This window comes from Haloarcula sp. 1CSR25-25, assembly GCF_032027985.1.
GTDB lineage: Archaea > Halobacteriota > Halobacteria > Halobacteriales > Haloarculaceae > Haloarcula.
Window position 1 is genome coordinate 172337 of the sequence record NZ_JAHYBW010000004.1, and the last position, 57671, is coordinate 230007.

General features: G+C 64.5%; 47 protein-coding genes and 2 pseudogenes (2 of these 49 running past the window's edge). 25 read left to right on the forward strand and 24 right to left on the reverse strand.

The features are described 5' to 3' along the window. Positions 1-314, forward strand: the 3' end of a protein-coding gene (locus KZ498_RS13635; RefSeq protein ID WP_312619489.1) for a hypothetical protein. Its footprint begins 889 nt before the window's first position; the window shows 314 of its 1203 coding nt (coding positions 890-1203); its start codon lies beyond the left edge, outside the window; it ends in the stop codon at positions 312-314. Here the strand turns inward: KZ498_RS13635 and KZ498_RS13640 are convergent. From KZ498_RS13640 to KZ498_RS13670, 7 genes are all read right to left on the reverse strand, one after another. Further along, entirely contained in the window at positions 311-1018 is a 708-nt protein-coding gene (locus tag KZ498_RS13640; RefSeq protein ID WP_312619490.1) for an ABC transporter ATP-binding protein, read from the reverse strand. The genes KZ498_RS13635 and KZ498_RS13640 overlap by 4 nt on opposite strands. Before the next feature lies 1 nt (position 1019). Continuing rightward, positions 1020-1988: an ABC transporter ATP-binding protein gene (locus KZ498_RS13645; protein ID WP_312619491.1), complete on the reverse strand. Its 969-nt coding sequence runs from the start codon at positions 1986-1988 to the stop codon at positions 1020-1022. Beyond that, positions 1985-3766: an ABC transporter permease subunit gene (locus KZ498_RS13650; RefSeq protein ID WP_312619492.1), complete on the reverse strand. Its 1782-nt coding sequence runs from the start codon at positions 3764-3766 to the stop codon at positions 1985-1987. The genes KZ498_RS13645 and KZ498_RS13650 overlap by 4 nt, the downstream gene beginning before the upstream one ends. A gap of 3 nt (positions 3767-3769) precedes the next feature. Beyond that, positions 3770-5188 carry an ABC transporter permease subunit gene (locus tag KZ498_RS13655; RefSeq protein ID WP_312619493.1) on the reverse strand — a complete coding sequence of 473 codons (1419 nt, stop codon included), beginning with the start codon at positions 5186-5188 and terminating at the stop codon, positions 3770-3772. Between the two features lie 102 nt (positions 5189-5290). Continuing rightward, positions 5291-6151 (reverse strand): methylenetetrahydrofolate reductase, encoded by an 861-nt coding sequence (locus KZ498_RS13660; RefSeq protein WP_312619495.1) that lies wholly within the window; start codon positions 6149-6151, stop codon positions 5291-5293. A gap of 78 nt (positions 6152-6229) precedes the next feature. After that, complete coding sequence (locus KZ498_RS13665) at positions 6230-7417, reverse strand: hypothetical protein (RefSeq protein ID WP_312619497.1); 1188 nt, start codon at positions 7415-7417, stop codon at positions 6230-6232. A gap of 130 nt (positions 7418-7547) precedes the next feature. Beyond that, positions 7548-8501, reverse strand: a complete 954-nt coding sequence (locus KZ498_RS13670) for a succinylglutamate desuccinylase/aspartoacylase family protein (RefSeq protein ID WP_312619498.1) — start codon at positions 8499-8501, stop codon at positions 7548-7550. Positions 8502-8847: 346 nt separating this feature from the next. On the opposite strand from KZ498_RS13670, the gene KZ498_RS13675 reads away from it, so the two are divergent. From KZ498_RS13675 to KZ498_RS13690, 4 genes are all read left to right on the forward strand, one after another. Then, positions 8848-11421, forward strand: coding sequence for an FAD-dependent oxidoreductase (locus KZ498_RS13675; protein ID WP_312619499.1), 2574 nt, complete (start codon positions 8848-8850; stop codon positions 11419-11421). Between the two features lie 283 nt (positions 11422-11704). Beyond that, the gene (locus KZ498_RS13680) at positions 11705-14257 is read left to right on the forward strand and encodes an FAD-dependent oxidoreductase (RefSeq protein WP_312619501.1); all 2553 of its coding nucleotides are present in this window, start codon (positions 11705-11707) and stop codon (positions 14255-14257) included. 56 nt (positions 14258-14313) lie between these two features. Further along, the gene (gene ilvA, locus KZ498_RS13685; protein WP_312619503.1) at positions 14314-15561 is read left to right on the forward strand and encodes a threonine ammonia-lyase; all 1248 of its coding nucleotides are present in this window, start codon (positions 14314-14316) and stop codon (positions 15559-15561) included. A 106-nt stretch (positions 15562-15667) separates the two neighbouring features. Beyond that, positions 15668-16111, forward strand: a complete 444-nt coding sequence (locus tag KZ498_RS13690; RefSeq protein WP_312619504.1) for a universal stress protein — start codon at positions 15668-15670, stop codon at positions 16109-16111. A gap of 6 nt (positions 16112-16117) precedes the next feature. Here KZ498_RS13690 and KZ498_RS13695 read toward each other — a convergent pair whose 3' ends face one another. Beyond that, on the reverse strand, positions 16118-16279 hold the full coding sequence (locus KZ498_RS13695) for a hypothetical protein (RefSeq protein WP_312619506.1): 162 nt from the start codon (positions 16277-16279) through the stop codon (positions 16118-16120). A gap of 384 nt (positions 16280-16663) precedes the next feature. Here KZ498_RS13695 and KZ498_RS13700 point away from each other — a divergent pair, with 384 nt between their 5' ends. Beyond that, positions 16664-18424 (forward strand): BCCT family transporter, encoded by a 1761-nt coding sequence (locus KZ498_RS13700; protein WP_312619508.1) that lies wholly within the window; start codon positions 16664-16666, stop codon positions 18422-18424. Between the two features lie 68 nt (positions 18425-18492). Here the strand turns inward: KZ498_RS13700 and KZ498_RS13705 are convergent, their stop codons facing one another. Then, complete coding sequence (locus tag KZ498_RS13705) at positions 18493-19101, reverse strand: hypothetical protein (protein ID WP_312619510.1); 609 nt, start codon at positions 19099-19101, stop codon at positions 18493-18495. 106 nt (positions 19102-19207) lie between these two features. Here KZ498_RS13705 and KZ498_RS13710 point away from each other — a divergent pair, with 106 nt between their 5' ends. Then, positions 19208-19639, forward strand: coding sequence for a hypothetical protein (locus tag KZ498_RS13710; protein WP_312619512.1), 432 nt, complete (start codon positions 19208-19210; stop codon positions 19637-19639). Positions 19640-19649: 10 nt separating this feature from the next. Here the strand turns inward: KZ498_RS13710 and KZ498_RS13715 are convergent, their stop codons facing one another. After that, positions 19650-19883 carry a hypothetical protein gene (locus KZ498_RS13715; protein ID WP_312619514.1) on the reverse strand — a complete coding sequence of 78 codons (234 nt, stop codon included), beginning with the start codon at positions 19881-19883 and terminating at the stop codon, positions 19650-19652. 25 nt (positions 19884-19908) lie between these two features. Beyond that, positions 19909-22308, reverse strand: a complete 2400-nt coding sequence (folP, locus tag KZ498_RS13720; RefSeq protein WP_312619515.1) for a dihydropteroate synthase — start codon at positions 22306-22308, stop codon at positions 19909-19911. A 329-nt stretch (positions 22309-22637) separates the two neighbouring features. Here folP and KZ498_RS13725 point away from each other — a divergent pair, with 329 nt between their 5' ends. Beyond that, positions 22638-24383 carry a formate--tetrahydrofolate ligase gene (locus KZ498_RS13725; protein WP_312619516.1) on the forward strand — a complete coding sequence of 582 codons (1746 nt, stop codon included), beginning with the start codon at positions 22638-22640 and terminating at the stop codon, positions 24381-24383. 82 nt (positions 24384-24465) lie between these two features. Here KZ498_RS13725 and KZ498_RS13730 read toward each other — a convergent pair whose 3' ends face one another. Further along, positions 24466-25059 (reverse strand): cyclodeaminase/cyclohydrolase family protein, encoded by a 594-nt coding sequence (locus KZ498_RS13730; protein WP_312619517.1) that lies wholly within the window; start codon positions 25057-25059, stop codon positions 24466-24468. A 149-nt stretch (positions 25060-25208) separates the two neighbouring features. Between KZ498_RS13730 and KZ498_RS13735 the strand changes: the two genes are divergently transcribed. After that, positions 25209-25592, forward strand: coding sequence for a hypothetical protein (locus tag KZ498_RS13735; RefSeq protein ID WP_312619518.1), 384 nt, complete (start codon positions 25209-25211; stop codon positions 25590-25592). 159 nt (positions 25593-25751) lie between these two features. Here the strand turns inward: KZ498_RS13735 and folE are convergent, their stop codons facing one another. The 5 genes from folE to KZ498_RS13760 form a co-directional block, all read right to left on the reverse strand. Further along, on the reverse strand, positions 25752-26381 hold the full coding sequence (gene folE, locus KZ498_RS13740) for a GTP cyclohydrolase I (protein ID WP_312619519.1): 630 nt from the start codon (positions 26379-26381) through the stop codon (positions 25752-25754). A gap of 263 nt (positions 26382-26644) precedes the next feature. Beyond that, positions 26645-27910, reverse strand: a complete 1266-nt coding sequence (locus KZ498_RS13745) for a hypothetical protein (protein WP_312619520.1) — start codon at positions 27908-27910, stop codon at positions 26645-26647. Next, entirely contained in the window at positions 27907-28539 is a 633-nt protein-coding gene (locus KZ498_RS13750) for a hypothetical protein (protein ID WP_312619522.1), read from the reverse strand. Before KZ498_RS13750 ends, KZ498_RS13745 begins: the two co-directional genes overlap by 4 nt. Before the next feature lie 112 nt (positions 28540-28651). Beyond that, a complete protein-coding gene (locus tag KZ498_RS13755; RefSeq protein ID WP_312619523.1) occupies positions 28652-29962 on the reverse strand; it encodes a hypothetical protein in 1311 nt (436 codons plus the stop codon). Further along, on the reverse strand, positions 29959-30651 hold the full coding sequence (locus KZ498_RS13760) for a hypothetical protein (RefSeq protein WP_312619525.1): 693 nt from the start codon (positions 30649-30651) through the stop codon (positions 29959-29961). The genes KZ498_RS13755 and KZ498_RS13760 overlap by 4 nt, the downstream gene beginning before the upstream one ends. Positions 30652-30957: 306 nt before the next feature. Here KZ498_RS13760 and KZ498_RS13765 point away from each other — a divergent pair, with 306 nt between their 5' ends. The 6 genes and pseudogenes from KZ498_RS13765 to KZ498_RS24700 form a co-directional block, all read left to right on the forward strand. Beyond that, positions 30958-31188 (forward strand): hypothetical protein, encoded by a 231-nt coding sequence (locus tag KZ498_RS13765; protein ID WP_312619526.1) that lies wholly within the window; start codon positions 30958-30960, stop codon positions 31186-31188. Further along, positions 31185-31472, forward strand: a complete 288-nt coding sequence (locus KZ498_RS13770; protein ID WP_312619527.1) for an HPr family phosphocarrier protein — start codon at positions 31185-31187, stop codon at positions 31470-31472. Before KZ498_RS13765 ends, KZ498_RS13770 begins: the two co-directional genes overlap by 4 nt. Further along, on the forward strand, positions 31465-33150 hold the full coding sequence (gene ptsP, locus KZ498_RS13775; RefSeq protein ID WP_312619529.1) for a phosphoenolpyruvate--protein phosphotransferase: 1686 nt from the start codon (positions 31465-31467) through the stop codon (positions 33148-33150). Before KZ498_RS13770 ends, ptsP begins: the two co-directional genes overlap by 8 nt. Positions 33151-33799: 649 nt before the next feature. Next, on the forward strand, positions 33800-35134 hold the full coding sequence (locus KZ498_RS13780) for a DUF4147 domain-containing protein (protein WP_312619530.1): 1335 nt from the start codon (positions 33800-33802) through the stop codon (positions 35132-35134). Positions 35135-35266: 132 nt separating this feature from the next. Then, the gene (locus KZ498_RS13785) at positions 35267-36616 is read left to right on the forward strand and encodes a DUF362 domain-containing protein (protein ID WP_312619531.1); all 1350 of its coding nucleotides are present in this window, start codon (positions 35267-35269) and stop codon (positions 36614-36616) included. Between the two features lie 362 nt (positions 36617-36978). Beyond that, positions 36979-37155: pseudogene (locus tag KZ498_RS24700) on the forward strand (amidohydrolase); the annotation flags it as partial. Positions 37156-37168: 13 nt separating this feature from the next. Here the strand turns inward: KZ498_RS24700 and KZ498_RS13790 are convergent. Together KZ498_RS13790 and KZ498_RS13795 are read right to left on the reverse strand one after the other, a co-directional pair. Further along, on the reverse strand, positions 37169-39349 hold the full coding sequence (locus KZ498_RS13790; RefSeq protein WP_312619532.1) for an LUD domain-containing protein: 2181 nt from the start codon (positions 39347-39349) through the stop codon (positions 37169-37171). Positions 39350-39351: 2 nt separating this feature from the next. After that, positions 39352-39873, reverse strand: a complete 522-nt coding sequence (locus tag KZ498_RS13795; protein WP_312619533.1) for an LUD domain-containing protein — start codon at positions 39871-39873, stop codon at positions 39352-39354. Between the two features lie 305 nt (positions 39874-40178). On the opposite strand from KZ498_RS13795, the gene rhcE reads away from it, so the two are divergent. Both rhcE and KZ498_RS13805 read left to right on the forward strand, forming a co-directional pair. Then, positions 40179-41207 carry a 2-keto-3-deoxy-L-rhamnonate dehydrogenase gene (rhcE, locus tag KZ498_RS13800; RefSeq protein WP_312619534.1) on the forward strand — a complete coding sequence of 343 codons (1029 nt, stop codon included), beginning with the start codon at positions 40179-40181 and terminating at the stop codon, positions 41205-41207. Positions 41208-41412: 205 nt separating this feature from the next. Then, positions 41413-41710: pseudogene (locus KZ498_RS13805) on the forward strand (fumarylacetoacetate hydrolase family protein). A gap of 616 nt (positions 41711-42326) precedes the next feature. On the opposite strand, the gene KZ498_RS13810 reads toward KZ498_RS13805, so the two are convergent. Together KZ498_RS13810 and KZ498_RS13815 are read right to left on the reverse strand one after the other, a co-directional pair. Then, complete coding sequence (locus KZ498_RS13810) at positions 42327-43094, reverse strand: IclR family transcriptional regulator (protein ID WP_312619535.1); 768 nt, start codon at positions 43092-43094, stop codon at positions 42327-42329. Positions 43095-43411: 317 nt separating this feature from the next. Beyond that, positions 43412-44446, reverse strand: a complete 1035-nt coding sequence (locus KZ498_RS13815) for a galactitol-1-phosphate 5-dehydrogenase (RefSeq protein ID WP_312619536.1) — start codon at positions 44444-44446, stop codon at positions 43412-43414. Between the two features lie 338 nt (positions 44447-44784). On the opposite strand from KZ498_RS13815, the gene KZ498_RS13820 reads away from it, so the two are divergent. The 6 genes from KZ498_RS13820 (at position 44785) to KZ498_RS13845 (ending at position 51538) form a co-directional block, all read left to right on the forward strand. Beyond that, positions 44785-46218: an extracellular solute-binding protein gene (locus tag KZ498_RS13820; RefSeq protein WP_312619538.1), complete on the forward strand. Its 1434-nt coding sequence runs from the start codon at positions 44785-44787 to the stop codon at positions 46216-46218. 43 nt (positions 46219-46261) lie between these two features. Then, entirely contained in the window at positions 46262-47194 is a 933-nt protein-coding gene (locus tag KZ498_RS13825) for a sugar ABC transporter permease (protein ID WP_312619539.1), read from the forward strand. Beyond that, a complete protein-coding gene (locus KZ498_RS13830; RefSeq protein WP_312616154.1) occupies positions 47194-48078 on the forward strand; it encodes a carbohydrate ABC transporter permease in 885 nt (294 codons plus the stop codon). Before KZ498_RS13825 ends, KZ498_RS13830 begins: the two co-directional genes overlap by 1 nt. An 85-nt stretch (positions 48079-48163) precedes the next feature. Next, a complete protein-coding gene (locus KZ498_RS13835) occupies positions 48164-49324 on the forward strand; it encodes an ABC transporter ATP-binding protein (RefSeq protein WP_312619540.1) in 1161 nt (386 codons plus the stop codon). Between the two features lie 61 nt (positions 49325-49385). Then, positions 49386-50039 carry a class II aldolase/adducin family protein gene (locus tag KZ498_RS13840; protein WP_312619541.1) on the forward strand — a complete coding sequence of 218 codons (654 nt, stop codon included), beginning with the start codon at positions 49386-49388 and terminating at the stop codon, positions 50037-50039. A gap of 26 nt (positions 50040-50065) precedes the next feature. Then, positions 50066-51538 (forward strand): rhamnulokinase family protein, encoded by a 1473-nt coding sequence (locus KZ498_RS13845; RefSeq protein WP_312619542.1) that lies wholly within the window; start codon positions 50066-50068, stop codon positions 51536-51538. Between the two features lie 3 nt (positions 51539-51541). On the opposite strand, the gene KZ498_RS13850 is transcribed toward KZ498_RS13845, so the two are convergent. Next, positions 51542-52315 (reverse strand): glucose 1-dehydrogenase, encoded by a 774-nt coding sequence (locus tag KZ498_RS13850; protein ID WP_312619543.1) that lies wholly within the window; start codon positions 52313-52315, stop codon positions 51542-51544. A gap of 120 nt (positions 52316-52435) precedes the next feature. Between KZ498_RS13850 and dgoD the strand changes: the two genes are divergently transcribed. Beyond that, positions 52436-53587, forward strand: a complete 1152-nt coding sequence (dgoD, locus tag KZ498_RS13855) for a galactonate dehydratase (RefSeq protein WP_312619545.1) — start codon at positions 52436-52438, stop codon at positions 53585-53587. 69 nt (positions 53588-53656) lie between these two features. Beyond that, positions 53657-54688 (forward strand): NAD(P)-dependent alcohol dehydrogenase, encoded by a 1032-nt coding sequence (locus KZ498_RS13860; RefSeq protein WP_312619546.1) that lies wholly within the window; start codon positions 53657-53659, stop codon positions 54686-54688. 329 nt (positions 54689-55017) lie between these two features. Here KZ498_RS13860 and KZ498_RS13865 read toward each other — a convergent pair whose 3' ends face one another. Then, positions 55018-57423: a DUF2309 domain-containing protein gene (locus tag KZ498_RS13865; RefSeq protein WP_312619547.1), complete on the reverse strand. Its 2406-nt coding sequence runs from the start codon at positions 57421-57423 to the stop codon at positions 55018-55020. Next, positions 57413-57671, reverse strand: partial view of a proton-conducting transporter membrane subunit gene (locus KZ498_RS13870; protein WP_312619548.1) — the final stretch only. Its footprint extends 1229 nt past the window's final position; the window shows 259 of its 1488 coding nt (coding positions 1230-1488); its start codon lies off the right edge, out of view; its stop codon occupies positions 57413-57415. Before KZ498_RS13870 ends, KZ498_RS13865 begins: the two co-directional genes overlap by 11 nt.

The following is a 57671-nucleotide window of genomic DNA, read 5'->3' on the forward strand; positions in this document are numbered from 1 at the left end:
TCCGGGCCGCCGGCGCGACGGCGCTCGCCGTCGGGACCGAACCCGCTGGCGCTGGCGCGCATCTGTTCCCGGTGTTCGAGGGCGACCCGGACGAGGGACCGCTCGCTTCGCTCGAACGGATTCCGCTAGACGAGCGGACGCTTTCCGTGGGCCGTGTGTCGCCGGTGACGGTGGCCGCGTATCGGGAGCACAGCGAAACGACGAGACTCCTGTGGGCCAGCGGCGAGGGCCCGCTTGAACAGCGGGCGCTCCCCGACGACCCGGCCGCCCGCCGGGAGCTGATTCCGGACAGGGTGCTCAGAACGAGCACCTAGCCCCCGAGATACAGCTCACCGACCTCCTCGCTGTCGAGCAGGTCCTGTCCGCTTCCCGTGAACTTGTTCTCTCCCATGTCCAGCACGTAGCCTCTGTCCGAGACTGACAGCGCCTGCCGGGCGTTCTGTTCGACCATGAGAATCGCCGTGTCGGTCTCGTCGCGGATCCGGACGAGGCGGTCGAACATGTCGTCGACGAGGTCCGGCGCCAGGCCGGCGGAGGGCTCGTCGACGAGGACCAGCTCCGGGTCGAGCATCAGCGCCGAGGACAGGGCGAGCATCTGCTGTTGCCCGCCGGACATGGTGCCGGCCTTCTGGTTCTGGCGCTCGCCGAGGACCGGGAACCGCTCGAAGGCCTCCTGGAAGTCCGCCTCGCTGACGTCGGCGTCGATGTAGGCCCCCATTTCGAGGTTCTCCCGGACGGTGAGGTTCGGGAAGACGTTCTCCCGCTGGGGGACGTAGCACAGACCCTGTTCGGTCACTTCGTCGGCCCGGAGGTCGGTGATGTCGTCCCCGTCGAACGTGACTCGCCCCGCCCAGCAGTCGATGAGGCCGTAGATAGCCTTCATCAGCGTCGACTTCCCGGCCCCGTTCGGGCCGATGATGGTGACGATCTCCCTCTCGCCGACGTCCAGGTCGACGCCGTGGAGGATCTCGGCGTCACCGTACCCGGAGACGACCCCCCGTGCTTCGAGGAGTGCCATCTCAGTCCACCCCCAGGTACGCGTCGATGACACGCTGGTCGTCCCGAATCGCGGCCGGTTCGCCCTCGACAAGCTTCTTGCCTTCGTTCATGACGATGATTGTGTCACAGAGGTCCATGATGACTTCCATGTCGTGTTCGACGATACAGAAGGTGTAGCCCTCGTCGCGCAGGGCCCTGATCCGGTCGGTCAGCTTCTCGGTCAGCGCCGGATTGACGCCCGCCACCGGTTCGTCGAGGAGGACGAGTTCCGGGTCCAGCATCAGGACCCGGCCCAGTTCCAGCAGTTTCCGCTGGCCGCCCGAGAGGTTCCCGGCCAGTTCCTCGGCGACGTGGTCGATTTCGAGGAGCTCCAGCATCTCCGTCGCCCGCTCGTACAGCGCAGTCTCCTCCTCGGCCACGGCGTCCCGGCGGAACCACGCGTTGGCGAGGTTCTCGCCGGCCTGTTGTTGCGGGGCGAGCATCAGGTTCTCCCGGGCGGTCATGTCGCTCAGTTCCCGCGTTATCTGGAACGTCCGGGCCAGTCCCTCCCGGGCCAGCATGAACGGCCGGCTGAACTTGTGCCCGTCGTACGCGGCCTTGAGCCGCTCCTGTCCGACGTAGACGCCGGCTCCGAGGCCCGCGCCCAGCGCGCCGACGCCCAGACTGGTCGCGGTGCCGAGCCCGGCGGCACCGAAGGCCGCGACGGCACCGATGCTCCCGAAGGTGAGTCCGGACGCGCTCCCCCAGATGAGTCGTTCGTCGCTGCTTGCCGTCATCAGGTCCTGGAGCGGCTGTCCGTCGTAGCGGACGGTCCCGCTGTCGGGCTTGTAGAACCCGCTTATGAGGTTGAACGTCGTGGTCTTGCCGGCGCCGTTGGGCCCGATGAGCCCCGTTATCGACCCCGCCTCGATGTCGAAGGTGGCGCCGTCGACGGCGACGATTCCCCCGAAGGTCTTTCGCAGGTCCTCCACTTCGAGGATTGCGCTCATTCGTCCTCACCCCCGTCGGCGCGGGCGGCCACGCCGCCTTCCCGCTGCGGTTTGCGGGTTTCGTCGGCCCGTCCGGGTGTGCTGTAGTTCGCCTTCCCCAGCAGTCCGTCCGGGAGATAGTACAGGACGACGAGGAACAGAATCCCCATGACGACGAGACGGAACGCTACCACGTTGACACGCAGTGCCGGTGGGAAAAACGACGCGATCTGGGTCGTCGCCTGCTGGAAGGCCCAGAAGACGGCGGCACCGAGGATCGTCCCCTTGTTGTTGCTTGGCCCACCGATGAAGACGATGAGCAGGGCGATGAACGTCACTCGCGGCGCGAACGTGACGAACGTCAGCCCCTGGGTGTACATCGCCCAGAGCGCGCCCGCGAAGCCGGCCAGCGACGAGCCGATGACCATGCTCTGTATCTTGTACACGAAGGGGTCCTTGCCCAGCGAGCGTACCACGTCTTCGTCGTTTCGAACCGCCCGAAGCACCCGACCGAACGGCGACCGGGCGGTCAGTTCCAGCAGGTAGTAGGCCCCGATCATAAACAGGACGAAGCCGGCCAGCAGGAAGCGCTGGTAGTCGACCTGGACGGTCAGATTCCCGACGACGGCCACGACGTAGTCCACGCCGACGTCCCCGCCGAAGGCCAGTATCCACACGAGGTTCTGCACCAGGGCTTTGAGCGCCGCCCCGGGCTGCCCGCTGCCGAGTGGCCCGACCAGCGGAATGAGGAAGTACCAGATGGCGACGAACCACAGCGCCGCCGCACCGACTATCTGTACTTTCGCCGCGGCGAACCAGTCCAGCGACCGAACGGCGCGGTAGAACCCGCCGACGACGACCCCGAGCAGGAGCAGACCGCCGCCGATTTTGACCGAGACGGCGTCGGCGTAGGGAATCGGCAGCAAGGCGACAAGGAAGGCCGTGCCGAGGCCGATACCGCTCACCCACTCACGGCGGGTAAACCGTCCGAACTGTCGGGCCAGGACCGCGACCAGCACGAGCCAGGTGAACGCGGAGACCAGCACGCCGACCAGCAAGATGCGGTCCGCGACGGCCAGCAACACCGCCATGAGCCCGGCGGCGACGACGCCCCCGGCGGCGGCCACCCGGACCCGGTTCGCCAGCGGGCCGTCGGAGCGACCCAGCGTCGAGAGCCCGAACGAGCCCGCGAGATACAGCGTCGACACCGGCAACGGGGAGCCGCGACCCCGCTCCCCGGCGAGCACAGCGAGGGCAACACCCCAGACGACGGCCGTGATGACGCCGAACAGAACCGGTGTGGCCGGGAGCGACACACCGAGGAACGGCACGCCGACCTGCCCCTCCAACAAGAGCGGGAAGCTGCTCTTCAGGGGCGGGCTGTACCCGCGCAGCGCGTCGGGGCCGTTCGCGAACCACGACTCGGCCTGGATGAACCGCTGGAAGATGACCGACACGCCAAGCACCGTGATCGCGAGGTAGTCCTCCCGAAGGCGGATGGTCGGCAGCGCGACCAGCCCACCGATTATCCCCGACAGCACGGTCGCGACTGCGATGCCGACGATCCATGTCCCGACGACGGGGACGTCGCCGAGCCCGACGACGTAGGCCGTGAAGTCGCCGGGGTCGTCCGGCGGGAGGACGAACAGCGCCGACGTGTACGCGCCGACGAGGAAGAACCCCACGTGGCCGAAGTCCAGGAGCCCGGTGTGGCCGTACTTCAGGGTCAGTCCGTACGAGAGGATGCCGTAGATGGCGACCAGCACGACAAACGAGATGACGACGTCGGATACCGCCATCCGTTAGGCCCCCGTTATTCCTTCGGGCTTGATGAGCAAGACGAGCAGTAACACGACGAACGCGACGGGCACCCTGTAGGTCGCGCTCAGCCCCGGGATGGCGAAGATGCCGACTTCCATCGCGAGTCCGACGACGTAACTCCCGAGGATGGCTCCGTACACCGAGATACCGCCGAGGATGACGCCGGCGAACATCGGGAGCAACAGGAAAAAGCCGAGGTTGATGGTGATGTTGCTGAACAGGAAGCCCAGCAACACGCCGGCGACCGCGGCGAACATCCCCGCGATGATCCAGACGACCATCATCACGCGGCGCGTGTTGATACCCCGGATCATCGCCAGGTCCCGGTTGTCGCTGGTCGCTCGCATCGCCTTCCCGAGCGTCGTCGCCTGCAGCAGGTAGTGGAGGAACCCCATGAGACCGAGCGCGATGAGGATGATACCGAGCCTGAGCGGCGACGTTCGCAGGCGCGTCGCGTACAGCGTCTCCGACGGGACCGTCCCGCCACCGGCGAACAGTGCGCCACCGACCAGCAGGAGGGCTCCGCCGGCGAGGCCAGCAGCCAGGCGTGGGCCGACGACGCCCGCGGTGTCGCGGCGGCGTCGGTAGCCCGCACCCGCAACCAGGGCTGTAACGCCCAGAATGGCGACCACCTCCAGCCAGCCGTAGCCCAGGGTGAACAACTGGAGGTTCTCCGTGCCGCGTGTATCGAGGACGTTGATAACTACCCCGTTGCTCGACACCAGGAAGTCGATCAGCTTCGCGAACGTGAAGTTGACGCTGGACCCGGCCGCCTGAATCGTCGTGTCCACCTCGTAGAACCGGATGTCGCCGCCGAAGACGGTCTGGATACTGAACCGGATGATGAACGCCATCGCGAGGGAGACGATGAGCATCATCGCCAGTTCGACGTCCTTCTCCCGGAACTTGCGGAACACGACCGACTCGGTCAGCGGGACCGCGGCTCCCAGCACGACGACGGCGAACAGGAGTGCGGCGGGATAGGACGGGAGGCCGGCGACGATGAGCGCACCGACGAACACTGCGATTCCGACGTGCGCGGCGGTCCCCACCGTCGGTGACACGTCAACCGCCCACCAGCCCCCGCGTATCGCGTCGACGCCGCCGAGGTGGTACACCGACCCGAGGACCCCAGCGGCCGAGGCGGCAAACAGCAGCCCGGCGCCCGTGGGACCCACCGCACGCTGGCCCGAGGCGAACACGTTAAACAGCGGGACGGACTGTGGCTTGTTCACCAGCAGCGCGGCGTAGGCGCCCAGTGTCAACAGGTCGCCGTGGGCGAAGTTCGGGACCTCGGCGATGTCGTAGACCAGCGACAGGCCGATTGCACCCAGTGCGATGATACTACCCGTGACCAACCCAGTCAGAATTGCGTTCAACAGTCCGGCGGACGGGGCCATACGGGTGACGTGTACCTGCCAAATAAATATTGTTTTTCCATCAGGTAATTGTACCGCTGACCTCGACAGGCTCACCGACAGCGGGCGTCGCTGAGGTGCCGGTCAGCTCTCCAGGCGCTTGTGCCGCCACTTCTCCGTGTCGGGCGTCTGATTGAAGGTGTAGATGTGGACGCCGCGGATGTTGTACTCGTCGTCCCCGACGTAGGGGGCGAGGCCGTCGATGAGTTCGTCTGGTTCGTACGTCCCGCGAGAGCCGACCAGTTGCTTGACGAACCCGAGAATGCCTGTCGTCTTCCTGAGGAACTTTATCGAGTCACCGACGCCGACCTTCTGGGAGATCTGCATCAGCCGCTGGTAGTTCATCACGCCCGGGATACCGACCTCCACAGGGAGTTCGACACCGCGTGCGCGGATGTCTTCGACCCACTCCAGCACGGCATCCGGGTCGTAACAGAGCTGGGTGACGATATAGGTCGCATAGGGTGCCTTCTGGTCCATCGACTCCGCCAGCGTCTCGTCGTCGATGAAGTCGTGGCCCTCGGGGTAGCCCGTGATGCCCACTTCCTCGAAGGAGTACTCGGTGTCTGCGAGCACTTCGAGCATGTCGAGCGCCGACTCGAACTCGCCGGCCGGTTCCTCGCGGTCACCGCCCGGGACGAAGATGTCCGTGATGCCTGCCTGTTCCAGTCGCCCGGCTATCGCCTCGAGTTGCTCCCGGTCTTCGACGTAGCGGGCCGCGATGTGTGGGACGACGTCGTACCCCATCGCAGCGGCTTGCTCCGTCTTTTCGACGGTCTTCTCGATGCCGAGCTGTGGCGAGGTCGTTATCGCGATCGTCGCGTTGTCGGGGAGGTGTGTGATCTCCTCGTCGAAGCTCTCGAACGGCATCAGTTCGAACCGGGCGCCTGTAAGCAGTGTCTGGACACCCTGACTATCTGAGACAGTGCGTGTTCCGAGGGCCATGATTTAACAGAAGTTAGGCGTACCAGTACTTTGGTCTGTGGGTGAGGCATCTAACCCCTTTATAAGAAGGTGGTTCTATCACGGAGCGTGGGGCGCACACTGCTGGATTCGACTGGCCACAGTCTCGTAGGCGACGGCGTGGTCTGGTTCGTCCGCGAGCCGGCACAGGACGAGGTCCAACAGATTGAGTTCCTCGAGCAAGTCCCTGGTCTGGCCACGGTCGAGGCTCAGGCATCGCTGGACCTCGTACACAGTGTCCGAATCGGCGACCGCGTCCGCGACATCGCGCAGGTGGACGTCGGCCGGGAGTCCGATCCCGTCAGTGACCAGTTGCTCGTCGGGGAGTTCACTGACCGATTCCTCGTCGGGGCCTGCTGACTCGGTCGAGACCGGTTCGGCCGCGCTGACCTGTTCGCTACCTTCGCTGGCCTCGGACTGGCTCGCTGTGTCGCCCGACCCCTCTGATCCGGCGGCCACTTCGCCGTCGTCACTGGACGTGTTGTACGTGTTCGGGACGTGGATGTCCGCTTCTATCATGTACCTGCGGACCGTCTCGGAGGAGACATCCATCTGTATCCGTTCGGCGATCTCTCTGAAGTTGTCGCACTCGTCGTACAGGGCTTGCAGGTAGTCGGTGTCCTCGTACGGTGGCACGGAGTCGTCGCGGACGGCGGCGAACGCGTCCGATTCCGGGTCCGGCTCGCGGTCAGACTGGGTGTCTTCTGTGCCCGCCTCGTCTGACCGTGAGTGTGCGTGTGACCCCTCGCCTCCAGCAGAGACAGACTCCGAGTCCGGGACCCCTGAGCCGTCGGATGCACTGCAGCCAGTGCCGGCCGAAGCCACGGTGTCGGCTGTAGGTAAGTCGTCGTCGTCTCGCTCCGGACCGCAATCGACGCTGGCCGCCTCGCCCGAACCCCCCGTTGCGTCGATTGTCAGCTCCACTGTCAGCAGCAATCCGTCGTCGGTGACGGTCGCCGAGGCGTCGCCGACTGACAGTGAGACACCGGCAATCGACGGGGGGTCAGTGGCCGACGGCGAGAACGTCACTTCGAGGTCCCCACCGTCGGTTAGCCTCGCCGCCTCCGGCGTGAGGCTCTCCCCGGCGCTGGCGCCGGACTGCAGTGAGACCGGCATCGCCATCGTCACGTCGAGGACCGCTTTCCCGGTGTCGGCCGGCGATGCTTCGACGGTCTGTATGGACCGACCGCGGGATTCGTACACGTCGATGACCTCTGCAAGCGCCGTGAAGGCGGTGTGGAGTCCCATGTTATTGAGTGACTATGACACGTTATGGTGTAGAGATAGGTGTGGAATACCCAACCCATTTATATACCTCCCCTAAACTGCGGTAGTACCGTCACGGTCAGAACTGTCTCCTTTCCCGCACACGTGACATCTATTCCGGTGTCGCGATGCCTGCGAGGCGCTCTCCCTTTACCACGACAGACTCCCTGGCAAGCGAGAATATCACTCCACGTTCTGTCGCTGAAACGACCTGTTGTTGTTCGAACGAGGAGGGTTCGTAGACGGTCCCCAGTCGCTCCCCGGCGTCGACGGTGTCGCCGACGGCGATGTCGGACCGACATTCGAACAGTCCCGACTCCGACGCGGTGACCGCCTCCGCGTCGTTTCGGAGCACCGTCTGCTCGGCCCGGGGCTCTGGGTCAGCCGGGAGGACGGCCTGATCGCGCAGGAGGTTCCGGATGCCGTCGACGCCCGCCGCGACTGCGCTCTGTGCTATCCGGCGACTGTTCGAGAGCTCTGCAGTGATGACCGGAATCCCGGCTCCCGCAGCGGCAGCACGGAACGTCCCCCCGGACCCGTCGTCGCCGTCCCCGTGACCGTCGGTGAGTCTGTAGGAAGTGCCGAACGCCTGGGCCAGGCGCTTGGCGGCCGGGTCGCCCGCCCGGCACCGGACGTGTTCCAGCATGTCTGCCGTGCCGGTGTGGAGGTCCACGGCCGCGTCGGCGTCGGTTACGAGTTCCCACAGGCGAGCCGCGAACTGCTCCTGGAGGCTCCCGGACGCGTCACCCGGCCACACGCGGTTCAGGTTCGGGTTCATCACGTCGTACTCGCCGGGGGTCATGTACGACCGGTGGTCGAACGCGAGCTGGTTCACCACCGGGACGACGATGACTGTCCCGGCAACGGCCGCGTCGGTCAGGTGGTCGTGGAGACGCCGTAACGCGGCCGGACCGTTGAGTTCGATGCCGTGTTGGGCCGCCTGGATGTACACTGTCGGTCCGGGGCCACCGACGTATCGGTGGACAGTCACGGACACGTCCCGCCCCGACGGCAACCGTCCGAGCCGTCGGTCAGTCGTCGTGTGCGTGACGGACGTGTAGTCCATACCTATATCCGGCGGCGCGCAGACAAAAAACACCGGGAGTATGCGGTACACCCTACGGTATCGTGCCCAAACAGAAACGCCGACCCGTGTGGCGGCTGTCGACGGGCCCCGCTATCCTCCGTCAGTCAGAGAACTGACAACATATAACTTGACAAGACAGGTTTCCAGCTGTGAGCAGCTCACACACTCTGAGAGAGAGCAACGACCACCGTACAGGACGCGAATCTGTTAACAATGGTACTCCTGTTATTCTGAAACACTAACTGATACCGTACTGTTACTTTGCAAAGGAGAGCGGCCAGGCGGTAACTATATTGCCACGCCATCGTACGTTTTACCCAGAGTCATGGAGCCTACCGATAGCCTGCCGACCCAGGCCGACACTGTCATCGTCGGTGCTGGAATCGTCGGTTGCAACATCGCCTACCAGCTGACAGCACTCGGCCGCGAGGACGTGGTCGTGGTCGACCAGGGACCGATGCCGACCACGGGCGGGTCCTCGACCCACGCCCCCGGCATCATGTTCCAGACCGCGGAACCGAAGGTCCTCGGCCAGTTTGCGGACTACAGCCGGCGGCTGTACTCGGACCTCGAAGGCGCGGACGGCCACCAGGCGTACAACGAAACCGGCGGCATCGAAGTCGCGCGAAGCGAGGAGCGCATGGACTTCCTCCAGCGCCGCGTCGAGTACGCCAAGGCCTGGGGCATCGAGGACCCGCAGTTGCTCTCGCCCGAAGAGGTCACCGAGCACCTCCCGCTCGTCGACGCCGACCAGATCAAGGGCGGCTACTACTCCCCGACAGACGGGCAGGTCTCGGGCGTCGTCGCCTGCGACGCGCTGGCCCGGGAATCGATGGACCGGGGCGCGAAGTTCGTCCCGCACACCCGCACCGAAGACGTCGAGACCGAGGACGGCTCCGTGCAGGCGGTCGTCACGGAGAACGGCACCATCGAGTGCAACGAGGTCGTCGTCGCGACGAACATCTGGGCCCGGCAACTCGGCGAGAAACTCGGCGTGCACCTGCCGGTGACGCCGGTCGAGCACCAGTACACGATGACCGAGTCGCTGGACGAACTGGCCGACAGCGCGGTCGACATCACCGACCACCCGCTGTTCGAGAACTACGAGAACGTCTCCGGGGAGAAGGCAAAGCGGCTCCTCGTGGGTCCCGACCGGCCGATTCTCCGCGACCAGGACAACGCGATGTACTACCGGAACCACGGGGACTCCTACGGCATCGGCTCGTACAACCACGAGCCCATCGTGCCCGACCCACAGGAACTCGGCGGCAACGACCCCGACGGCGAGCAGGGGTCGGTCCACGAGTTCACCGACTACCACATGGACAACGCGACCCATCCGGACCGGCCGGACAAGGCGCCGCGCCAGGCCAGCGACGAACTGCTCCCGGCGACGGCCGGCAAGGAGCTCGAACACAAGTACAACGGCATGTTCGCGGAGTCGCCCAACGGCCTCCCCGTGATGGGGCCCGTCCAGGAGTACGACGGCCTCTGGACGGCGGCGGCCATCTGGGTCACCCACGCCGGCGGTGCCGGCAAAGCGCTCGCCGAGTGGATGGAACACGGCGTCCCGCGGCTCCCGTCCGGTCCGATCGACCTCGCACATTGTGACGTGAACCGCTTCGACGAACACGAGGGGAGCTGGGACTTCGCCCGGGACATCGGCGGCGAGGAGTACCGCATCGTCTACAACATCATGCACCCCAAGTGGGTCTGGACCGACAAACAGCGGGACATCCGCCGGACCCCGATGTACCACACCCACAAGGAGTACGACGCCGAACTGTGGGCGGAGGCCGGGTGGGAGGCACCACACTGGTTCGACTCCAACGCCGACCTGCTGGCGGAGTACGGCGACCGGATTCCCGACCGCGAGGGCTGGGAGGCGAAGTACTGGTCGCCGATCGAGGGGGCCGAGGCGCTGAACGTCCGCGAGAACGTCGGCCTCCACGACATGACACCCTTCAACAAGATGGAGGTCGTCGGGAGCGACGCCGGCGAGTTCATCCAGTACCTCTGTACGAACGACATGGACATCGACGTGGGCGACGTGAAGTACACGCTGATGTGCAACGAGGGCGGCGGGGTCCGAGCGGATATCACGGTCACGCGGACCGACGAGGACCGCTACCTCCTGCTGACGACGGGCCGGGAAGTCGGCAACAACCACGTCGCGTGGGTGCGTGAACAGTCCCCAGAGGACGTGGTCGTCAACGACGTGACCTCCAACCTGGCGGCGATGGTCTGTACCGGCCCGAACGCCCGGAAGGTCCTCTCGAAGGTCACCGACGTCGACCTCTCGGACGACGCCTTCCCGTTTTTCACGAGCCAGCAGTTCTTCGTGAAGAACATCCCCGTGACGGCGCTTCGGGTCTCCTATGCGGGTGAACTCGGCTGGGAGCTCTACACGCCCTCGGAGTACGGCGAACGCCTCTGGGAGCACATCATGGAGGCCGGCGAGGAGTACGGCATCTGCCCGTACGGCAACGGCGCGCTCGATTCGCTCCGAATCGAGAAAGGGTTCCGGCTCTGGGGGAAGGACCTCCACACGGAGCACAACCCCTACGAGGCCGGCCTGGGCTGGGCCGTCGACCTCGAGACCGACTTCATCGGCAAGGAGGCGGTCGCGGCGGCCGCCGACGGCGACAACATCGACCACAAAGTCGCATGCTTGACGCTGGATGACGAGGACGCCGTCGTGCTCGACAACAAGCCGGTCCTCGACGGCGAGGAAACCATCGGCTATCTCCACAGCGCCGAGTACGGCTACACCGAAGGCGCTTGCGTCGCCTACACGTACCTGCCGCCCGAGTACGCCGAACCCGGCACAAGCGTCGAAATCCTCTACGAGGGCGAGCGCTACGACGCGACCGTCCGGGAGGAGCCGCTGGTCTCCTGAGTTCGGCCTCCGGCCTCCGACCTCCGAACTCAAGAACCGCTGCCCGCTTTTCCAGCCGGTGAAAGCCCGATGGGTCAGGCGACAGAATTCAGTTTTTCCAGATATTGTCAACGGCGCAGTATGCTGAGGTTCGGCTCAATACACGTTCGCCGTGGTCCCGGTCCATATCACAGCATCGTCTCATATCGTAGGTAGAGCGCCTAAAACGCCAGAATGGGACGAACTGCGACGGTTACCACCGGTGTATTTAACATCGTGACAGAAACAGTCCCAAACGAGATACATGAGCACAGAGACTCCCCCGTCTCGGGCGGATACAGTCGTTATCGGTGCCGGGGCCGTCGGGTGTAGCGTCGCGTATCACCTGACCGAACTCGGCGCGGAAGATGTCGCCGTCATCGACCAGGGACCGCTTCCCGTCACTGGCGGCTCGTCGGTGCACGCCCCCGGGATTATGTTCCAGACGTCGCCGTCGAAGATACAGACGAAGACAGCCTACTACACCAGTCGGCTCCTTTCCGATGCCGGCGTCTACGACGAGGTAGGCGGTATCGAGGTCGCCCGGAGCGAGGAGCGGATGGACTTCCTCCGTCGCCGAAAAGAATGGGCGACTTCCTACGGGCTCCCGGAACCACAGCTGCTCTCCCCCGAGGAGGTCACCGAGCACCTCCCGATGGTAGAGGAAGACGAGATTCTGGGCGGCTACTACTCGCCGACCGACGGGCGCGTCGACGGTATCGGCGCACTGCAGTGGTACATGGAGCACTCCTCGGCGTCGTTCTACGGGAACACGGAGGTCACCGACCTGGATGTCTCGGGCGGCGAAATAAACGCAGTCGAGACTGACCAGGGTCGCATCGACTGTGAGCGAGCGGTCATCGCGACGAACAACTGGGGCTACCAGACCGGGCAACTGGCCGGGCTCGACCTCCCGATTGCGCCTGTCGAGCACCAGTACGTCGTCACCGAACCGATGGACGAACTCGCCGACGCTGAGACCTCGGTGGGCGACAACACGACCGGACTGGAGGTCCCCGGGGACCGCTCTATCGCGGAGTACATGAGCGAAGGGCCACACCAGCCCGTCGGCCGCGACCAGGACCACTCGCTTTACTTCCGGACACACGGCGATGCGCTCGGGATGGGGTCGTACAACCACGAGACCCTTTCAGTCGACCCCGAGGCGATGGGGAAGAACTCGGAGGAGCACCAGGCCTCAGTCAGGGGGTTCACGAAGGAGCACTGGGAGACGCCGACCCACCGTGGGCGGGACAAGTCCGCGAAGCAGGCCTTCGACGAACTGCTGCCGGCGACACAGGACGTGGAGTACGAGGCCACCGAGAACGGTATCTTCGTCTTCACGCCCGACGGGATGCCGGCCGTCGGCGAGACGGCGCAGGTCGACGGCCTCTGGACGGGGCTGGCCATCTGGTGGACTCACTCCGGGGGCTACGGCCGCATCCTCGCCGAGTGGATGGAGAACGGCGTCCCGCGGCTGCCGTCCGGCCCGGTCGACACCGGCGGTATCCACGTCCGACGGTTCGAGCCCCACGCCGGCGAGAAAGACTACTTCGTCGACCGCGGGGCCAAACGCTACGAGCAGGTGTACAGCATCGTCGAGCCGCGCTGGCAGCCCGACGACCACCGGCCACTCCGGACCAGTCCGTTCTACCACCAGCAGAAGGAACTCGGCGCGGAGTTCTACCAGAGCGGCGGCTGGGAGACGCCACAGTACTACGAATCCAACGCCGACCTGGTCGAAAAGTACGAGGACCGGATTCCCGACCAGGACGGCTGGCAGGGGGTCAACCGCTCGAAGATAGAGGCCGCCGAACATCTCCACACCCGCGAGAAGGTGTCGATGTTCGACATGACGACGTTCAGTTCGATTATGATCGAGGGGGAGGGGAGCCAGGCGTTCCTCCAGCGGGTCTGTAGCAACGACATGGACATCGATACCGGGCAGGTCCGCTACTCGCTGCTTTTGAACGACGGCGGCGGCATTCTCGCGGACATCACTGTCGTCAAGCTCGACGACGAGGAGTTCATGGTCACCACCGGCGGCGGCAACTCCCCAGGCATCCACGGCGGCCACCTCGAAGACGAAGCCCCCGAGACCGTGTCGGTTCACGTCGAGGAAGGCGCGAAGTCAACGATCGGCCTCTGGGGGCCCAACGCCCGGCTCCTCCTCCAGCGGTGTACCGACGAGGACATCACCAACGAGGGGTTCCCGTACTTCCGAGCCAAGCAGATGTACGTCGGCGACGTGCCGGTCATCGCGCTCCGGGTCTCCTATGTCGGCGAACTCGGCTGGGAGCTGTGGGCCCCGACGGAGTACGGCCAGCGCCTCTGGGAGACGCTGCAGGACGCGGGCGAGGACCTCGGCGTCCGACCGATGGGCGGCGGCGCGCTCGGTTCCATGCGTCTGGAGAAGGGCTACCGCCTCTGGGGGACGGACATCGACACGGACTCGAACCCCTTCGAGGCCGGCCTGCCCTTTGCCGTCGACATGGACACCGAGTTCATCGGCAAGGAGGCACTGGAGACAGCCCGCGAGGAGGGAATCGACAGCAAGATCACGCCGCTCACGCTCGATGATTCGACGGACATCATGCTGAGCGGGCGGCCGGTGCTGAAAGACGGCGAGGCAATCGGCTACGTGCAGGCCGGGAACTACGGCTACAGCATCGAGGAGTCGGTCGCGTACACGTACGTCCCGACGGAGTACGCCGAGGCTGGCACATCGGTCCAGATACAGTGCGAGGGCGAGACCTACGACGCGACGGTGCGTGACGAGCCGCTGTTCGACCCGGCCCGGGAGCGCATCACCAGATGACAGGACAGAGCAATCACCCGACGGCTTCGGGTTAAAGCCCGACACGACACGAACACATGACACAACCCGATTCGGAGACGCTACCGGTCACGTACGCAGATATCGAACGAGCCCGCGAACGCCTGGACGACGACACAGTCGTCAAGAAGACGCCGGTCGAACGGAGCACCTCCCTCGGCGGGTTCGTCGACGCCGAGGTGCACCTGAAGATGGAACACCTCCAGTGGACGGGGTCGTTCAAGACCAGGGGCGCGTACAACAAGATCTCACAGGACGTCGCCGACGGCGTCGAGTCGTTCGTCGCCGCCAGCGCCGGTAACCACGCACAGGGCGTCGCCCTCGCCGCGACGAAGTGCGGGGCGGACTCGACTATCTTCATGCCGGAGAACGCGCCACAGGCCAAGATCGACGCCACCAGAAGCTACGGCGGGAGCGTCGAACTGGTCGGAAACGACTTCCAGGAGACGATGGCACACGCGAAAAGCGTCGTCGAGGAGACCGACGCCGAGTTCGTTCACGCCTACGACGACCTGGACATCATCGCCGGACAGGGGACCCTCGGCACGGAGATGTACCACGACTGTCCGGATGTCGACACGGTCGTCGTCCCCATCGGGGGCGGCGGGCTCATCAGCGGCGTCTCGACGGCGATCAAACACCTCTCGCCCGAGACTCGCGTCGTCGGCGTCCAGGCGACCGGTGCGGAGACTGTCCACGAGAGCCTCGACAAGGGGATTCCGGTCGTGCTCGACGAGGTCGACACTATCGCCGACGGCATCGCCACCGGCGGCATCTCGGAGACGACACTCGACATCATCGAGGCGAACGTCGACGAGGTCGTGACGGTCTCGGACACTGCCATCGCACAGGCGATTCTCCTGTTGATGGAACGGGCCAAACAGGTCGTTGAAGGAGCCGGGGCCGCCTCCGTGGCCGCCGTACTGAGCGACGGTCTGGACGTGTCGGGCGAGACGGTGATGCCGTTGCTCTGTGGCGGCAACCTCGACATGACACAGATGCGTGAGGTTCTCATCCACGCGTTGACCGAACGCCAGCAGCTCCTCCAGCTCCGGGTCCGCATCGACGACCAGCCGGGTGTGATGGAGGAGATCTCGGGCGTCATCGCACGGCAGGGCGCCAACATCCACGACGTCCGCCACGAGCGATCCGTCGACGACCTCGAGATCGGGGAGGCGTACCTCGTGTTCAACGTCGAGACGAGCGGTGCAGAGCACGCACAGACCATCATCACAGCGATCCGTGATGCGGGCTACCCCGTCGACAACGTCGCACGGAAAGCCTGAAGCGATACTCCACCGGCCCCAGTTAGCGTTCAGATCGACGCGCTGACAACCTGAGCGGGGAAACCTATAACAGGATTGTGGTGGTAGTGCAAGTGAGTCAGGTAGCATGTACGACCACATACTCGTCCCATATGACGGCAGCGACGAGGCACGGAGAGGGGCTGAACACGGCATCAAACTCGCCGCTGCGCTGGGTGCGACAGTCCACGCATTGTACGTAATCGACCTGCCGGGAACGCCGCGTGCGCTCGCGCTCAGAGACGACGAGGAGGAGATGCGCGAGGAGTACCGGAGTTACGGGGAGGAGGTGCTTGCGGAACTCGGCAACGTCGCCGAAGACCACGGCATCGACTACGAGACGCATTTCCGGACTGGCGCGCCAAGCGAGGAAATCGTCGACTTTGCCGAGGACAACGGGATGGACGCGATCGTTCTGGGCTCGGCGTTCCGTGGGAAACTCGGAAACCTGCTCGGTGGGACGACTGACAAAGTGGTCCGGACTTCGAGCATTCCGGTCATCAGTCAGCGGATGAGCGTCAACGATATCTGACCGCCGTCACGCGTCTACCAACCGGGTTTCGCGTAGGTAGATTACAAGACTCGCGCTGAGGAAGCTGAACCCTGCGAGCCGGAAATCGCCGACTGTCATCCCTATGAGACCGAGGCCCATGAGCAGTGCCGCCACCGCAGCCGCCCCTGTCGCCAGTAGTCGCGCCATACTGGTCGTAGGTGAGATTCCGAAATAAATGCGCACGTACCACGCCCCAGACCCAGCGAGCAGGGCGGTAAACCTCAACCTATCAGATAAAATAAATTATCCGCGAGTCACAATAGTACACCGCTTCAATCGGGTATCTATGGGGGTCTAAGGTGAAGTTTTATAAGACTTGCATCACTGCATATGTATGAGACTGCATAGCACATAAACCACGTCGATACTGTGGGCCCCCTGCCCACCGACCGAGCACAGCGAGGCAAACAGGATGCAGATGGTGCAGACGCGCTGCGCCGGGACGTCGCTGGCATGACGATGGCACTGCACTACACCAGATCGAGACAATGAGACTAAACAGACCAGTACCACGTTCGATGGGGGTAACGTATGGCAGATAGTGACGACCAAGCCGGCGAAATGTCGGACGGGCTCCAGGTAGAGCTGTTCCACCCGGAGTCCGACCGCGAGCCCGGTGATACGAACATTCAGGCGGCCGGCTTCGACATCCATCCGGTGGTCTTCCCGGTTGCGCTGGTGATTATTGCGCTTTTCATTGCGGTGACGATACTGATGGGTGACACGGCGTCCTCGGCGTACACCTGGCTGTTCAACACTATCGGGGACACCTTCGGCTGGTTCTACCTGCTGGCGGTGAACATATTCATCGTCACATTGCTGTACTTCGCGTTCAGCAGGTACGGGAACATCAAAATCGGCGGCGTCGAGGCCGAGAAGGAGTTCAGTGACTTCTCCTGGATGGCGATGCTGTTCAGCGCCGGCATGGGTATCGGCCTGATGTTCTTCAGCGTCTCGGAGCCGCTGTACTACTTCCAGAACCCCCCGAGCTTCTTCGGGGCCGAGGCCGGAACCGGTGGCGCAGCGGCGGCCGCGATGGCCCAGACCTTCTTCCACTGGGGCTTTCACCCGTGGGCGGTGTACGGACTCGTGGGACTGGGACTCGCCTTCTTCTCGTTCAATAGAGGGCTCCCGCTCACCTTCCGGTCGATATTCTGGCCCCTGCTGGGCGACCGGATCTACGGCTGGCCGGGCCACGTTATCGACCTCGTAACGGTGTTCGCGACGCTGTTCGGGCTGTCGACCTCGCTGGGGCTCGGTGTCGCACAGGTCAACACTGGCCTCTCCTACGTGGGCGGAGACATGCTCGGTGCGGTGAGCATCCCGACAGGAACCTGGCCGCAGGTCGCGCTCATCGCCGGTATCACGCTCATCGCGACCCTCTCGGTCGCGGCGGGCCTCGACGGCGGCGTCAAGCGCCTGAGTACGCTCAACCTCTATCTGATGTTCGCACTGCTCGGGTTCCTCATCATCGTGGGCCCGACGGTGTACATCTTCGGCACCTGGGTGGAGGGGCTCGGGGCGTACTTCGGTAACATCCTCGCGCTCGGGTTCTTCACCGGGACGCTCAACGAAGCGGCAAACGGGACCCCCACTGCCTGGACTGTGTTCTACTGGGGCTGGTGGATCGCGTGGTCGCCGTTCGTCGGGATGTTCATCGCGCGCATTTCGAAGGGACGGTCCGTCCGGGAGTTCGTCCTGGGCGTGCTGTTCCTCCCGTCGCTGTTCTCGACGCTCTGGCTGTCGGTGTTTGGCGGCAGCGCGATGTTCAACTCTCTTGCCGGGAACGGACAGGCACTCGCGACCTACAACGAGGTCGGCCAGACCGTCGCGATGTTCGCGCTGCTGGAGCAGTTCCCGCTGGGCGTCGTGAGCGGTCTGCTCGCGACACTGCTCGTCGTCACGTTCTTCGTCACGTCGTCTGACTCCGGGTCGCTGGTCATCGACCACCTGACTTCCGGCGGAAAACACGATGTTCCGCGAACGCAGCGGATCTTCTGGGCTCTCACCGAGGGGCTCGTCGCGTCCATCCTGCTCATCGGTGGCGGCCTGACGGCGCTCCAGACGGCCGCAATCACCACGGGGCTCCCGTTCGCACTCATCCTGTGCCTGATGTGCTATACGGTGTATCTGGGGCTCGACAACGAGTACCAGATACTGGAGTCCGAGGAGTTCGCAGAGACCATCCAGGACCTCACCGACCGGGAGGACGTGGATGTCGTGACCTCCGGCGACGAGATGGTAACGGACATCTCCGACCGAAGTGACGAGAGTCCGACTGGTACCGACTGAAGCGCTCTCGTTTTGACGTTTTCGACGTGACCAGCAGTGACAGCTCTCAGACAGATACGCAGTTCGCGCTAGCGGGCGTTTACCTCTGTTTTGACCGTCCGCTCTGAGTGTATCCAGACCCGAACAGAGCCGCCGATACCGAACGCGGCGATGGCGAGACTGGACGCGATACTGCCGGCGGGTGAAAACAGGAGCCACGTGACGGCACTGAGAGACGCTCCGATGAGTAGCCCCCGTGACGGGCTTCGGTTGCCGAAGACATCAGTAAAGAGCGTGCCGACGACGAGGAACCCGAAGCTCGTGAGTACCAGGACGAACGCGCTACCGATGAGGACCACGATACGGACCAGTATTCCGCCAGCGACACTGAAACTTGCAAGCGTTGTTGCCCCGTAGAGACCGACGATAGCGATTATCACATACCCGGCGATGCCATAGAGGACGGCAACCGCCGGGCTGTCCGAAATCGCATCGATAGACTCATCAACTGAGCCCCGCCGCAACTGGAGTACCACCGCGCCGGACACGAGCACGAGAACGAACGACACGAGCGCGCGGAACGGCCTGGATAGTTCGGCGGCAACGGCGGGCTCCAGCTGTCCCACGATAGGCGTCCCAGTAGCTGCCGCCAGTCCCGTGACGGTCGGCGCGACACTGACAACTGCGTCACAACTCATACCACACATACCGTGGGTCGCCGTGAAAACCTATCGACCGCCTGGCACCGCGTCAGCGTCGGCGCTGCCCGGAAATTTAAACCGTCAGAATACGTACTATAGCGTAGTGTCTGGATGGCTCGCGGTTCTGTTCTCGAAGCTCGTCTGGGTCGGTGAGCGGGTCGTCGCGCCGCTCCAGCGGAGCGACGGGCCGAACAAGTTCAGGTTATCGAGCGTGGACACGGCGACGACGACGTACGACGGTGACATCGGCTGGGCGAGGCGGCCGCCGGCCACGGTCGAGTGCCCGCGGTGTGGGTCGGAAATCTTCCAGCACAACGCGCGTGACACTATCGACTGCCCCCGGTGTGTCGGCGAGTACAGCCACGACGAGTTCGCCGACCTGACGCTCCTGTATCTCACGTGCCCAGTCTGTCGGAGCCGGATGGAACACGGGCAGCGCCACCCCGAGCGGTTCCACATCCCCGAGTGGGCGACCTGCACGGACTGTCGGTACCACTGGGAGTTCGAGCACTCCTACGACCGCAGTACCGACTGACACGTCGCCCTCAGTAGTACTTCCAGTCGTCCTCGCGGCTTCCCTGGACGACGCCGTCCTCGTTCTCACTGTCCGTCTCTTCTCTCTCGTCGGGCCAGCGGACGCCCTCGCCGACGACGCTCTTGTACGCGAAGGCACCCAGACCGACGAGTATCAGCAGGAGGACGACGGTTCCAGCGACTGCCGCCAGCTGCCCGACGGATTCGAGGAGGCCCGAGCCGAGCTGAATCGGAAACTGCACCATACACACCTTACGGGCTGGACAGGTTTCACTGTTGTCGAAGCCGGGACGTCCGCCCTGCCGTCGCCGATACCGTCTTGAGGACGGCGCTGTTCTCGGAGACGTCGTGGACTCTGACGGCGTCAGCCCCGCGTTCGGCGGCCAGCGCTGTCGTGGCCAGAGTCGGCGGCAGCCTGTCGGCACCCGCATCGCTCAGGTCTGCGAACATCGACTTCCGGGAGTGCCCGACCAGCACCGGACAGCCGAGCGCGTGGAACTCGTGGAGGCGGTCGACGAGCTCGAACGACTCGGCGGCGTTCTTCCCGAACCCACAGCCGGGGTCGACGATCACCTGTTCGCGGTCGATGCCGGCCTGCTCGGCGAGCAGTATCTGCTCTCCGAGGTCCCGAAGCACGTCGGCGACGACGTCGTCGTAGGTCACAGTTCGACCCGGGTCCACCGGGGCGGACAGGCTGTGCATCAGGATGACGGACGCGTCGTGGTCGGCGACCACGAACCGCATCTCGGGGTCTTCCAGCCCCGAGACGTCGTTGACGATGTCGGCGCCGGCGTCAAGCGCCGCGTCGGCGACGGCGGCTTTCCGGGTATCTACGGAGACGGTCGCGTCGAGCGACGAGACGGCCTCGATGACGGGCACCACACGGTCGATCTCCGTTTCGACGGCCACAGGCTCCGCTCCGGGGCGAGTGCTCTCGCCGCCGATGTCGACGATATCCGCCCCGGCCTGGACCATCCGCTCCGCGTGTTTGACTGCGAGGTCACGACGGTCGTACTCGCCGCCGTCGTAGAAACTGTCGGGCGTGACGTTGAGAATCCCCATCACGGCGGCCTCCTCGCCGTCAAAGGGCGGCGGGAACGCTCTGTCAGCCAGCGTGCCTTCGAGTTGTGTGGCGAGGCGACCGAGCCCCAGCCCCGCCGAAGCCAGCCGACTGCTGAGCTGTCGAAACTGTCGCAGCGTTCCCGACAGCGTCGTTTCGACGAGCTTCTCGGGCGTCCCGACAGCCGAACGGGTGCAGGTGCCGCCGCAGTCCTCGAAAGCCTGTTTTACGACTCCCGCCTGGTCGCGCCGCAACGTGACCGAAAGCACGTGTCGGCGGATGTCGGGCTCACTTCCGGCTTCACTGGTCTCTCCCGCTGACGCCTGCTGGAGGTTCTCCCTGGGAACGACCAGTCGGCTCCAGCGGTCCCGGGCCTCGGCGACGGCGTAGAGCGACCCGGTCACGAGGACGAAGTCGTCCGCGTCGGCTGCGGCGACCGCTCGTTCAGTGGCCTCGGGAACGGACTCCACCTCCCGTATCTGGGCCGCCTGTCCCTCGAAGGCGGCAGCGAGCGACGCGGTGCTCGCGGCCCGGTCGACTTCCGGTCGCGCGACGAACGCCGTCTCGACGTCGGGCAGTGTTTCGATCATCTGCTCGTACTCCTTGCCGTCCATCGCGGCGAAGACCACGTGGAGGTCGTCGTACTCGTAGCGCTCGACGAGCGTGGTCAGCGTCTCCATCGCACCGGGATTGTGGGAACCGTCGAGGACCACCATCGGGTCCGTCGACCGGATTTCGAACCGGCCCGGCAGCGACGCGGCCCGCAGCCCCGCCGAGATGGTGTCGGTGTCCAGGTCGGTGAGCTGTCGGGCCAGCGTCGCCGCGACGCCGGCGTTCTCCGCCTGGTGCTGGCCGAGCAGTTTGAGGTTTGACTCGAGGGCCCAGTCCGGCCCCGTGAGTGAGATACGGTTCTCGACGGCCGAACGCATGCCGTTCTCGACGGCGGTGACGGCAGCCGTCTCGCCGCCGACGGTGACGGTGTCGGTAATCTCCTGTATCGCCTCGAGGGCAGCGCCGGTCGTTCCGGTCACGAGCGGGGCGTCCCGCGGCGCGACCTGGGCTTTGTCGCGGGCGATTTCCTCGACAGTATCGCCGAGCAGGTCGGTGTGTTCTAAACTGATGCTGGTGACGGCGCTGGCGACGGGGTCGACCGCGCTCGTGGCGTCGTACCGGCCGCCGATACCGACTTCCAGCACCGCCACGTCGACGTCTTCGACATCGAAGTGATAGAGCGCCAAGGCGGTGAGTACCTCGAAATGCGTCGGCTTGTCGTCCTCTGTGGCCAGCCGGTCGATACAGGGCTCGATCTGTTCGACGAACTCGGTGACCCGTTCTTTCGGTATCCGGCCGCCGTTGACCGTGACCTGCTCGCGGAAGCCGTTCAACCCCGGCGAGGTGAACAGCCCGACGTCCAGTCCCGCGGCCCTGAGCACGCTTTCGGTCATTCGAGCGGTGCTTCCCTTCCCGTTCGACCCGGCGATCTGAACGCATTCGAACCCGTCGTTCGGGTCCCCGAGATGTGAGAGCATCCGCGCCGTCGTATCGGTCCCCAACTTGGGCCGACGACGCTGTAGCGACCGCAAGTAGTCCGCCGACTCGTGGTACTCCATACCATAACTGGCCGGCGGTGGCCTGATTAATGTATCGCCCCGGGGTCCACACCGATAGCAGAGTCGCGGTGTACTGGGCCGATACAGGGCGATTTTCTGCCGGTTGAGGGAGCGCCGGGGGTTGACCAATTGGGGTCGACTGTCCCCTGTCGGAGCGACGCCGCGCGGCATCTATCATGCTGACCGGCGACGGGATGTGGAACTAATCCCGTAAGCCGAGATACATGATGTGGCCTGCGCGGTGGGAAACGGCACATCGAACACATCCTATCCCGGTAGTGGCAGGTTCGCTAACATTATTACGATGGTGTAGGGAAGGGTTAGTCGAGATGCCTTCACAGGATGAGCAGTCCACGACCGGAGAGACACAGGAGCCGTTTCCCACGGACTACGATATCGCCCAGTCGACCGACATGGAGCCGATATGGGAACTGGTCGAGCCGTGGGGTCTCGGCCTCGACGACCTCCAGTACTTCGGCGAGTACACCGCGAAAGTAAAACAGCACGCAATCGAGCGTCTCCGCGAACAGGCCGAAAACAGGGAACAGAACCTCGTGCTGGTAACCGGCATGACGCCGACGCCGAAAGGCGAGGGCAAGACGGTAACCACCGTCGGACTCGGGCAGACGCTCAACCACGTCGGCGAGGAGGCGATGATCGCGATCCGAGAACCGTCGCTCGGCCCGGTGTTCGGGGTCAAAGGCGGGGCAGCTGGCGGCGGCCGGTCGCAGGTCCTTCCGATGGAGGACATCAACCTCCACTTCACCGGCGACCTCCACGCGCTCACCTCCGCGCACAACCTCATCGCCGCGATGCTCGACGCGAAAATCTCCCAGGGCGACGACCTTGACATCGACATCAACAACGTCGCCTGGCCGCGGGCTATCGACATGAACGACCGCGCGCTCCGGGAGACGGTCGTCGGCCTCGGGGGGGAAACCGGTGGCACGCCGCGGGAGGACAGCTTCATTCTGACGGCCGCCTCCGAACTGATGGCGGTCCTCTGTCTGGCCACTGACCTCGGGGACCTCAAGGAGCGAATCAGTCGCATCATCGTCGCCTACGACGAGGACGGCGACCCGGTGACCGTCGAAGATATCGAAGCGACCGGTCCCGCCACGATGTTGCTCCGTGACGCAATCAAACCGAACGTCGTCCAGACTATCGAGGGGACGCCGGCGCTGGTCCACGGCGGCCCGTTCGCGAACATCGCCCACGGGACGAACTCGCTCGTCGCCGACAAGACCGCCTTCGGCATGGGCGACTACCTCGTCACCGAGGCCGGCTTCGGCTCCGACCTCGGGGCCGAGAAATTCATGGACGTGGTCTGTCGAAAGGGCGACATGACGCCAAACGCCGTCGTCCTCGTGGCGTCGGTCCGCGCGCTCAAGTACCACGGCCTCGACCAGTGGCCGGTCGACTACGACGAAATCGACGAGGCTGGCGTCGAAGCCGTCGAAGCCGGCTTCTCGAATCTGGACAAGCACGCCACGAACCTCCAGAAGTTCGGCGTCCCGGTCGTCGTCTCGGTCAACCGCTTCCCGGACGACACCGACGAGGAGATCCAGGCCGTGCTGGACCACTGCCGCGACGACCTCGGCGTCAGAGCGGCTGAGTCGAACGTCTTCTCCGACGGGAGCGAGGGCGGCGTCGACCTCGCGGAGAACGTCATCGAGGCGACCGAGGAGAGCGACGAGGACGAGTTCCGGATGCTGTACGACGACGAGGACAGCATCAAGGACAAGATCCACACCGTCGCGACCGAGATCTACGGGGCTGACGACGTGAAATACACCGGCAGCGCGCTCGACGACATCGAGCAGATGAACGAACTCGACTTCGGCGACTACCCGGTCGTCATGTCCAAGACGTTCCACTCGCTGAGCGACGACGCGAGCAAGAAAGGCGCGCCGGAGGGCTGGGAACTCGAGATCAGCGAAGTCTACCCGTCCGCGGGGGCGGGCTTCCTCGTCGCGCTCACGGCCGACGCGCTCACGATGCCCGGTCTGCCGGCCCGTCCGGCCGCGGCCGACATGGACATCGACGAGGACGGTAACATCTCCGGCCTGTTCTGACACGGCAGGCCCTGGCCGTCGCCTGTGGCAGTTGCCGCGTGTTTTTCTTTGACTCGGTGCCCGGAACGGAACACGCTGGGACTCAGTGATCTAGGTTCGCCAGTGTCTCTGCCAGCGCCGTCTCACTGGCTGTTTCCGCCGCAGCCGACCGCTCCTCCATCTCTGCGACGAAGGCCTCGTCAGTTATCGTATCGAGGTTCGCTCGGACGGTCGATACGGACGCGCGTACTGCTGCGTGAGCGAGCAACGCCCCGACGGCTGCGTCTGGAACGGCGACCGACGTTCCCTCCGCGGTCACTGTGACGGCGTGTTCGAGGACGTCGAGACACAGTTCGGCTGTCTCCAGCGGGACCTCCGTCGAGCGTTGCAGGGTCGCCTGGATGCGCGCGTCGTCACCTGAATCGAACGCGGCCTGGACCGCGTCGACCGCTATCACGTCCTCATCTGCGAGGGTGAGCAACTGCGCCCGTCGGTCGGCGACGGTATCCCGCACGGCCGCCAATTCCGCCGGCGCGGCTCCGGGCTCGTCGCCGCCGACAGTGTGGATACAGGTCATCTCACACAGGGCGGCCCCCATCGCCCCGCCGACAGCGGCCACTGCACCGCCGCTCGGCGTCACTTGTTGTGCGGCCACGGCGTCGAGGAACTCGCCGATGGGCTGGTCCGCGATTGTCATGGTACTGGCTCAGGGCCGCCGGATGTTCGCGCTCGACTGTTCATACTCCCTGGTCTCGGCGAACGCGCCTAACGGTTTTGCCGGCGACGTCCCGGCTCCATTCGCCACCCCGGACAAAGGCTATTCAGTGGCGTGTGCCAAGCTGACGTATGGAGTCAGCCTACGAGATCGTCCAGCCAGCGACAGTCGCTACTGAACAGTTCAACACCTGTGATACGTCGGTCCGGAAGCTCACGGAACCGCTGGGCTGTGAAGCGGTCCGTGTGAACCAGGTCATCCTCGAACCGGATTCGGTGACGACGCCACACTCTCACGACGGCCAGGAAGAGGTGTTCGTCGCGGTGACCGACGGACAGATAGCGATCGACGGCGACCTCAAGGAGGTCCCCGAAGGCGGAATCGTCCGGGTCCACCCCGACACCGTTCGGAACCTCTGTAACCACACTGACGAGCGACACGTGTGGCTCGCGTTCGGTGCACCACCTGTCGGCACCGTCGACAACTTCGGGGACTACGTGGTCCACGAGGAGTAGGCAACGGCTGACGAGCCGTCTGCAGCACTCAAATTATAAACTCGCCTACACTATGAGTTTCAGACCCCGGCTGCTGTCTGGAGTCGCTCGCGGTGGGCGACATGACTCGGTGGAAGGACTCAATGTGGCACGACACCGTCCCGGAACCGCTCCCAGCAATTAGTTGGTGCCCGTGGTAGCGTGGCGGCGAATAGACTCCCTGAACTGCGTGCGGTCCGCTTCGCTGATGGTTCCGACGTGTTCTCTGGTCGTCGTTTCGGTCTCCGTTTCGATGCCCCGCATGACTTCGCACATGTGCGTTGCGGTCACCTCGACGGCGACCCCGTGCGCGTCGAGTTCCTCGGCCAGCCCGACCGCGATATCCCGCGTGAGCGTCTCCTGTGTCGTCAGCTGGCGCGACTGCCACCGGACGTACCGGATGAGCTTCGACAGCCCGACCATCTCCTCTCCGGGCCTGTAGGCCACGTGGGCAACGCCCTGGAACGGAAGCATATGGTGTTCGCACATGCTGTGCAGCGGAACTCCGGTCTTGACGATGAGGCCGTCGGTCTCCGCATCGAAGGTCCGCATTGTCGGCCCGGCCTCGGACCGAGAGCCCTCGGTCAGCGTCTCGAGCATCTCCGGGACACGCCGACTCCAGGTGTCCGATAGCCCCGCCGAATCCGGATTACGGCCAGCGGCTTCGAGCAGGAGGCGAGCGCCGCGTCGCGCCTTCTCCTCGTCGAAGCCGTCTGTCGGTTGGGTCGCAGTATCGTGCTGGTGTGCAGGCTCCTGTTCCCGTGAATCCATTACATCCACACAGGGGGACTCGAAACTAAAAGCCTCTGTCCCCCACAGCTTCGTTACTGAAATAACAGTGGTAACACTGTGATTTACCACCACAACGTATCACCAACTGAGAACGTAGTGTCCGGCAACGACAGACTACAATCCGAGCGGACACCGCAGACTCTGTCAGGGCCGGTGAAATCCGATGAACGAGACACTGCTTGACAGCCGTGCGGCGCGTTGTCGACCGTCAGAAGCGAGTGGACAGCCGGCGCCAGCAGTCGTCAGTCGTCCCTCTGTGGGACTTGCGCCAGGATATACTCCGTCGCCGCCGGAACACCGCGGGCGTGCATCGCCGCGTGCGTGAACTCCGCGAACGCCGCAGCGCTGTTCCGGTATCCGTCCGCCATCTCCTCGATGACGCCGCGCTGTCGGTACACCGCCAGCCGTATGAGCGCTTCGGCCAGTCCCGCGTCGGGAGTCTGTTCGCGGTCGCTGAGGGCTGTCCGGGCAGCTGTGGCGGCCGCTCGGAGTTCGTCGGCCGAGGGCTCGTCCGGGAACCGACCGTCCCTGATACCGGTGACGACGGCCGACAGGACCTCGGCCGAAACGAGCGCCCGTCCGGTTTGGAGGACGGCTGTCGCGTATCGCCCGTCGTCGCGGGCCGCACGCGAGTCGCGCCGCTGGTACTCCAGGGCGGTGACGCCCTCTCGGAACAGCCGGCGGTCGGTGCCGGTCAGTTCGAAGCCGAAGGCATCCGAGCGCCGGTCGAGGTACGGCTCCAGTCCGTCGGTCGTCGTCCCAATCGAGGAACGGAGTCGGCCGGCACCACGGGCGAGCGTCGCCCAGTTGGCTTCGCCCTCGTCGGGCACCAGTGTCCGCGCGTCCGCGAGCGCTCCGCGGGCACGTTCGATATCCCCGATGATCTCGCCCGCTCGAAACGGTGCCGCGACGGGGTCCTCGGGGAACGCCCGGCGGGGCTGAACGTAGGTGTGGCTCTCGCGAAGTAGCCCCTCGATAGGCGCGTGGCTGAGAGCCGCCGCAATCGGGTCCGGCCCCCGATAGGGCATGTCTCCACTGACGGCGCCGAGCTCCCGGCGGACGGTGCGCCGTCGCTCTGTCACGAGGGTGTTGTCGTCGGTGCCCGTCGCTGCCCGGTAAATTCCCCATACCGTCGCGGTGCGGGACCGGTGGCCCCGCCACTCGTCGAGCCACCGCATCGCGCTCTCGTCAGCCGGCGGCGTCGCCGCCGGTGCTGTCTCGGGCCGCTCGGTGTCGAGTCTCTCGCGGACGGCCTCGTTCGGTATCGACGGGTCCGCTGGCACCTCCGCGAGCAGTTCGGCCGCTCGCTGCTCGTGTGCCCGGACCCGTTCTGTTATCGACTCGGCGGTAAAGGGTGTTGCGGGTGGTGCTACCGGTTCGAACTCCGCCGCTAACGACCGCGTATCCACGTCCGGCGACTCGTCCGAACCGAGGCCCGACAGGCTATTGCAGCCAGCGAGGCCGCCGATTCCGACACTGCAAGCCGCCAGGAAGGCACGGCGGTTCACGAGCCATCACTCCGGTTCCGCGGCACGACCGTCGCCTGGAAGGCCGGCGGTCGGGTGGGGCCGCGACAGCGACTGCTCATGCCCGTCCCGTGGCCGCTTGACGAGGGCACGGTGTAGGGGAGCCGGACGGCGAACCCGACCGTGTCGTCGTCGTCCGTGTCACAGGCTACGTCGGCCGGTCGCAATCCGGTGCAGAAATCGCCGCTCGGGTCGTCGTCGGGGTCTCGGCTCATCGACACGAGGTGGACCTCGTGACACGCGTCTACGACCGTCGACAGCAGGTACACTGACCGCTCCTCGAAGTCAGTCGTCTCGACGAACTCGCGCAACTGCCTGGCTTCCGGCGTCTCTCCCCAGCTGAACTCCTCGAACTCGGCACGGGACGCGATGTAGGCGCTTGCCCGTCGATGCCGACGTGAGGTCTTGTCAGGGGTCGGGAGAGTATCGGCTTCCGTAAACAACACCGCGGCCTCGTCGACCCGGACCTGTCTGACCGCTGTCGGCTCGACTCTGTCAGGCTCCGGTTCATCGGGCGGACCTGCTACATCGTCGTCGCTCTGACAGCCGGCGACCGCTGTCGCAAACCCCGTTGCAAGGGCGGAGAGGGCGCCTCGGCGGGACCAACTCATACGCGATAGCTGCGACTCCTCGGGCAAACGTTTTGTGGAGCATTGCGGATTCCTGCGCGGCGGCGAGGGGGGTTACTGGTCTAACCGCTGGACTGCCGTCCGCGATGCCGTTTCAGTCGGCCCGGAGCGCCTGGACGGTCTGTTGCGCGGCTGGCGCCGCCGAACGGGCGAGTGCCGTCGCCTGCCAGTAGTCCGCAACGCTTCTATCGAGCGTGGAAGCCGCAACTTCCCCGCTGTGGTGTGTTAACCCACGGTCGGCGGCCAGGACCTTGTACCCGGCGTCGACGAGGACTGTCCTGACCAGTCCCGGGCGCGAACTCGATTCGAGGGCCGCGGTGAGCGCATCGTACGCGGTCTGTCTGATGTCCCGAACCGCGGTCCCGTCCGACGGCCGAGCGAGTTCCCCCGCCTCCCGGCGTGTCTGAATCCGGTCGAGTGCTCGGAAGCGGGCGAGTCGGCTGTTCGCAACGACGACGGCACTCGCGGGTCCGGCGGCGTCCGCGACGTGCCTGATACCTGTCTCGGCCTCCCAACGGAGGTCGTCGAAAGCCATCTGCCCCGGAGTGCGGTCTTCAGCGGGTGTTTCCGGCGGCAGGTCCGCCTGCCGGTCTCGGACAGCCGCGAGCAGTGTCTCTGCTGCATCGGTCAGCGTCGGCTCGATCGTCCCAGCGTCGGCTGGCAGTGAGGCAGCGAACTGCGCCCGGATGTGGTGAGCGTCGCTGAGATACGCTTGGGCCGACTCGGCGGTCTCGCCCCATTCGGCGACTGACAGCAACTCTGACTCTTCCCTGGGCATGACATCCGTGTCACTGGCCCGCTCAAGTCCCGTCTCGATGCGGGCGTGAACCAGCGCCGCACGCACCGGGTCCGCCCCGACGTAGTCGTGCTCCTGCCGGGTTTCACGGGCCGCAGACACAGTCCGGCTGTGTTCCGTCTGTAGTCCAGCAGCGGTGAGGCCACGGTCGACGACGCCCCACCCTGCTGCGGCATAGCGGGCGTGTTCCCGGGCCGAACGCAGTGACTGTAACGCCATCAACCCGGTTCGGGCCGTCCGCGCATCGTCGAGGCCGTCCGAGGCGTCGCCGGCGGCGTTCGTCAGGTGCTGGCGGATGTGGCCGTTCGGAATCTCCTCCGGTCCAAACGGCGTCGGAAGCGTTGCCAGAAGCGAGCGAACCCGCTCCCGTGCGGCGTCGAAATGGCTCGTTGCGATGTCGACCGGGACCGACTGGGGAACTGGGGGTTCTCGCTCTTCGTCGCGCCGGATATCGGGCAGGTTGTAGGCATCGATAGTCGTCTCGTCTCCCCTACCCACACTGTCGATACCGCTACAGCCAGCGACGGCGCTGGCCCCAGCCAGGGCGAGTACACCACGCCGTGTCATCCGGACATCCTCTCCGCCCGTCTCGGACGTATCGTCAGTCATGCCTGCTCACCACCGGCCCCGGCGAGGCGGTCACTACTTTGAGCCGACCCACCCCCGCTTTCGCCTTCAGCACCGACTCGCCGGTCGTCACAGCCCCTGCCTCCGATGGAGGAGGAATAACTGGAGATGTCCTCGGCATCGAGTGCGTCGGGAATGCGGATGAACCATACCGCATACACCGTGTTGCCTGCCGTGCAGGCTTCGTCGTAGGGGCGGCTCACCCGGCCGTAGTCGGTCGATATTTTGTCCGTCGTCCAGCTGACCCGACAGAGCGATAGCCGGAAACACTCCTCGATCACCACGCTCTGGAGATAGACAGTCTCCGTTTCGAAATCAGTCTCGTCGAGGAAGGCTTCGATCCGGGACCGGTCCACGTCCTCGGCGACGGCTAGCCGGTCTGCCTTCCCTGCCGTGTCGATAACCTCTGACTCCAATCCACGGGAGTGTGGCCTTTCGGTCGGCCGACTGTCGCCGTCATCGAGCCAGACCGGTTGACGGTCAGTGTTCACACGTGTGACAACTGCGTCCGGGTCGGATTCCGCGCCAGCCCCTGGACTGACCGAGCCATCGTTTCCCGAGACGGTACGTGTCGATTCGTCGCTGCCCGCTAAAATCCCACCACAGCCGGCCAGCAGCGGCGCTAGCCCGCAAGCGCTGTGGAGGAGGGCACGTCGAGTGGAGGGGACCATTGTGCAGTTTTCCGCTTCTATTGTCACGCATAAAGTTTTCGTGGTCGCTGAAAACCGTCCGAAGCGTCCCAGGCCGCCCGCAGAAACTGGCCCAGTACAGTCGTTTTCACCGAACAGAACTACTGTGGCTGTGAATACAGTGATTATAGTTCCATAACTGACCTGTCTGTTCAGTTATGACCTCATTTAGTAGCGGATTGCCCTACGGGCGGGGTAAATATATACACAGCCGGTCTGTCGGATGTGGGTAGAACCGTAGGTGACCGCAACACAACGGCTAAACCGGATCGCAGCGTTCTACTGATAATGGCGTCAGAGCAGCCGAAAGTCACCCAGATATACGAAACGTACAGACTGGCGTCGACAGGCACGGAGCTTGAACACGTGCGGCTCGGAGACAGTCGAGAGCGACAGAGCCCCCGAGGCCTCTCCGGTCGGGTCGACGAGGCCCTGATTCACGGCGACGCTCAGGACCGACTCCACGAGACAGCGGTCGAAGCGACCATTCAGGACGCGCTCCGGGGTGCCGTCGCATGACGCTCGAACGCACCGTGACGATTGTCCCGGAAGCAGGCCTGCACGCCCGGCCTGCGTCAGCGTTCGTCCAGGCCGTCAACGGCCACGAGGCCGAGGTCTCGGCCGGTCGTCCGGACGGGGACCTCGTTCAGGCGGGGAGCATGATCGCCGTCACCAGCCTCGGAATCGGCCAGGGCGAAGAGATCAAACTGGTCGCCGACGGCCCGGACGCGGAGGCCGTGCTCGACGAACTGGAACGGATACTGACGACACCGGAGGGGGAACTCGACACCGACGATGGCTGAACGCACGCTCGGTGGGACCGGCGTGACGCCCCGTTCCGGCGTCGGGTCGGTCGTCTGGTACGGTCGCGACATCTCGCTCCCGGACCCTGAAGAGGCAGACGTCGACCCCGATGTGGAGGTCGAGCGGTTCGCAGACGCCGTCGAAGCCGCCCGCGCCGAACTGGAATCCGAGCGCGAGGCGACCGCTGAACGTATCGGGGAAGACGAGGCCGCGGTGTTCGATGCCCACATCCAGTTCCTCGAAGACCCGACCATCGAGGGGGCCGTGGAGACGATGGTCCGTGACGGACTCCCCGCGCCACATGCCGTCGACGCCGCCTTCGACGAACACATAGAGCAGTTCGAGGGGATGGACGGCCGGATGGCCGAGCGCGCGAACGACCTCCGTGACGTTCGTGACCGAATCCTCCGCCTGCTTACGGACGGCGAGCGGGTCGATCTCGGCAATCTACCCGAGGGGAGTGTCGTCCTCGCCGAGCGGCTGACGCCGAGCGACACGGCGCAACTCGACTCCGAACGCGTCGCCGGGTTCGCCACGGTCACCGGCGGCCGGACCTCCCATGCGGCGATTTTCGCCCGCTCGCTCGGCCTGCCGGCCGTCGTCGGTGTCGGCGACGTTCTCGAAACCGTCGAGAGCGGCGAGGAGATCGTGATCGACGGCGATAGCGGCGGGGTGCTGGTCGGCCCCGACGATGCCGAGAGAGCGGCTGTAGCGGCCGGCTCCGGGGCAGCCATCGTCGACGAATCCGTCGAGACCACCGATGGCCGACACATCGAGGTTGCAGCGAACGTCGGTCGACCGGCGGAACTGGAACCCGCAGCACAGCGGGGGGCCGACGGCGTCGGCCTCTACCGTACCGAGTTCCTCTTTCTCGACCGCGAGACGCCGCCCTCGGAAGACGAACAGTACGAGGCCGTCCGCGAGGCACTCGACACGTTCCCGGACGGGCGCGTGGTCGTCCGGACGCTGGATATCGGTGGCGACAAGCGCATCCCGTACCTCGACCTGCCTGAAGAGGAAAACCCATTTCTCGGGGAGCGCGGGATCCGTCGCTCGCTCGGCCCCGATTCGAACCTGTTCGCTACGCAGCTCCGTGCGCTCCTGCGCGCTGGCGCGGACGGAGCGGGTGACCTCGCCGTCATGTTCCCCTTGGTCGCCACGGTTGAGGAACTCGACGCTGCACTCGACGCGTTGGACGCGGCGGCGGCTGATGTTGAAGACGGCGACGTAGGCGCGCCAGACCCCGAAGTCGGCGTTATGATAGAAACGCCAAGTGCCGTCTTCATGGCCGGTGAACTTGCTGCACGTGTTGATTTCCTCTCCATCGGGACAAACGACCTCACACAGTACGTCATGGCCGCTGACCGCGAGAACGAGCGCGTCGGCGACCTGCACGACCCGACACACCCGGGCGTCCTTCGAGCGATACACCGGACAGTGACGGCGGCCCACGCCGAAGACGCCTGGGTCGGGATGTGCGGTGAGATGGCCGGCGACTCCGAATTGACGGAGTTGCTCGTCGGTCTCGGCCTCGACGAACTCAGCATGAGCGCCGTCACGATTCCGGAGGTCAAGACGGCGGTCGCCGAAACCGAGTACAGTGCCGCAAGCGAGCGCGCAGTCCGCGCCCGACTTGCCGCAACGCGAAGCGAAGTCCACACCACACTGGACTTCTGAGACTCGTCGTGATCACGTCACTCAGACGCCCGTGGTCGGTGTCGGGCCAGTAGTAGCCTATCTCGCTGCCTATCGGCCTGTGAGACTGGACTGGCCGGTCTTTGGGCTCAAATCGACGGCCTCAGCGCACTCTACGCAGTCCACCAGCGCTTACTTCCTGCACTGCTGTCGAAAGATCTCCGTCGATTGTCTACAAAACCGGTTACATTTCCGAGAAATAATCCTGTTTGTACCGATATACGGCAACTATGTGTTTAAACAATCGTTATAATGTTATATCCCCGGATAAATTTCGAAAATATGGATTTATAAGTAAAATATGTAGACATATTCACTCAGAAGAAATTACATAATCTATATTTACATTTATATCCGAACTCCAGCTTCAAATTTTGGTGATTAAACCCTGCTAACATCACTGCACACCCGATCGCATGACTGCGATGCAATCGGTGTGTATATCCTCTCGACTGGCACTATCGACCTACGGTTGGACGTACCCATCAGATGCAGGCAGACAACGTGGCAAAGACAGTAACACGTGCAGCCTCCCGCCTCGAAACGCTCGATATCAGGGGTACCTCTTATGACGGCAGACAGTTACAGCCACTGAGCCAGACTTTTTACTGACCCGGATGAATGCCTTCCTATGATTCGCAACCGAGCAGCACTCGCTGCCAGCCCCGCACACGAGGTGGCTCTCGATTGTATCGAGGCCGCAGTGGACGCGGCTGCTCCGGAAGCCGCTACCAGGTCGGCCGTCACCCGCGACGGCGAGACGCTGACGATCGGTGAGACGACGTACGACCTCGAGGACTACGCCGATGTCGTCGTCGGCGGCGGCGGGAAAGCCGCGGGCGGCGTGACACGCGCGCTCGAATCGATTCTTGGCGACTCCCTCAGCGGCGGCCACGTCGTCATCAAGCAGGCTGTCGATACCGCAACTGTCCGGAGTTCTGTCGGCGATCACCCGTTACCGTCGGACCGGAACGTCGAGGCGACGACCGACATTCTCGACACGGTCGACAACGCCGACGAGGACACGCTCGTTCTGTTCGTGCTGACCGGTGGAGCCAGCGCGCTTCTGTCGGCTCCGGCCGGGGACCTGACGCTCGAGGACCTGCAGACGACGACCGACAGGCTTCTCAGTGGCGGTGTTCCGATCGGGGAGATCAACGCTGTCCGGAAGCACCTCTCGGACCTGAAAGGTGGGCAGGTGGCGCGACGCGCGGCGCCCGCCACTCTCGCCGGGTTACTGATTAGCGACGTCGTCGGCAACGACCTGTCCACCATCGGTAGCGGTCCCTCGGTCCCGGATGAAACCACGTACGCGGACGCCCTCGGTGTGTTCGACAAATACGCTCTCACACCGCCACCGGCCGTTCGCGACCATCTCGAAGCCGGGCGAGAGGGCCGGATATCGGAGACGCCGTTTCCCGACGACCCGGCATTCGACCTGGTCAGGAACCATCTCATCGGAGACAACGCGACCGCACTCGACGCCGCCCGGGCCGTCGCGCAGGACACCGGGTACGAACCACTCGTGCTCACGTCCCGCCTGCGCGGGGAAGCCCGGGAGGTTGCGAAGCCGCTCGTCGCTATCGCCGAGGAAGCCACAGCGACAGGGACCCCAGTCGAGCCACCGGCTGTCCTCCTTGCCGGTGGCGAGACGACAGTAACCGTAACCGGAGACGAGGGTCAGGGCGGCCCCAATCAGGAGTTCGTGCTCTCCGGCACACTGGACCACGACGGAGACGCGGTCATCGCAGCCGTCGACACTGACGGCGAAGACGGGAGCTCCTACGTGGCCGGTGCTATCGCCGACGCGGCCGTCATCGACGACCGCGAAGGGGCCCGCGACGCACTTCTCGCAAACGATGCCGGCTCGTACCTCTCGAAGGTCGGGGCGACAATCGAGACCGGGCCGACCGGGACGAACGTCAACGACGTGGTCGTGATCGTTGTCCCGGATTCGAGCGAATGACGACCGCAGCCGGCGTATGCTGGCTGCTTTCGATTGGGACCGCTCGAACTGCTGTGTTCCGATGGGGCCGGGGGGCACAGTTCAACCAAGCCCTGGGTCACGTTTATAAACGGACGGGCTGATATACCCCGTATGAACGCAAGCGATCAACAGGTCGCGGCGGACGCACTCTCCGTTCCGGAAGAGACAATCATCGACGCCTGTGGCGACCCGCCGCTCCCCGAACTCGGTATCATCGAACAGGTCTGGGAGACAGACCCGATAGCGTCGGACGACGTCGCGACACACGCCGCCCGGGCTGTTGAATCGCTGTCGTTTGCTGACGTACCCGATGGCGGCGAAGTCGCACTCGGCGTCGGAAGCCGCGGTATCGCGAACCTCCCAACCATCGTCGCCGGCGTCGTCGAGGCAGTCTCGGACGCCGGCTACGAGCCGTTCGTCTTCCCGGCGATGGGAAGCCACGGCGGGGCCACCGGCGAGGGCCAGCGAACGATGCTGAACGAACTCGACGTGACCGAGTCGGCGATTGGCTGTGAAATCCGGTCGACCATGGACGTCGTCGAAGTCGGGCGAACCCCGGACCGGGACGTGCCTGTGGTCGCCGACGACAGCGCCGTGGCGGCCGACGCCATCGTCCCAATCAACCGCGTCAAGCCACACACGGACTTCGACGGCCCCGTCGAGAGCGGACTCTCGAAGATGCTCGTCATCGGCATGGGCAAGCAACGTGGCGCACAGATCGCCCACAAGTGGGCCGTCGACTGGTCGTTCCGCCGGATGATTCCCGAGATAACCGGCCAGCTCCTCGAAGAACTGCCGATCGTCGGCGGCGTCGCAATCGTCGAGGACCAGCACGACGAGACGACGCTGATAGAAGGCGTGCCCCCGAGTGGCTTCCTCGACCGCGAGGAGGAACTGCTCGAGACGGCCTACGAACTGATGCCGAAGCTCCCGTTCGAGGAGCTTGACCTCGTGGTGTTCGACCGCCAGGGGAAGGAGATCAGCGGTCAGGGGCTCGACACCAACGTCATCGGCCGCCGACCGTTCTCGATTAACGAGCCGGCTCCCGAGACGCCGGACATCAAGCGCATCTACACACGCGGGCTGACGGAGAAGACCCACGGGAACGCGATGGGCGTCGGCTCGGCGGATGTCATCCACGAGGCCCTCGTCGCGGAACTCGACGCACAGACATCGCTCATCAACGCGCTCACCGCGAGCACGATTCGCGGGGTGAAACTACCGCCGGTGGTCGAAACCGACCGCGCCGGCATCGTCGCCGCGCTGTCGACGATCGGGGTCGTCGACACCGACACTGTTCGGATGCTCCGTGCCGCCGACACGATGCACCTCCACCAGCTTTACGCGTCGCCCGCGCTGGTCGAGGCCGCTCGCGACCGTGACGACCTCCGTGTCGTCGAAGAGCCGACGCCGATTGAGTTCGACAACGGGCAGCTCGTCGCGCCGTCGCTCCGCGAGTAACCGTTTTCCCTGAGTGGCACAGCGTTGTCGCCCTTGCGGGCAAACCCGGCTCATAGCGCAGGCGTAGACCGACCGAGCGTATCGCGGAACCGGCCTTCCTCGACACCCACGACAGAGAGGGAATCGGCACCGAAAAGATACTGGCGGGCCACGCCGGCGACGAGTGGCTGCTCGTGGGGTAGAACGGGCGTGCAGCGTCCGAGGGAACTGCCGCCGACACACAGCGCCGCCAGCGCTGCCGGTCGATAAATCACAGCAGTACGTCTGTTATTATCCCAGTCCGCGGGGCGTCCTCTCAGTCCACTTCTGACGCGCACAGCTGACCTACCAGCTCATAAGTGTCGGTATCATTACCGGCTCGCCGACAGGCTCTGGACACCTTCGGCCGGGAACGCGTCACCTGGGGCTCGGACTATCCGAACGTCAGTGACCTGGCGAACTACGCAGAGGTGCGAAACTGGTCCCGAGAAGTCGATTCGGCCTCAAAACGGGACCGGCAGTGGATAACGGACCGGTCGTTCGGTCACCACGTCGGTATCGAACGAGCCGCCCTCAGGTCGCCAACAGCTCGATGGGGTGGCGCGGCTGTCGTTCCAGCAGGGCGTCGATCTGTTCGAGACAGGAGGTCCCGCTGGCGACCACGGGGCGCTCACTCACGCCGTCCTCGCGAAGTTGCGTCCGGAGCCGGTCGCCGACGTCCATGCTCAGCTCGTAGTAGTCGGACTTGTATCCGAAGCTCCCGGCCATGCCACAACACTCGACATCGGACGTGACCACGTCGTAGCCACAGTCTTCGAGGACGGCGACGGTATGGGCTTCGAGCCCGAGCGTCCGCTGCTGGCAGTGGCTGTGGTACGCGATTTCAGCACCGCTAACTGTCGAGAGCGAGTCGAGGGACGCCCCGTTGTCGAGCAGCCCGTAGACGTATTCGAACACCTCGTAGCTGTTCTCCGCAACGGCTGTAAAGGCCGACTCGTCGAGGAGCCGCTCGTACTCTCGCGTGAACATCGCGTGGTCGCTCGGCTCGATGACTACCACGTCGCGGCCGTCTTCGATGTGGGTGTCGAGCGTCTCAGAGACCCGTTCGGCGTGGTCGGTGGCCGTCGAGACCATCCCCTGGGACAGCGGTGCGCGGCCGCTGGAGGGGGCCGGCGGAACCACGACGTCGACGCCCAGCGATTCGAGCACCTTCACGGCGGCCTTGCCGCGGTCGACCTGTACGTGGTTCGTGTACAGGTCCGGGTAGAGCACCGCCCGGCGCTCGGGGTCATCCACCTGCGAATCACGGGCAGCGGCCCAGTCGACGAGTGTCTCTCGCTCGAAAGTCGGGAGGTCTCGTCGCGGGTCGATGCCCAGGACCCGGGACATCGCCTGCCGGGCGACGGTCGTGTCGGCCAGCCAGTTCGACACCGGCGCTGTGGCGCTGCCAAGTTTCGCCACCGTCTCGAAGTTGCCGAAGAAGCGCTTCTGAATGGGGGCTCCTTCGTCTTCTTCGTCGGGAGTGAGCCCGTCGACGAGCCACTCTCCGGGGGTGTCCTTGCCGCGGTTGATCCGGTCCCGGACGACCGTGTTGATCCAGGGGATGTCGATGCCGACCGGGCAGGCGTTCACGCAGCGCGTACATCCGGTACAGAGGTCGTTGAACTCCTCGGCCACGTCCAGCCCCTCGATACCGGACTCCCAGCCGGTCGCGATGCCACCCGAGTACGTCTCCCCGCCGAACGCGTGGCCCCCGACGCTCTGGAAGTTCGCACAGGAGTTCGAACAGGCAGAGCACCGGATGCAGTACAGCGTCTCCCGGAGGTGCTCGTCCTCGCGCATGTCTAAGCGACCGTTGTCGATGAGCACCAGGTGGAAATCGCGGTCGGAATCGAACTCCGACAGCGGCGTCTGGTCGTCGGTGAAATCGACGACCGGCGTGTCAACCGGCGGGGTCAGCAGCGAGACGTACGACGTGATGTCCTGTCCGGTGCCCGACCGACCGATGAGTTCGATGAACGGATGGAGGTCCCCGACCGTCGGAATGACCTTCTCGACGCCGGCGACTGCGACGTGCGTGTCCGTCGCCGCCACCGTCTTGCGGGCGTTGCCCTCGCTGGTGACCAGCGCCATCGTCCCGGTATCGGCCGTGACGAAGTTCGCCCCGGTGATGCCGACTTCCGCGTCGACGATCTGCTCGCCCAGTTTCTCGCGGGCGAAGTGGGTGAGTTCTTCGGCGGTTTCAAGCGGCTCGTCGGGATCGAACCGCTCGTTGAAAAGGTCCGCGATGCTCTCGCGGGACTTGTGAATCGCCGGGGCGACGATGTGGGAGGGAGCTTCGTCAGCGACCTGCAACACCCACTCGCCAAGGTCCGTCTCGACCACGTCCACGCCGTCCGCTTCGAGCGCCTCGTTGACCTCGATCTCCTCGCTGGTCATCGACTTGCTCTTGACGACCCGGTCGGCCGCTCGCTCGTCGACCACGTCGCGGATGTAGTCGTTCGCGTCAGCGGCGTCGTCGGCGATGTACACCGTCCCCCCGTTCGCTTCGACTGTCTCGGTCAACTGGTCGAGAAGATTCGGGAGGTCGGCGATGGCGTCCTCCTTGATACTGCGTGCGGCTTGTTTGAGCTCTTCGTAGTCTTCCAGATCCGCGACAGAGTCGTAGCGCCCCGTGTTGAACCCCTGCGTGTTCTCCGCGATTGCCGCTCCCTCGGTCCGCATCAGTTCACGGAGTTCGTCGGCAGTCGCCATCGTTACGCCCCCTCCTCGACGACGATAACGTGGACCTCTTTCGGACCGTGTGCACCCTTGACGAGTGCGCCCATGTCGGCCGTCGCGCTCGGTCCGGTCGCGATGATCGCACTCCCGCCCGTTTCGTTGAACAGCGCGTCCAGTTCCGCCACCGCCGCGTCCATATCGGGCTGGATGTCGTCCTCGTGCAGGATGGCGACGTGGCGCTCGACGAACAGGCTCACGAGTTCGCTGCCCTGGTCAGTCATCGACAGCACGACCGACCCGTAGTCGCCGACACCGAGTTCGGCGCCGCTTACGCCGGTGGTCGCCTCGCGAAGCGCGACTGGCGTCGGGTCGACTGTGACCGGCGTCTCTGTGAGCGAGAACGTCCCGTCACCGACCGTCCCGTCGAGAGCTACACCGACTGCCGGCTCGGTGATTGCCGCCCTAACAGCGGCTCCGAGTTCAGACTCGGTAGTGCCGGTAACTGTCACCCCTAACTCTTCGAGGGCGCCCTCGAACGTCGCGCGTTTGCGTTCCATCTGTACTCGAACCGAAAACCCACACCGTCATTTAGTTTTGGTCTGCGCCGGAGTCGGACGCCGGAACCCCGTCGAAACGTGTGGACTCAGTCCACTGTCGCTGGGATTTAGTTCCAAATTCCGGCACATTTATTATTTAGGACTCTCCTTTTTTACAGTAGTTGACAATGGTAGACCGTAACTCAGCGAACGGACTGAACGGGCACCAGTATCTGACCGGCCTCGGCACCGACCGAGCACCGGGCGAGACGTCGACCGATAGCGTCCAGGCGTAGCGAGCCACACCAGCGACACTACCACCAATCATGAAAGCAATCGTTCAGACCGGCCCCCGGGAAGTCGAGACACAGGACAGAGAGAAACCGACGATAGGAACCGACGAGGTACTCGTCAAAGTCCACACGGCGGGCCTGTGCGGGAGCGACGCACACGCCTACAAGTACGACGGCGGCTACGAGTGGATTCCGATTCCGCGAATTATGGGCCACGAGTACTCCGGTTCGGTCGTCGAAGTCGGCGATGCCGTCGACGGGTTCGCCGCGGGTGACAACGTCATCGAGGAACCGATACACGACTGTGGCCACTGCTTTCAGTGCAAGAACGGCCAGCCGAACGTCTGCCAGAACTTCTCCATCACGGGGATGCACCGCGACGGCGCGTACGCGGAGTACGTCGCAGTCTCACCGGAGCACCTCCACGCCGTCCCCGCCGACGTGCCGTTACGGCAGGCGGCCGTCACGGAGCCGATAAGCATCGCGACGCGGGCAGTGCTCGAACAGTCGGTGACGACGCCCGGCGACAACGTGCTGGTCGAAGGCCCCGGGCCTATCGGGGTACTGGTCGCCGCCGTGGCCGATTCTCTCGGCGCCAACGTCGTCGTCGCCGGCCTCGACCAGGACGCGACGTACCGTCTCCCGCTCCTCGACGACCTTGGCATCGCAACGGTGAACGTCCAGTCCGGGGACCTCGACGCCCGCGCTGACGCCCAGACAGCTGGTGTCGGGTTCGATGTCGTGTTCGACTCGACGGGGCACCACACCGGTATCGGCACGGCGGTCGACCACGTCCGGAAGGGCGGACAGGTCGTCATGGTCGGTATTCCGAACGACACGAGCGAGGTGACCTTCACTTCGGTCGTCCGCGGTGAGGTCGACGTCAACACCTCCTATGGCTCGACGTGGACCAACTTCGAACAGGCGCTTCGGCTGCTGGAGCGGGGCGAAATCGCCGTCGACGAGATACTGGACACGTCCTATGACGTGGACGACCCGGCGGCAGCGTTCGAAGCGTTCCTCGCGTCCGAGACCTGCAAACCGGTCTTCCAGTTCAGCTGAACCCGCTCGAACGAACGCGGCCAGACCGGTCTATTCGGCGCGACGCTCTCGACGCCTGTCGTCGTCGGTCCGACGGCGAAGGAAGTCCGGCGGCTGACGCGCGACTACGTCGCCGGCTACACCGCTGTCAACGACGTCAGCGGCAGGACGCACAGTTCGCGGACAACAGTTCTTCCGCGGGAAGAGCTACGACACGTTCGCCCCGATGGGACCAGTGCTGGTGCCCGACAGCGAACTCGACCCGGCTGGCTTAGACGTGGCCTGTCGCGTGAACGGCGAGACTAACCAGTCCTCGAACACGGAGATTCATCTTCGACGTGCCGGAACTCGTCGAATACATCAGCGGAATCACCACGCTCCGTCCCGGGGACGTCATTTCGACGGGGACGCCGGGCGGTGTCGGTCTCTTCCGTGACCCGCCGGAACTGCTCGAACCCGGCGACGCTGTCGACGTGGCGACCGAAGGACTCGGAACCCTGCGGAACCCAGTCGTTGCGGAGTGATCTGAAACACGGTTTCGGTCAGGACGTCCGACCTCGGAGATTCTCAGTTTAGAACCGCTGTATGTGGCTACATCTCCGGCTGGAATCCGTTGTGCCGCGACGTCTCGTACCGAGAGTATCCTGATTATTTCAATTATGGATATCTATTGCCACGATTGACACTTCCACTTGGAAAAGTGTACCTATATACTGTGTATGCACATTCAATTATGGGGGAACTGTCTTTTCGACTCCACTGCTCGTCGCGGTATCGGGCGACGACGGGCGAGGCGGCCGCCAATCGCCGTTGCCGTGTCCGGCGCCACTGTCTCACGACACCCACCTGGCTCTCCTGGCCCACTGCTCGTTCTGTGTTGAAGAACAGTATGGATTCCTGCCAACAACACTCCTGAAACACTGGTTCGCCTCACAGGAACCGGGGAACAGAGCGGCCCGACGCCGCGTTGCGGGACACTCCCGAGAGGGGCGGTACCTCCTTGTGGCCGTATGGCCGTCACCCATCTCCGGCAGCGGTACGCAATCGCTGCATTCGCTTCCGGAACCTGACCTCCCCAGTCGAGTGGCCGCAGCTGAACGCTACTCCTAACAGTAGTACGTCCGTTATCCGGGGTCCCGCTCAATTCGATGTGAGGGCGACCTGGATGGACTTCGTCGTGCTGAGGACCTGTCCAGTGATATCTTCCCTGAGGTATCGGCCATTCAGGCGTTCAACGGGGCCACAGACACCTAGCGCGGCGATCCGACTGCCACTGACTTCGGAGAGCGGGGCGGCAACACCGATGATCCCCTCATATTGTTCTCCTCTGCAGAACGCTATACCGTCCTCACGGATCCGGCGCAGTTCTTCGGTGAGTTCGTCCGGGTCCACGATGGTCGCGTCAGTCGGTGCAGCGAGCTCGGTCTCGTCGAGGATTGATTCAACGCGGTCATCCGGAAGTGACGACAGCAACGCCTTCCCCGGAGCGTTGACGTGGAGCGGCAACCGTTCCCCCGCGTGGAACGGGACTGACCAGCCGTCCTCGGGTTCGGCGATCGACACCGGAGCTCCTGCCGTTTCTTCCAGGACGAACAGCGCCGCTGTTTCCCCTGTTGCCGCCGCGAGATTATCGAGCTGCTGTTTCGCCGCCTGATAGAAACCGAGCCCCTCGCGCGTCCGCTCTCCCAGGGCCAGCGGACGGAGCGACGCCTCGTACGTCTCTGCGCGCTTGACCACGTATCCAGCCGCCCGCAATGTCGAGAGGTGGTTGTGGGCGACGCTCTTGGAAACCCCGACGATATCCGCAAGCTCCGTGACGCCTACGGGCCCAGCCGCGTCGACAAGCGCCTCGAGGATAGCCACCGACGTCTGGGTCGCCTCGACCGCATACCGTGGTTCGTCAGTCATGGTACCGATACTACACCCGTCGGTGTCAAAAAGCTGTTCACTAGAGCAGAACAGTTCGGGTCGTGGGACCCGGTGTCGCGGGAAATCATCAATGATTTTTTGCCATAAAACTCCTTCATGCACGACAGCGTACTGTAAAATATAGGTGTTCTGCTCTACAGAACGATTGTGAGGCGGTTTGAGTCACTGTCCAGCGCTGTCACAGATGCCCCTTTCAGACCGTCGCAGGTGCCTCATCGCGCTCTACAACAGCTTCGGTGATGCGTCGGCCCGGGAACGCCGCAAGCGTCCAGGGCTGACGCAGAAATCGAACTCGCTCACTTCCCCTCGCCCGGGATGACCACCTTCTTCAGTCCCTCAGCGTTGCCCATCCGCTCGAACGCCGTCGGGAGGTCGTCAAGCCCGATACGTTCGGTGACGAGCGTCTCAGCGTCGATGCGGTCGTGTCTGAGCAGTGTTATCGCTCGCTCGAAATCCTCGGTCGTCAACGAGAACGAACCGCGGTAGTCGACCTCGTCGAAGAAGACGTCGAACGGACTGACCGCCATTGTCGAGTCCTGGTCGGGAACGCCGAAAATAAGGGTCTTGCCACCCGGCGCGGTCACAGCGTTAGCCTGCTCGATTGTCGGAACGAGCCCGATGGCCTCGGCGCCGACGTCGACCGGTCCGCCGGCTGCCTCGGGAATCGCCTTCTCGGGGTCCGCTTCGTTGGGGTCGATGACGGCATCCGCGCCGAGGTCGGCAGCCAGTTCTCGCCGCTCGTCGTCGAGTTCCGAGACGACAATCGGGGCAGCGCCCGCGTTGCGAAACGCCTGCAGGAGCAGCAAGCCTATCGGACCAGCACCGATGATACCGACACTGTCTCCCGGTCTGATATCGGCTTGTTCGACGCCGTGGACACAGCAGGCGAGCGGTTCGGCGAGGGCGGCCCGCTCGAAGGACATCTCCCCGATATCCTCGACATTGATAGCCGGAACGCGGACGTACTCGGCGAAGGCACCGTCGAGGATGGTGTCACCGGCACCGCCGATACTCGTGTTGTTCTCACAGAGGTGTGTCTCCCCTTTCTTACAGTACGAGCAGGCGTTACAGGGCACTGTGGGGTTGATTGCGACGCGGTCACCGACCGCAAAGCGCTCAACGTCAGCACCGACTTCGGCGACGGTCCCGGCCCCCTCGTGGCCCAGAACGAGCGGCGTTTCGGCGGCGAAGGTGCCGTGATACATGTGATAGTCGGTCATGCAGACGCTACAGGCACCGACCTGAACGAGAACCTCGTCATCCGCAGGCTCCGGTCGGTCACGTTGTTCGACGGTGATCTCGCCGACGCCGGTCAACGTACTGGCGCGCATCAGCCGTCCTCCGATGGTCGGGTCGCGGTCGTCACTGCAACAGTACCTCGGTCGTGAGTTGGTGTGGGTTTGGTCATGAGTCGGTTTGGTCGTAGCCCGCCGTCACTGGCCCGGGTCGGTCGGGCACACAGCGGACTCGACGTCGGTCCGTGCCACTGATGTTTTCGGACTGCGTATTAAAATCTTGCTACGGTCGCCCGTAACCGGGGTGAAGCGGTCTCTCAGGGTGCTTTTGAACTAGTTACTGCCGCAACTCCCGCAGCGAGATGGGTATTCTACCTTACAGATGATTACCTTTATTACCTATCGGTAATTCGATAGGGACGAGGCAAACTGGCATGACCAACTCCAACAGGCGGAAGTTTCTGAAAGCGACAGGTGTCGGACTACTCGGCGGTCTCGCCGGCTGTACGCGCGGCGGCGATGGCTCAGACGGGAGCGGAAGTGACGGTTCGACTGGTGGAAGTGATGGCAGCACAGGCACCGACGGAAACGACGGTGACCTCGCCATCCCACTCAGCGAGTACGACAGTGCGGACATCGACTGGCAGCAGTACGACGGCTCGTCGATCAACATCGGTGCTGTCCAGCACCCCTGGGTCGACGCCATCAAACCCGCGATTCCCGTCTTCGAGGAACTCACCGGGATAACGGTCAACTGGAACATCCTTCCGGAACAGCAGTTCCGAACCAAGCGCCAGACAGACGCCAGTACCGGTGCCGGACAGTTCGACGTCTTCTTCATGGACCAGGTCGTCAACCAGTTCCGCGAGGAGGGGTGGCTCCAGCCCCTCGACCCGTATTTCAACGACGGGAGCCTCTACGACGAGAACTTCTACAAGCCAAACGACCTCTTCGAAGCGTCCCGCTGGCAGGCCCACGGCGGGGGCTACAGCGACAACTGGACCGGCCTGCCGATCACCGTCGAGGTCCAGACCCAGTTCTACCGACAGGACCTCTATGACAAACACGGCCTGGAGGTCGCCGAGACCTGGCAACAGCACCGGGATAACGCCAAGGTCATCCACGAAGAGGAGTCCGACATCGTCGGCACGGCCGGGCGTGGCCAGAAAGGCTACGGGATGAACATCTACATCCTGAACACGCTCCTCCGCCAGAAGGGGACCAGCCTCTGGACCGAGTTCCCGACCGACTCCGGGCTCGACACCCAGGGCGTCATCGAAGCCGCGGAGTGGTACAGCAAACTGCTGCAGGACTACGGACCGGATGGCGCGTCGAGCCAGACCTGGTCGGACGTCCAGGCGACCATGGCGGAGGGCCGCGCCGGCCACATCGTCGCCGACGCCAACATGTTCTGGGGCGGACTGACCAACGACGAGTCCAGTGTCGCCGACACCGTCCGCATCGCGAAGGTGCCCAAACCCGAGGGCGGGTCGCTCTCGCCCAACGCGTTCAACTGGCAGATCTCGACGTCGAAAAACGCCCAGAACTCCGAGCAGGGCTTCCTGTTCATGCTCTGGGCGACGTCACCACCGACCGACCTCTGGATGAACACCGAGAGCAGCGGTGTGTTCTCCGTGCGCCAGTCCGTCTGGGAGAACGACGACTACCGTTCGAAAGTCGGCGAGGACTACGCACAGGTCTCGCTCGAATCCCTGCAGGAGGCCGCACCGGACCCCTTCGACCGGAAGTATCCCCAGTGGGGCCAGCGCTACTCCGAGGAACTCCAGCGGGCCATCGCCGGCCAGAAGTCCGCCGAGGACGCGATGACCCAGGCCGCATCGGTTGCCGAAGACATCTACAGCGGGTAAGGCCGAGAGACAAACCGTACCGGCCTAATTTTCACATACATTCATGAGTACACCCACACAAACGGAAACGACAAACAAGCAGGGTCTCGCCAGGTTGAGCGACCTCTGGAACGAGTACCTCCCGTACTGGTTCATCGCACCGATGGTGGCGGTGATGGTGATGATCACCTTCTTCCCCGGTGCTTATGACCTGTATCTCAGCCTGATCGCGGAGCCGACGCTGAATATCTTCCAGGCGGAGTTCGTCGGCCTGAGCAACTACCAGACGGCGTTTACCCGCGGCGGCGCGGTTCACTCGTTCGTCATCACGATCACCGTCGTCGTCAGTGCGTTGCTCCTGGAGAGCCTTCTCGGGTTCTTCCTGGCCGCGCTCGTCGCTGGTGTCGACGCCGGTCGGACGAAGTCGTTCTACCGGGTGCTGTTCATCATTCCGATGGCCGTCGCACCCGTCTCGCTCGCGACCATCGGCCGGATCATGCTGAACACCGAAATCGGCATCATCCCGTACGTGATCAACACCGCGACGCCGTTTACCGCCCCCGCGTTCCTCTCGGAGATTCCCCTGCTGACGGTGATTCTCCTGGATACGTGGAACTGGACGCCGTTCATGTTCATCATCTTCTACGCCGGCCTCTCGTCGGTACCCAAGACGCTTATCGAGGCCTCACGGGTCGACGGGGCGCCGCTGTGGCGCCGGTACGTCCACGTCATCATTCCCTACATGAAGCCGGTGGTGTTCGTCGCGACGCTGATTCGGCTTATTGACCTGTTCCGCACCTTCGGTGTGGTGTACGGGCTCACGAACGGCGGTCCGGGGACGGCGACCCAGCTCGTGAGCATCAACATCTACGAACAGATGTTCATCAACAACCAGATGGGCGTGGCTGCCGCCATCGCAGTCGTCTACCTGGTCTTCGTCATCGCGATTGCGAACATCGTCATCGCGAAGGTCGGCTTCGAGGGGGTGTGGGACTGATGGCGACCCAGGACACGGCGGTCGACTCCGCGACGGGATCGCAGTGGATCGATAAGGACACGCGGGAGACGATCGTCACGGTCGTTCGGCACACGATTTTGCTGACGTGGTCGTTCATCGTGTTGTTCCCGCTGTACTGGCTGGCTTCGATGTCGTTGAAGCCGCCGGGAACGGCGAACTCGCTGCCGCCGGAGTGGATTTTCCTGCCGACGGTGTACAACTACATCCAGTTGATACAGGACTCGGGGTTCGTCGAGGCGTTCGCCAACAGCCTGGTGATGGTGTCGGCGTCGGTCGTTCTGGTGCTGTTGATCGGCGTGCCGGCGGCGTACGTGCTCTCGCGGTACGACATCCCGATGGAGCGGGACATCCTCGTGTGGATTCTCTCCTCGCGGATGCTGCCGCCGATCGCCGTCGTGCTGCCGTTCTTTATCATCTTCCGGGAGCTGAATCTGTTCGACACGCGGATCGGGATGGTGCTGATGTACGTGAGCATCAACCTCTCGCTGGTGGTGTGGGTGATGAAGGCGTTCTTCGACGGCATCCCCGAGACCTTGGAGGAGGCGGCCCGTGTCGACGGGGCGACCCAGTTCCAGGGCTTTACGAAGGTGGTGCTGCCGGCGGCCAAGCCGGGAATCTTCTCGGTGGCGATCATCAGCTTCATCTTCGCGTGGATAGAGCTGCTGTTCGGGCTAGTGCTGACGAGTTTCGAGGCGGTGCCGGTGACGCTGTTCGTCTACTCGTTCATCGGCTCGCGGTCGATCGAGTGGGGGATGCTCGCGGCCGCCTCGACGGCGATGATCGTGCCGGTGGTCATCTTCCTGATTGCGGTCAACAAGTACCTCGCGGCCGGGCTCAGCTTCGGCGTGGTGATCAAGGAATGACTACGCCGTCTCCGCCACGACGGGTATCGCTCGCGAATCAGGCCCCTGCGGTGGGCATAAATAGCCGCACATTGGAGGAAAACTAATGGCAAAGATCACAATCGACGACGTGACGAAGCGATTCGGTGAGAGCGACGAGTCGATCGTTGCGGTCGACGACGTCTCCCTGGACATCAACGACGGCGAGTTCGTCGTTTTCGTGGGTCCCTCGGGGAGCGGGAAGTCGACGCTGATGCGCATCGTTGCCGGGTTGGAAACGCAAACTGAGGGCGACATCCACATCGGCGACGCCGTGGTCAACCAGCTCGGTCCGCGGGCGCGGGACATCGCGATGGTGTTCCAGAACTACGCGCTGTACCCGAACATGACCGTCGAGGAGAACATGTCGTTCGGATTGAAGATGTCGACGGAGATGTCCGACGGCGAGATAGAAGAGACGGTCACCTCGGCGGCAGAGATGATGGATATCGGCGAACTGCTGGACAACAAGCCCGGCGAACTCTCCGGTGGGCAACAACAGCGGGTGGCGCTCGGACGGGCAATCGTCCGTGACCCGAACGTGTTCCTGATGGACGAGCCGCTGTCGAACCTGGACGCGAAGCTGCGGGCGGAGATGCGAACGGAAATCAACCGGCTCCAGAACGACCTGGACGTGACGACGCTGTATGTCACGCACGACCAGACGGAGGCGATGACGATGGGCGACCGGCTGGTGATCCTGAACTACGGGGAACTCCAGCAGGTGGGGACGCCGCTGGAATGTTTCTACCGGCCGGCCAACCAGTTCGTCGCGGGGTTCCTGGGGTCGCCGTCGATGAACTTCTTCGAAGGGGCGGTCGAGGGCGGGACCGTCCGTGCGGACGGCTTCGACTACGATCTGACCGAGCGGATGCAGTCCTCGGTCGGGAGCCGCAACGAGGTGGTCCTGGGTGTCCGTCCGGAGGACATGACGCTGCACGACCGGGCAAATACGAGCCACGAGTTCGAGGCCGTCGTGGACGTCGTGGAACCGATGGGGAGCATCTCCTACGTGTATCTCAAGGCGGAGTCACAGGGCCACGAGCAGACGTTCATCGTCGAGACGGACGGCCAGCGGCCGATCAGCGAGGGGGATACGGTGTACGTCGAGATTCCCGACGAGGACGTCCACCTGTTCGACGCGAAGTCCGGTGAGACGATCCACCAGCGCCATCTCGGTGACGACGCGGAGATAGCGCTCGAAGAGCAGATGCAACCGGCAGAATAATTACGATAGCGGGTATCGTCTCGCTTGTCCCAGCCAACTGAAAACAACTGACACACAACACATGACAGACCAAGACATTTCACACGACGAGACGCGTACCGCTATCTGCGAGTACGGCCGTAGCCTGCTCGATGACGATTTGACCACCGGAACTGGCGGGAACCTCAGTGCCCGGCTCGACGAGAACCATATCGCGATCAGCCCGTCGGGAATCCCATACGGGGAGATCGAGCCCGAAGACGTTCCGGTCGTGCGGACGGACGGCACTGTCGTCGAGGGCGACGTCGAGCCGTCGACGGAACTCCCGATGCATCTGGCCGTCTACCGGGAACGCCCCGCGGTGGGCGGCGTCGTCCACACCCACTCGCCGTACGCGACGACGTTCGCCTCGCTGGGCGAATCGATACCCGCCTCGCACTACCTCCTCTCGTTCACCGGGACGGAGGTGCCAGTCGCGGAGTACGAAACGCACGCCACCGAGGCGCTGGGCGAGGCCGCCGTCGACGCGCTGGGCGAGTCGTTCAACGCCACACTGTTGCGCAACCACGGCGTGTTGACGGCCGACGAAACGCTGGAAGACGCCTACACGGTCGCGCTGATGGTCGAGTACTGCGCCCGTATCCACCACCAGGCCCGCGCCATCGGTGAGCCGGAAATCCTCCCCGACGAGGAAATCGACCGGCTGGCTGACAAACTCGAGAGCTACGGACAGTGACTACCCGTGCCTGTTCCAACTGACTCATGAACCACGTCGCCATCGACCTCGGGGCGAGCGGCGGGACGGTGTTCCTCGGCGAGGTGACACAGTCGTCGTTCGCCGTGCGGGAAGTCCACCGGTTCGACAACCGACCCGTCGAGCGGGACGGCCGCTACGTCTGGGACGTCGACGCGCTGGTCGACCACATCGGAGAGGGAATCCGAGCCGCAGACGGCCACGCCGACGGCCTCGATACTGTCGGCATCGACACCTGGGGGCTTGATTTCGGACTCCTGGCCGACGGCGAACTGCTCCGGGACCCGGTCTCCTACCGCGACCCCGAATCGACGGCCACACGCGAGCAGGTGTTTGCGGCCGTCGGGAAGCGGCGGCTGTTCGACGCGACGGGCATCACGAACTGGAACACCCCGAACACGCTGTGGCAACTCCACACCATCGCCGAGCGCGAGCCCGAACTGCTCGACGAGAGCGACGGCCTGCTCATGATGCCACAGCTCCTCTCGGCACGAATTGGGGGCCAGCCGGCGGGCGAAGTGACGATCGCCTCGACGACGCAGATGGTGGACCCGGAGCAGCGAGCGTGGGCCACCGACCTGCTCGAGGAACTGTCGGTTCCGACGGACCTGCTCCCGACCCTGTCCGAACCCGGAAAGCGCCTCGGAACCGTCGACGGGACCGTCGTTTCGGGGCTCTCTTCGACGCCGGAGATAGTGACGCCGGCGAGCCACGACACGGCGGCGGCCGTCGCCGGCCTCCCGCTGGTCGAGGACGCCGCGTTTCTCAACACCGGGTCGTGGTTCATCCTCGGCGTCGAGCGAGACGACCCGGTTCGGACGGACGCCGCCTTCGAGCACGCCGTCTCGAACGAGCTCGGCGTCGACGGGACCGTCCGACTCCTGAAGAACGTCAACGGGTTCTTTCTGCTCGAAGAGTGCCGCGAAGCGTGGCGCCAGGCGGGCGAACCGGTCGAGTACGATGCCCTCCTGTCAGCCGCCGAAGCGGCCCAGCCACGGGCCGCGCTCGTCGACACGGACGCCGACACGTTCGGTATCGACGAGCCGATGCCCGACCAGATTCGGGCGTACTGCCGCCGGACGGACCAGCCCGTCCCGACGGGGCAGGGCGGCATCGTCCGCTGTCTCCTCGACAGCCTGGCGGCGAAAACGGCGCTGGAACTCGACGCGCTCGCGGCAGTCGTCGAGGACCCACCGTCCCGAATCGTTCTCGGCGGTGGGGGCGTCCGCAACGAACTGTTCTGTCAGCTACTGGCCGACGCCACCGACCGCCCGGTGTCGACTGGCCCGGTCGAGGCGACGGCTGTCGGCAACGTCCTCACGCAGGCCATCGCTGCCGGGAGCGTGCCGGACATCGAGACGGGTCGGAAGCTGGTCGAGTCGGCGTTCGAGACGACGACCTACGAGCCACGGGCCGCTGGCGAGTGGGCCGATGCAAAAGACCGACTGGCAGCGTTGACCGACGCCTCGTCCGGGGACTGACCCTCACCGCGAGGTGTAGCCGCCGTCCATCACGACGGTCGACCCCGTCATGTACGACGACGCGTCCGACGCGAGGTAGACGACGAGTTCTTTCAGTTCTTCGGGACGGCCAAGCCGGCCCATCGGCGTGTTCTCCACCCATGTCTCCTCCATATCGGGGTTCTCTTCGAGCACCTCGTCGACGAGTTCGGTCCGCATGTAGCCCGGCGCGATGGCGTTGACGCGAACGCCCCGGTCGCCCCATTCGACGGCCATGGACTGGGTCAACATCCTGACGCCGGCCTTCGTCGTGTTGTAACTGGCCTGTGGCTGTGGGACGTTCACGTCGAAGCCCGACATCGAGGAGATGTTGACGATGCGGCCTTCGCCCCGGTCGAGCATCTGCTGGCCGACGTGCTTGGCACAGAGGAAGACGCCGTCGAGGTTGACGGACACGACACGCCGCCAGGACTCGATGCTCGTCTCCTCTACCGGTGCGTTCTCGACGATACCGGCGTTGTTGACAAGCACGTCAATCGGTCCCAGGCGGTCGGTCACGTCCTCGACCATCGCCTCGACCGAGGCCTCGTCGGTCACGTCGACCGCTGTCGCGATGACGTCCGTGTCGCCGTCGAGTTCCGACGCCGTCCGCTCGGCCTTCTCGATGTTCACGTCCGCGATAGCCACGTCGGCCCCCATTTCGGTGAGACCGGTCGCCATCTGTTTGCCGAGGCCCTGCGCCGCACCGGTGACGATAGCCGTCTCTCCTTCGAGGGAGAAACTGTCGAGTACACTCATGCGTACGCTTGGTGCTCCGGAAGCCTCCAGCATAAATGTATGCCCATCGCTGTCACAGTCCCCGGGAGTCCGATATCGGCAGCCAGTCATTACAAGTGCTCTCTCGCAGATAACATAGCTATGCAAATCACCGACTTCGAACTGTTCGCCGTGCCGCCGCGGTGGTTGCTCCTGAAACTGGAGACCGACGAGGGAATCGTGGGCTGGGGGGAGCCGATCGTTCAGGGCCGATTAGAGACAGTTCGGACTGCGGTTACGGAACTCATCGAGGCGTACCTCCTCGGGGCCGACCCGCTCCGGACCGAGTACCACTGGCGGAAGCTCTATCAGAGCGGGTACTTCCGCGGCGGCCCGATACTCATGAGCGCGCTCGCGGGTATCGACCACGCGCTGTGGGATATCAAGGGGCGACACTACGGCGCCCCGGTGCACGAACTACTCGGCGGGCACGTCCGCGACAAGCTACTCGTGTACCAGTGGCTCGGTGGCGACGACCCCGAAGACGTGGCCGTCGCCGCAAGCGAGGACCGTGACCGCGGGTACAGAGCGTTCAAGTTCAACTTCGCCAGAGAGTTCCGGCCCATCGAGACGCCAAACGCCGTCGACCACGCGGTCGAACGCGTGGCAGCGATCCGCGACGCTGTCGGCGACGACGCGCTCGTCGGCGTCGACTTCCACGGCCGCGTCTCGAAACCGATGGCTGCCGACCTCGTCGACCGCCTCGAACAGTTCGACCTGATGTTCATCGACCAGCCGCTGCTCCCCGAACACGACGATTCGTTTGCCAGTATCGCCGAGCGGACCACTGTCCCGATTGCGACCGGCGAACGGTTCTACTCGCGCTATGACTTCAAGCGGCTTCTCGTCGACGACGCGGTGTCGATACTCCAGCCCGACGTGACCCACGTCGGCGGCATCAGCGAGATGCGCAAGGTCGCATCGATGGCGGAAGCGTTCGACGTGTCAGTCGTTCCGCACTGCCCGCTCGGCCCCATCGCGTTCGCGGCGAGCCTGCAGGTCGGGTTCTGCGCACAGAACGTCGTGCTGCACGAACAGGACCTCGACCTGCACGACCCGACGACGAGCCAGCGGCTCAAGGTCCTGGAGGACCCGGAGACGTTCCGTTTCGAAGACGGCTACGTCAAGCGACCGACGGGCCCTGGACTCGGAATCGAAATCGACGAGGCCTACGTCCGCGAGCAGGCACAGACACAGGTCAACTGGTACAACCCGGTCTGGCACCACGAGGACGGAAGCGTCGCGGAGTGGTGACTGACCGCGGCAACCGAACGTGGCGGTCCACCCTGTGTATTTTTATGGTTCTGTTACGTGCCCACACACATGCGAACTGCTGTACTGGTAGAACCGACCGAGTTCGAACTGGAGGACCGTCCCAGACCGTCACCCGAGCCTGACGACGTGCTCGTCGCCGTCAGGGACGTCGGTATCTGTGGTTCGGACGTCCACTACTACGAACACGGCCGTATCGGCGACTACGTCGTCGAGGAGCCGCTCGTCCTCGGGCACGAGAGCGCCGGGGAGGTCGTCGAGGTCGGCGAGAACGTCACCACCCTCGAACCGGGCGACCGCGTCGCGCTCGAACCCGGCGTGCCCTGCCGTCGGTGTGCCCACTGCAAGCGCGGCGACTACCACCTCTGTGAGGGGGTGACGTTCATGGCGACGCCGCCACACGACGGCGCGTTCACCGAGTACGTCTCCTGGCCCGCGGACTTCGCATACAAACTGCCCGAGACCGTCTCCACCGCCGAGGGGGCCCTCTGTGAACCGCTTTCGGTCGGTATCCACGCGTGCCGTCGCGGCGGCGTCGGAACCGGTGATACGGTTCTGATAACCGGGGCCGGGCCGATCGGACTGATGGTGATGGAGGCCGCGCGAGCCGCGGGTGCGACGGACGTCATACTGACCGACGTAGTCGAGGAAAAGCTGGAGTTCGCCGAAGAACGGGGAGCGGACCTGACAGTCGACGTCACCGAAACGGACCTCGATTCGGCGGTCGCCGAGTACACGGACGGCCTCGGTGCCGACGTCGTCGTCGAAGCCTCCGGCGCGGAGCCGTCGATCAAGTCGACGGTCGACGTGGTCCGTCGGGGCGGCACGGTCGTTCTGGTCGGCCTGGCAAGCGAAGCGGAAGTCCCGATCGACGTGCTGGAACTCATCGACAACGAACTCGACGTCCACGGCTCGTTCCGGTACAAGAACACCTACGACGCGGCTGTCGACCTGCTGGCCGACGGCGAGGTCGACGTCGAGGGTATAATCGACTTCGAATCCGGACTCGAAGACATCGACGACGCGTTCCGCCGAGCGATGGAGCCGACCGTGGTCAAGGGCATGATATCCCTCGGTTCGTGACCGTCGCTACCGCAAGCGCGGTCTCGAACCTGCCACGCTGGACGCCGGTGAGCAGCTGGGAGCGATTTCCCGCTGTGGGGCCACGCAGCGTCAGTTGAGAGTTCGAGTCTGGATTTAGCAGCCAATTCCTCAATTCCTATCTATATACGAAAATGTGAACCCAAAAAGCAGCAGTATATAATTACTGAGATCGGATACACCTCCAATATGGCCAGAACATTTCAATCTGGTGTGGTTCGTTCAGTGTCTGACGTATATCTGGATTTGTAACCTCGAAGAGAGAATAACGAATCCTGTACAGGTCCGGCTGTCGATGGCCCGCACCCGGCTCAGTCGTCCGCGACCGCAGGAGCGGTCGGTTCCGTCGGGTCGGCTTCGGACTGCTTGGACACAGGTGACCACTCCAGGTCATGCTCGTACTGGAAGGCGCGGTGGTCCTGCGTGGGATCGACGACTGTCAGCGAGAGCCAGTTGTTGTCGAGCAGTGCCGCCAGTTCCGCGTGGTCGGCGAGAACCCCGTTGACGCGGTCGACCGGCGCGTGGACGACCGTCGAGAGGCGGAGCGGCTGGTGGTGCGGTTCGTCGTCGGCGGCCATCAGCGACTGCAGCGGGAGGCCGGTCATCAGGTCGCCGCCGTTGCCCTGATAGACACCGACGTTGCCGACGGGGTTTTGGGTCACCTTCGACCCGCTGCCGTAGGCGGCGTTGTCGACCGTCGAGAAGTAGTACTGGGTGTTGATCCACTGCGTGACGACCATCGGTCCGGTGAGTATCGCCTCCAGCGCCTCGCCGTCGGGGTCGGTCGACCAGTCGTAGGAGTGGAGGAACGCGCGGCCGTCGAGGTCGACGTCGCTCGTCAGTTCGCGCGGGCCGACGACGAACCCGGCGTTACCGGCCAGCCCCCACTCGGGACGGGTCTCGGCCCAGTCGGCGGCGCGGCGCTCCGTCTCGCTGACCCCCGACGAGCCGTCGGCACCCATCGACTCGGCACGCTCGGCGGCCGCGTTCGTCCGGGCGGTGGCGAGGTCGGCGCGCAACCGCTCGAGGTCCTCTGCGTGGCTCTCGGGGACGTGACTGTCGTACAGTTCGACCTCGTCGGTCGTCGTGTTGTGCTGGCCGGCGAGGAAGACGGTGTCCTCGGGAATTTCGAAGCCGCGCTCGCGGAGCTCGGCTCTGACCTCGCTGTCGTTGCAGATGGTCGCCATCACACGGGCGCTCGGGCCGCCGGGGTTGCCGGCGCAGGCACCACAGTCCAGACTCGAATCGTACGGGTTGTTGGCGGTTTCGCTGGCGTGCCCGGTGAAGACGACGAGGCGGCTGAACGCCTCCCAGCCCATCAGGTCGAACGCGGCGGCGGCGTACTCGACCTTCTCCTCGGTGGTCAGTCCCACCGGCAGGTCACCGGCGTAGGTGTGCTGATGATGGACGAGGGGCTGACAGAACTCGTGGTCGTCGGGCACCGAGTTCTCGGCTGCGTCGAACAGGTCGAACACGCGCCCGGGAACCAGCGTGCGGGCCGCGAGCGCGAGGCCGTAGCCGCTCCCGGCAGTCTCGACGAAGCCGTAGGCCGTGGCGGCGTTTGCCTCCAGCGTCTCGACGATTTCGTCGGCGGTCTCACGGATGCCCGACCAGCGGTCGTGGCTCGCCTGCGTGTCGTCGTCGGTCGGAACGTCAGTGACGTGATGCTGGGGGTCGAGAATCGGGGGGCAGGCGTCGACCGCCATGTCGGCGTCGTACCCCTGGTACTGCATCGGAACCCCGAAGAAGCCGGCGTACCCGTGGGTCCCGTAGTCGCCCGCCGCCTCGATGTGACGGCGGATGATCTCCGAGCGGGTGTCGATACAGAAGACCAACTGCGCGTCCGGGCGGCCCGGCCTGTCGCTGTCGGCGAGCGACCGGCTCTCCGCGGCGACAGTCTCGACGAGGTCGCCGCGGTAGGTCGCCTCCCAGGCCCGCAGGAACGCACCGGCGAGTTCGGCGGCCGGGTCCGGGGCAACGCTGTCGTTCGAGGGGGTGATGTCAGCACCGACGGCATCCGCCAGGGCCAGCCGCGCCGCGAGGTAGCCCGCCAGTGAAATCGGGTAGGCCGACTGCCAGGCACCTTCGTCGTCGGCACGCTGCTTGATGAGTCCCGTCCAGCCCGGGAGGGCGGCCAGTTGCGCCTCGAAAATAGGCACCCACTGGCTCTGCGGGTACGGCCCGAGCACCGCCTCGATGGTCTCGACCGGCGTCTCGGGCAGGTCGGCGAGGACCCCCTCGTCGGGGATTTCGCCGTCGTGTTCGGCCACCCCGCGGAAGGCGGTGTAGAACCCCGCTTCGCGGTTCGGCATCGACCAGTGGGCGCTCCCCTCGTCGAGGAACGCCGACAGCCACTTCGTCAGCACCTGGTCGACGCGGTCCGTAGCGGCGTCGGAACTACGTTCGGTGGCGTCGGTCGCTCCGGCCATCCGGTCGAGCAGTATCTCGGGGTCGCTCCCGTAGCCCGCTGCGGAGAGCTCCTCCTCGAGCAGTTCCGGGTCTATCTGGCCGCGCTGCAGGGCCGTCCGGAACGTCTCGGCGCGTGGGTAGCCACGGCCGCCCAGCAGGTCGGCCGCCTGCCCGACCGCCTCATCGAACGGCTGCTCTTCGAACCCCGCAAGGGGGTTTGCCGTCACGAACGAGTGGATGGGCCAGAGGGAGCCGACGGTAGTCGCTGCGGTGTCGATGCTGTCGTGGATGGTGGATTCAGTACTCATTGTAGTCCTCCGCAGTGGTCAACACGGTGTCGGCTGATGGTTGCCCGGCGTTCAACAGCGCCACGTAGAGGCGCTGGCTGCGCTCGTGAACGCCTGTCTCGATGCCGGTGTAGATGCCGACGAAGACGACGGCGATAACGCCGTGGAGCAGGGTCAGTTCGGTCGTTACCGGACTGACGGGCACGAGCGCCGAGACGCCCGTGTAGACCGCGGCATAGATGGCGATGGCCGGGAGAAACACCGCCGGG

What these genes read in the sequence shown, in the direction of transcription:
- KZ498_RS13700 (WP_312619508.1), top strand. Translation starts at nt 16,664, where the DNA reads ATGGCAGATAGTGACGACCAAGCCGGCGAAATGTCGGACGGGCTCCAG.
- ptsP (WP_312619529.1), top strand. Translation starts at nt 31,465, where the DNA reads ATGGCTGAACGCACGCTCGGTGGGACCGGCGTGACGCCCCGTTCCGGC.
- KZ498_RS13840 (WP_312619541.1), top strand. Translation starts at nt 49,386, where the DNA reads ATGACAGACCAAGACATTTCACACGACGAGACGCGTACCGCTATCTGC.
- KZ498_RS13750 (WP_312619522.1), bottom strand. Translation starts at nt 28,539, where the DNA reads ATGAGTTGGTCCCGCCGAGGCGCCCTCTCCGCCCTTGCAACGGGGTTT.
- KZ498_RS13715 (WP_312619514.1), bottom strand. Translation starts at nt 19,883, where the DNA reads ATGGTGCAGTTTCCGATTCAGCTCGGCTCGGGCCTCCTCGAATCCGTC.
- ilvA (WP_312619503.1), top strand. Translation starts at nt 14,314, where the DNA reads ATGACACAACCCGATTCGGAGACGCTACCGGTCACGTACGCAGATATC.
- KZ498_RS13830 (WP_312616154.1), top strand. Translation starts at nt 47,194, where the DNA reads ATGGCGACCCAGGACACGGCGGTCGACTCCGCGACGGGATCGCAGTGG.
- KZ498_RS13660 (WP_312619495.1), bottom strand. Translation starts at nt 6,151, where the DNA reads ATGGCCCTCGGAACACGCACTGTCTCAGATAGTCAGGGTGTCCAGACA.
- KZ498_RS13760 (WP_312619525.1), bottom strand. Translation starts at nt 30,651, where the DNA reads ATGGTCCCCTCCACTCGACGTGCCCTCCTCCACAGCGCTTGCGGGCTA.
- KZ498_RS13765 (WP_312619526.1), top strand. Translation starts at nt 30,958, where the DNA reads ATGGCGTCAGAGCAGCCGAAAGTCACCCAGATATACGAAACGTACAGA.
- KZ498_RS13820 (WP_312619538.1), top strand. Translation starts at nt 44,785, where the DNA reads ATGACCAACTCCAACAGGCGGAAGTTTCTGAAAGCGACAGGTGTCGGA.
- rhcE (WP_312619534.1), top strand. Translation starts at nt 40,179, where the DNA reads ATGAAAGCAATCGTTCAGACCGGCCCCCGGGAAGTCGAGACACAGGAC.
- KZ498_RS13690 (WP_312619504.1), top strand. Translation starts at nt 15,668, where the DNA reads ATGTACGACCACATACTCGTCCCATATGACGGCAGCGACGAGGCACGG.
- KZ498_RS13835 (WP_312619540.1), top strand. Translation starts at nt 48,164, where the DNA reads ATGGCAAAGATCACAATCGACGACGTGACGAAGCGATTCGGTGAGAGC.
- KZ498_RS13725 (WP_312619516.1), top strand. Translation starts at nt 22,638, where the DNA reads ATGCCTTCACAGGATGAGCAGTCCACGACCGGAGAGACACAGGAGCCG.
- KZ498_RS13860 (WP_312619546.1), top strand. Translation starts at nt 53,657, where the DNA reads ATGCGAACTGCTGTACTGGTAGAACCGACCGAGTTCGAACTGGAGGAC.
- KZ498_RS13795 (WP_312619533.1), bottom strand. Translation starts at nt 39,873, where the DNA reads ATGGAACGCAAACGCGCGACGTTCGAGGGCGCCCTCGAAGAGTTAGGG.
- KZ498_RS13730 (WP_312619517.1), bottom strand. Translation starts at nt 25,059, where the DNA reads ATGACAATCGCGGACCAGCCCATCGGCGAGTTCCTCGACGCCGTGGCC.
- KZ498_RS13665 (WP_312619497.1), bottom strand. Translation starts at nt 7,417, where the DNA reads ATGGGACTCCACACCGCCTTCACGGCGCTTGCAGAGGTCATCGACGTG.
- KZ498_RS13845 (WP_312619542.1), top strand. Translation starts at nt 50,066, where the DNA reads ATGAACCACGTCGCCATCGACCTCGGGGCGAGCGGCGGGACGGTGTTC.
- KZ498_RS13770 (WP_312619527.1), top strand. Translation starts at nt 31,185, where the DNA reads ATGACGCTCGAACGCACCGTGACGATTGTCCCGGAAGCAGGCCTGCAC.
- KZ498_RS13865 (WP_312619547.1), bottom strand. Translation starts at nt 57,423, where the DNA reads ATGAGTACTGAATCCACCATCCACGACAGCATCGACACCGCAGCGACT.
- KZ498_RS13815 (WP_312619536.1), bottom strand. Translation starts at nt 44,446, where the DNA reads ATGCGCGCCAGTACGTTGACCGGCGTCGGCGAGATCACCGTCGAACAA.
- KZ498_RS13655 (WP_312619493.1), bottom strand. Translation starts at nt 5,188, where the DNA reads ATGGCCCCGTCCGCCGGACTGTTGAACGCAATTCTGACTGGGTTGGTC.
- KZ498_RS13825 (WP_312619539.1), top strand. Translation starts at nt 46,262, where the DNA reads ATGAGTACACCCACACAAACGGAAACGACAAACAAGCAGGGTCTCGCC.
- KZ498_RS13680 (WP_312619501.1), top strand. Translation starts at nt 11,705, where the DNA reads ATGAGCACAGAGACTCCCCCGTCTCGGGCGGATACAGTCGTTATCGGT.
- KZ498_RS13650 (WP_312619492.1), bottom strand. Translation starts at nt 3,766, where the DNA reads ATGGCGGTATCCGACGTCGTCATCTCGTTTGTCGTGCTGGTCGCCATC.
- KZ498_RS13755 (WP_312619523.1), bottom strand. Translation starts at nt 29,962, where the DNA reads ATGACTGACGATACGTCCGAGACGGGCGGAGAGGATGTCCGGATGACA.
- KZ498_RS13780 (WP_312619530.1), top strand. Translation starts at nt 33,800, where the DNA reads ATGATTCGCAACCGAGCAGCACTCGCTGCCAGCCCCGCACACGAGGTG.
- folE (WP_312619519.1), bottom strand. Translation starts at nt 26,381, where the DNA reads ATGGATTCACGGGAACAGGAGCCTGCACACCAGCACGATACTGCGACC.
- KZ498_RS13645 (WP_312619491.1), bottom strand. Translation starts at nt 1,988, where the DNA reads ATGAGCGCAATCCTCGAAGTGGAGGACCTGCGAAAGACCTTCGGGGGA.
- dgoD (WP_312619545.1), top strand. Translation starts at nt 52,436, where the DNA reads ATGCAAATCACCGACTTCGAACTGTTCGCCGTGCCGCCGCGGTGGTTG.
- KZ498_RS13810 (WP_312619535.1), bottom strand. Translation starts at nt 43,094, where the DNA reads ATGACTGACGAACCACGGTATGCGGTCGAGGCGACCCAGACGTCGGTG.
- folP (WP_312619515.1), bottom strand. Translation starts at nt 22,308, where the DNA reads ATGGAGTACCACGAGTCGGCGGACTACTTGCGGTCGCTACAGCGTCGT.
- KZ498_RS13640 (WP_312619490.1), bottom strand. Translation starts at nt 1,018, where the DNA reads ATGGCACTCCTCGAAGCACGGGGGGTCGTCTCCGGGTACGGTGACGCC.
- KZ498_RS13695 (WP_312619506.1), bottom strand. Translation starts at nt 16,279, where the DNA reads ATGGCGCGACTACTGGCGACAGGGGCGGCTGCGGTGGCGGCACTGCTC.
- KZ498_RS13785 (WP_312619531.1), top strand. Translation starts at nt 35,267, where the DNA reads ATGAACGCAAGCGATCAACAGGTCGCGGCGGACGCACTCTCCGTTCCG.
- KZ498_RS13675 (WP_312619499.1), top strand. Translation starts at nt 8,848, where the DNA reads ATGGAGCCTACCGATAGCCTGCCGACCCAGGCCGACACTGTCATCGTC.
- KZ498_RS13735 (WP_312619518.1), top strand. Translation starts at nt 25,209, where the DNA reads ATGGAGTCAGCCTACGAGATCGTCCAGCCAGCGACAGTCGCTACTGAA.
- KZ498_RS13670 (WP_312619498.1), bottom strand. Translation starts at nt 8,501, where the DNA reads ATGGACTACACGTCCGTCACGCACACGACGACTGACCGACGGCTCGGA.
- KZ498_RS13850 (WP_312619543.1), bottom strand. Translation starts at nt 52,315, where the DNA reads ATGAGTGTACTCGACAGTTTCTCCCTCGAAGGAGAGACGGCTATCGTC.
- KZ498_RS13705 (WP_312619510.1), bottom strand. Translation starts at nt 19,101, where the DNA reads ATGAGTTGTGACGCAGTTGTCAGTGTCGCGCCGACCGTCACGGGACTG.
- KZ498_RS13790 (WP_312619532.1), bottom strand. Translation starts at nt 39,349, where the DNA reads ATGGCGACTGCCGACGAACTCCGTGAACTGATGCGGACCGAGGGAGCG.